Consider the following 57,671-nt stretch of genomic DNA (forward strand, 5'->3'; position numbering starts at 1 on the left):
GAGAAGACGAAGTAACGATAGTAGAGTCGAAAGGCAATTATGTAGTGGTTGGTAATAAAGCAATGTCATTATACTACTATACGCCTGAGGCAGCAGAACAATATGCAGATGCGTTAAATATGTTTAGAGATAAAATTGGAAATGATATCGAGATATATAGTTTGGTAGTCCCTACTGCTATAGAATATTTCCTTGAGGAAAAGTATTCCGATATGGCTCCTCCACAGTCGGAATCCATTCAATTTGTAAATGAACAGCTTGATGAATCCATCCATAGTATTCCTGCTTATAAAATATTGGAGGAATATAAAAATGAATATACATATTTTCGATCGGATCATCACTGGACAGCACTAGGTGCATATTATGCGTATACTTCCTTTATGGAGCAAATGGGTGAGAGTGCAATACCGTTAGGGGAATATTCAGAAATAAAAGCAGGGCAATTTTTAGGTACGACTTATAATGCGACATTAAATAAAAACATAGCAGCAAATCCTGATACAATTTTTATCTATGAGCCATTTACAGAATACGTATTTAAAGCTCTAAAAAATGGAAAATTAACACAGGGAGAAGTGATTCAAGATAATAAAGAGGGTTATGGAAAGTTTCTTGGTGGAGATTTTCCTTCAGCGTATATTCAGACAGAAAGGGAAGGAGATCGAATTTTAATTATTAAGGATTCTTATGCGAATTCATTTATTCCTTTTTTAATTCCTCATTATGAACAGATTCATTTTATTGATTTACGGCATTACTCAGGGGATGTGTATGATTATATAACTGAACATAAAATTGATAAGGTGATGTTTTTGAATAGTTCTTCCGTTACTTCTCACACAGGTTATACTAGTATTTTACAAGAAAAGTTAAACTTAAATTAATCGTCTGAAAGACCAACAATGAATAAAAACTAAAATAGGGCCGAAATTTATAAATTTCAGCCCTTTATTGTTATTCTTTACTTTAAGGTACTTAACTTCTATAAATACGGCACACTTAACTATATTTTTTCATTGTAATGACGGCGTTATGCCCACCAAAACCAAATCCATTGGATAGAGCCACATTAATGTTTGTTTCAATGGCTTCATTAGGAACACAATCAAGGTCACATTCAGAATCTGGATTCTTATAGTTTATTGTAGCAGGTGCAATGTTTTCAGAGATGCTTTTCAGTGTGATAATTGCTTCGACCCCACCTGCTGCACCAAACATATGCCCTGTCATTGATTTTGTAGCACTTACTTTTAAGTGATATGCGTGATCGTTAAAAACGGATTTGATTGCTTTTGTTTCTGAACGATCTCCTTCAGGTGTGCTTGTAGCATGAGCGTTAATATAATCTACGTCTTCTGGTTGAATTTCTCCCATGTCCATGGCGATTTTCATAGCGTTAGCTGCACCTTGAAAATCGGGTGTTGTAATGTGATGAGCATCTGTTGTTGCTCCGTAACCTACAATTTCACCTAAAATGGTTGCCCCACGTTTTTTTGCATGTTCATATTCCTCAAGGAAAAGTGCCCCTGCACCTTCAGACATCACAAAACCATCACGTGTTGCATCAAATGGACGACTCGCTGTTGTTGGGGTTTCATTTTGAGTAGACATGGCTCTCATTCTTGAAAAACCTGCAAAAGCTAAAGGATTAATCGTAGCTTCTGCTCCACCTGCTAAAATAGCATCTGAATAACCATTTTGGATGTTTAGAAAGGCTTCTCCTATTGCTTGATTACCAGTTGCACAAGCTGAAACAGGAGAAAAGCTCGGCCCCGTGAACCCTGTTTTAATTGAAATAATCCCTGTAGCCATATTACTGATCATCATTGGAATCAGAAAAGGAGAGACTCTTCTAGGTCCTTTATCCAACATAGCATTATGATTATCTAAAAGTGTATTAAATCCGCCAATCCCTGATCCCATATAGACCCCAATTCGTTGTTTATTTACTTGATCCATATCAAGATTTGCCTGATCGAGGGCTTGTTTTGCAGCTGCATAGGCATACTGAATAAATAAATCATATTTTTGCAGTTCTTTTGAATCGAAATATTCTTCTGGAATGAAGTTCTGAACTAATCCTCCTATTTGGGTGTTGATGCCTTTAAACTTTTCAGCGCTAAGTTTGCTTATCCCTGATTTTCCTTGTTTTATGTTCTGCCAAAAAGTATCTATATTATTCCCTAGAGGTGAGACGATGCCATATCCTGTGACTACAACTCTACGTTTCATCATTTTCTCCTACTTTCTTTTTCATTCTCATTAAAAAGATGTGCATCATAGACGATATGATCTAATTATTATTATAACACTTAGTATTAGAACTTGGTACTAATTTAGAGATTTTTATAATATTGTTTTCGATAAAATTGTAACACAAAGGTGTATTTCTATTTTCTTAATAAAATGTAATCAATTTGTAACTCTTTGTCACCCTTTATAAAAAAGAACAAGTTATGATTAGTCATGTAAATAAAATATATAATAAAGGAGTGAACATAATGAAAAAAACAGCTATGTTATTAACATTATCAGGAACCTTACTGTTTGGAGGCATTCAACTTTCTCTGGCAAATTCAACTTCCACATCTCAACCAATAGCAATGGAGTTAGCTCTCTTTGATTTGCAACAATCATCAAAAGTCTCTGTAGAATCAACCGATTATGCTTTTCAAAATGAATATGTAGTAGTTGAAGGGAAATTACCGGTTGTCAAAGGAATGAAGGATGAAAAATTTCAAAAAGAAGTAAATAAACAAATCATACAATTTGTAGAACAAAAAACAGCAGAAGTAGAGAAGCAATCAAAAGTATTTAATGATGAGCAGAAGAAATTGGGTGATGATGCGATATCAGGCCCTCATAATTCACCAACAGGTCCATATAGTTTAAATATTAACTACAAGGTTAAAATTTCTGGGAACATGGTTTCCATTGTATTTAATACCTATACGATAGGATATATAGCAGCAAATGGTATAAATGAAGTTGATTCCATCAATATCATTGATAATACAAAGGGACACATTGTGGAATTAAAACATTTCGTTGCAGATAAAGAAAAACTAAATCAATTAATTCAAAAAGAAATTGAGTCCAATGAACAATTATTTAAGGATTCTTTTAAGTCTATAAGAAATGATCAAGCTTTTTATGTAGAAGACAACCAATTAAGTGTAGTTTTTAATGAATATGAAATTGCGGCAGGTTATGTAGGTACACCTACAGTTACAATTCCTTTAGAGCAATTGGAAATAGATAAAGATTTTGAGGAGTCACAAATTTCGGTTGAATCTAAAACACTTTCATTGGAGGAAGATTTAGTTGTTATATCTGGAGAGCTCCCCTTATTAAAGGGCATTACAGATAAACAGCTTCAAAAGTTAGTGGAAGCACAAATTGATGAGATTTATCAAACAGCAAAACGTGAAATAGAAAAAGAAGCAAGTGATCTAATAGCAAATAATATGGATACAAGAGGGAATAAACTTGCACTTCATATAAGTTATGATGTTAAAGAGAATCAAGATGTCGTTTCTGTCATCATAACTACATCAAAATACTCCATAGCAGGAAGTGGTATATCCACAGTTCAATCGATTAATTTAAATAATAGCGGTCAAGGTCAACTTCAAATTAATGATATTGTGAATGATCAAGCACAATTAATCAAACTCATACAAACAGAAATAGATCAAGATCCAGATAAGTATTTTCAACAAAAACTAACTTCTTTACGGGAGGATTTAGCTTTTTATACTGAAAGTGATCAGCTTGTCCTTATTTTTAATGAATATGAAATTGCAGCAGGTTATGTAGGTACTCCTGAAATTAAAATACCTTTAAGCGAACTATCTACTGTTTTAGATGAGAATAACGACGATATGAATCACAATAGAAATAATGTTTCTTATTATACAAAAACGGTAGATGAGGCTCCTGTAACTATGGTTTCATTAAGAGAATTAGGTAAACACTTTGACTACAAAGTAAAATGGGAACCACAAACGAAATCTGTAACATTATTCAACGATACAACTGAAATTTCTGTTAAGGTAGGAGATAGCGAAGTTTTTATCGATGGTAAAAAATCAGAGTTATTAGAATTAGCGTCCGACTCTTATAAAAACCGAGTTTATGTACCAGTATCATTCGCTGAAAAAGTAATGGGAGAATTCATTACTTTAGAGGAGAAAAATGAAATAAAATTAGAGAAATAAAAGTATACAATGTTGGAAAAAGGCAGTGGGTTATCCACTGCTTTTTTGTTGTTTTAAATCATTAATCGATTACTTTTGAAGTTGAAAATTGGAACTAAACTATAAAATAGGAGTATAAACTTTTATAGAATTTAGTGTGGTCATATTATAATGAAAGTAAGGAGGGGGATCTAAAATGAATAAGAAACCATTTATTACAGAAGAACACAAACTAGCAAGGAAAATTTTAAGAATTATTGGTCCGATCATTTTATTTGGGGGTATTTTATCATTTGTAATATTTATGGTAGATCTTTTCACATTAAAAGGTTTTGAACAGCCTAATTACCCTTGGCTGCCATTTGTGGGAATTCCTTTAATTTTTGTAGGTTTAGTTGTTTCTGGTTTAGGTTATGGTAGTGTCGTAGCTCGATATCAATCACGAGAATATAGTCCAGTAGTGAGTGACACTTTTAATCATTTAAGTAAAAAGTCTTCTGATGGAATTCGAAATATTTCAAAAGCTATCAAAGAAGGAGTAAGTCAAGAGACTAATTCTCCCCAAACAAGAAGTTTATCATGTTCAAAATGTGGAACAGATAATGAAAATGATGCAATGTTTTGTAAAAATTGTGCTCAATCATTGCAGTTATCGTGTTCAAAATGTGGAAGTTTCAATGAAAGTAATGCCAAATTTTGTGATCAATGTGGGGAAAGAATCTGATATGACCAGACGTACCACATACATATGCAAAAGTATGTAAAGAAGCACATTAATGAAGTTAATGTGCTTCTAACGTTTCCTGATTCTTAGAATATTATTCGTTAGTACTTACTGGATTATCGTTATACGTAATCCAATCACTCCAGCTTCCTAAGTATAACTTTACATTTTCATACCCCACTTCTTTTAAAGTAAGGACGTTTGGACAAGCAGTAACACCTGAACCACAATATACAATCACTTCTTTTTTTTTATCGATCTGGTTGAATCGGTTTTGCTGTTCATCTATACTTTTCCAAGTCCCTTGATCATTTAAGCCTTCTTTCCAGAATGCGTTTATTGCAGATGGAATGTGCCCCCCAATGATATCGATAGGTTCTTCTATTCCATCGTAACGAATTGGTTCTCTAGAGTCGATAATCGTGGTACTGTCATCACCAATACGCTCCTTCACTTCTTTCATGGATACCAGAAGGTCATCATGTATGTCACGAATAAATGGTTTTTTTTGTATCATAGGTATTTCAGAAGTAACAGGGTTATTTTCTTCTTTCCATAAATTGTATCCACCATTTAACACGCCTACTTTTTTGTGACCGAGGTAAGTTAACATCCACCAGAAGCGGGAAGCAAAGGCACCACCTTGATCGTCGTATGCTATCACTGTTGTATCCTGATCAATGCCAGCAGTAGATAACTTATCACAGAATTCATCGATATTAGGTAATGGATGTCTGCCGCCATGTTCCTCTACCTTACCTGACATATCTTGATTCAAATCAAAGAATAAAGCTCCAGGGATATGATCCCCTAAATAACTAAGAAGTCCAGCAGTAGGATTACCTAATTCAAATCTGCAATCAATCACACGCACATTAGAAAGATTTTCTTTTAACCAATTTGCTTCTACAATATGATTCAAGCTCTCTCCACCTTTCATATATCGCTTCAGAGAAAGGGTTGCCACTAGATGTTAGTAGTGCAAGTCTTGTTTTTCTCCCGTACAAACTCGCTCTCTTTCGCTGTATGTTTTAAAGTATATTCTTACAAATTTATTCTTTGTTTGATTGTAACATACCTTTTTTGTATACCTAAATGCTTATTTTGGATTTATAGGGTATTTTAATTTCTTACCATTAGATGATAAGTATGATTTATTCCATGAGTTAAAACAGTGAAAAAAACTAAAAAATCGCATCCCACCTTTTTAAGTTGGTTTGCGATTTTTTTATAACACAAATGATTTATATTGAGGTTTTGTCATTCAATCATACCTAAACGTCTGTACTCCCTTTTCGACGTCACTCCAGATTCATTTAAGCCATAATCTTTTTGCATTCTTTTTACTGCATTTTCAGTTTCTTCATCAAAAATACCAGTTACTTTCCCTTTATAATATCCATGTGACTTTAAATTTTGCTGTAATAATAATACTAAATTACCCGAATTTCCTTTAGCCAGTTTTTTGAACTCTCTTTTATCAATGCCATCTATGGGGCCATCAATTTCTACTTTTGTCCCAACTGGAATTATTTTATATAATTTCTCCACATCTTCGTTTCTCATTCGTATACAACCACTGCTTACTGAAGTGCCAATTAACCAAGGTTTATTTGTTCCGTGAATACCGTATTTCCCCCATGGCACATCTAACCCAAGCCATCTCGTACCAAAGCCACCACCCCAGTTCGTTGCTTTTTCGTTTATTTTAAATGTTCCTACAGGGGATGGATACCCATTTCGTCCAGGTGAGACGGGGAATTTTTGTATGACTTCATTTCCATGATATACTAAAAGTTCGTTTTTCCATAAATTTATGTATACCTTGATATCATCATTATTTTCCTCTGCAACAATTCCATTTGAGTTTAAACTAAGTAACAGTAAGCTAATGATGCTTAATCTTATAATTAAGCTTTTCTTAGAAGTGAAAAGGTACAGAATTTTACTCTCCCCCTTGGCATGAATACTCTTTTTTGCATTGCCAAAATCACTTTATATTCAATTTACCCTATCAGTTAATAATTATGCGTGATCAAATAAGTGATGTGTTTCTTCAATGCTTGCAATGAGATTGATTCCTATTTTTATGTCTTCTATGGATAAATGAGAAAATCCAAAACATGCTGTGCGTTGTTTATGTGAATGACTACTTAAATCCATGTTTGTTGAATCAGTCCAATATACTCCTTTTTCACCACATTTTTGTTTTAAAATATCATACTTTTCACTGCTTAATAACCATTTTCCATATATATGTAATCCTGCATCGGATTCATTAAACATAAATAAATGTGACAATTTGCTTTTCAACATGTTTAAGCACATTAGGTGTTTAGATTGATATAATCTTGTCATTTTTCTCAAATGACGTTCATAATTACCTTGATTTATGAAAGAAGATAGGGCACGTTGTTCCAAGATACCTGTTGCATAGGGTTCATATAATTGTTTTGAATGATGAAATAACTGGACAAGCTGCTTGGGCAATACGACATAACCAATGCGTAATTCAGTTTTCATTGTTTTAGAAAAAGTACCAATATAGATGACCCGATCTTGATGATCTAACACTTTTAAAGGTTCTATAGGTCTTCCTCTAAATCGAAATTCACTATCATAATCATCTTCAATAATTAATGCATTATTTTTTTGTGCCCATTCCAGTATTTTTTGCCTCTTAGATAAATTTAATACAACTCCAGTAGGATATTGTCGACTAGGTGTAAGAAAGACAAGCTTTGACTCCCAATTGTTTATTTGAAGTTGAATGCCATCTTTTTCAACATTCATGGGTATAGAGATCCCTCCTACGGCTTTAATGGCTTGATGGATCCCTTTGTAACAAGGGTTTTCAACAATCACTTTATCTTCAGGATTGATGAGCAACTGAGAACATAGGGCAATGGCTTGCATAGACCCATTTACAATAATAATTTCTTCAGGTGTTGATTGTATTCCTCTTGTTTTTAGTAAGTGATGAGAGATAGATTTTCTTAATGGCAAATATCCCTCAGTATGATTCATGTCATGTATAGATTGAGCTGCTGTTTCACGTATTTGAGCATATAAACAACGATGCCATGTTTTAAAAGGAAAATCACTTAGATCAGGTGAGCCAACTTTAAAATGAATATATTTTTTTTCTTTTTCATATGCAGATGTTACAGAGTCGGAGTGAGCTTTAAGTTTGGATAATCGTTGAGCCCAATCAGATATTCGTATTTTATATGTATGGCTTGGCTGTAATTCTTTTTGTGTTCCTTCATAAATAATAAAGGTTCCCTTGCCAACTTCTGATGATAAATATCCTTCAGCTGTTAACATTTCATATACTTGATTTACAATTCCTCTTGAAATTTCATAATTGTTAGCAAGCTGCCGGGTGGAGGGAAGTTTAATTCCTTTTTTCAGTTTGCCAGTAACAATTTCATCATGTATCGCATGGTAAAGTGCAGCATATTTATAACGGTATTTTTGTAAGTAACGATTTAAGGGAATATGAAAATCCATCAAATAAATCATCCTTCCTAATAAGTATAAACATAATCATTAACGATTTTTTTGACTATTCAATTTAAATTGGTATATAAAAATTATTATAAATTGGAACTTTTCCTTGATCAATTTTTGCATTAAACTCAATAGAAAATTTAACAAAAAATATAGGTAAGGAGATAATGATTATGAAACTTCAGGATTTTGAGTTAATAGGGGAGAGAGTGAAGATCATACCACTGACCGAAGAACATACTAATGCACTTTTTAAAGCTGGCCAGCATGAGGGGATCTGGGATTATATGCCGAGAAACGTTTCAAATATTAATGATATGAAGGAGTTAGTAAAGGAAGCTCTTTCAGATAAGAAGAAAGGTACATCATTACCATTTGTTATTATGGATCTTCAGTTTAATGAAATTGTAGGCAGTACACGTTTTATCAATATTCATTTAAAAGATGCCCATTTAGAAATAGGTTGGACATGGTTGAATCCTAAGGTTTGGAGAACAAGAGTCAATTCAGAATGTAAATATTTGTTGTTAAACTATTGCTTCGAACAAGCAAATCTAAATAGAGTGCAATTTAAGGCAGATGAGAGAAATATTAGATCATTGCAAGCCATTGAACGAATTGGAGCTCAAAGAGAAGGAATTTTAAGAAAAGACCGCATACTTCCTGATGGTTTTATTCGGAATACAGTTTATTACAGTATTATTAAAGAGGAATGGTTAGATGTTAAAAAGAGATTAGAATCCTTTTTATCCAAATCTATACATCATTAATCAGAATTTTGATGTTTATCTTATATCTTCCCATAATGACAACATCTTATGAGTGTTGTGTAAATCCCGATCGGTGATACTACATGTATAACGATAGGGAGGTGAATAAAATGGCTAACAAAAAAATTGTACCTGGATGCGAGTCTACAATTAATCAATGGAAATATGAATTTGCATCAGAGCTTGGATTATCAGTGGGACAGCAAGCAGCAGTTGATTATTATAGTGAATTTGCATCAGAGTTAGGGGTTGTTCCTAAACAAGCTTTAAAAGAAGATTACTGGGGACATATTTCTGCAAGAGAATCAGGTGCTGTTGGTGGAGCCATTACAGCTAGATTGATTCAACAAGCAGAGCAGGTATTATTGAATTCTTAGCTTCACATCAAATTGGTAAATTTTTTAATAATAAAAGTCAATAAAAGCGTTTGAATCTGTTTGACACTCATAATCAATTCAAGTAATATAATATTTTGAAGGTTCCGTAATTATAATACCAACCTTTTCCCTTGGGAAAAGGTTCGTTTTTATATGAGTATTTATCTTTATATAATTTATGTTTATTTAGTAGGAGGTTGAATGAGTTGGCTACGCAAAAAAGTCGTCGTTTATTTACATCAGAGTCTGTAACGGAAGGACATCCTGATAAATTATGTGATCAAATTTCTGATTCCGTATTAGATGCATTTATGAAACAAGATCCAAATGCTCGTGTAGCATGTGAAGTATCTACTACAACTGGATTAGTATTAGTTGCTGGGGAAATTAGTAGTGATTTTGCTACATACGTTGATATTCCTGGTCTTGTTCGTGAGACAATTAAAAATATTGGCTATGTTGATGCAACATACGGTTTAGATTATAGAACTTGTGCTGTATTATCATCCATTGATGAGCAATCACCTGAAATTGCACGGGCGGTAGATACAGCACTCGAAGCAAGAGAGGGGCAAATGAGTGAAAGTGAGATTGAAAGTATTGGTGCTGGAGATCAAGGTTTGATGTTTGGTTTTGCAGTGGATGAAACACCTGAGTTAATGCCTTTGCCAATATCATTATCTCACAAATTAGCTCGCCGTTTAACGGAAGCAAGAAAAGAAGGCATTGTAGATTACCTTCGTCCAGACGGTAAAACACAAGTTACGATTGAATATGATGAAAATGATAAACCAATCAGAGTAGATACGATCGTTGTTTCTACACAACATCATGAAAATATAAGTTTAGAGCAAATTAAAAAAGATATTTTAGAATATGTAATCAAACCTGTTGTACCCGCTTCATTTTTAGATGAAAATACTAAATATTTTATTAATCCAACTGGTAGTTTTGTTGTTGGAGGTCCGCAAGGAGATGCTGGATTAACAGGACGTAAAATTATTGTTGATACGTACGGAGGATATGCACGTCATGGAGGAGGAGCATTTTCTGGTAAAGATCCGACAAAAGTGGATCGTTCCGGAGCATATGCAGCAAGATATGTTGCAAAACATATTGTTGCTGCAGGTCTAGCTACAAAATGTGAAGTCCAGGTTGCTTATGCTATCGGTGTTGCTCAACCTGTATCTATTAGTGTGGATACGTTTGGTACAGGTGTAGTGAGTGAAGAAAAACTAGTAGAAGCAGTACGTAAGGTATTCGATTTACGTCCAGCTGGAATTATTAAAATGTTAGAATTACGTCAACCGATATATCAACAAACGGCAGCTTATGGCCACTTTGGTCGTTCAGATGTAGATTTACCTTGGGAGCGTACAGATAAAATAGAATTACTAAAAAAGGAAATTCAATAAAAATTAGAACAGTCTAAGATTTTTATACTAATGAAGCATTGGTGAGTAAATCATCAGTGCTTTTTTTGTATGTTCTAATAAAAAACACACTATATTTTCCTCATATTACATATATTTTCTAGTTTCTCAACTTTTCATATATTCTCATAAAAAAAACGTAACTTTTTGTCACCTTATGTAGTCTAATTAGTAGAGGAAAAAAGAAACGATTGAATCTATTAAAAGTTATTCAACTATTATATGACTAATAATCAACTAGGAGAGAGAACATGGAATACAAACATAGAAAAAGTGGTAAAAGACTTCTCAGTAAAAAGGTCATACCTATGGTAGTAAGCAGTTTTTTAAGTGCTCAACTTTTATTTTCACCTATATCAGGGTTGAGTATATCACAAGTGGAAGCAGCATCAGCTAAATTACTGAATGAAGAGATGATTACGTCCGGAGCTGTTTTACAAAATTATACTTTCACAATGCAACGAGACGGAGAGTATATCAATACAAACGTTGGTGTGATTAAGTTAGATCTGAATAACCCTTATGTTAAATTAGATGTAATGACAGGTGCTCACGGAAAGTTTACAGAAAGATCAACAGTTCAAAATATGGTGAAGTATACAGATGCAGTCGCAGGGGTAAATGGTGATTTTTATGCAATGAGTTCAGAAGGTGTACCACTGGGACCAACCATATCTGATGGAGAAATTATGGCATCACCAAGTGAATTAACGGGTATGTATACGTTTGGAATTACAGAAGCCAATAAACCAGTCATTGGACTCTATGCATTTGAGGGATTAGTGACAGCTGAGAATGGAGAAAGTTACCCACTTAGGGGAATCAACAAAACTTACGCATGGTTGGAACCTGGAAATTTACATAGTCATGCAGATTCATTATATATTTACACAAATGCTTGGGGAAGTGAGCAAAGAGCTGCAGATGGTGCAACTACACCTACAGAAGTATTAGTTGTAGACGGTGTGATTGAAGAAATCTCTGAAGGGAAGTTTCTACAGATGACTCCCCCCAAAGATGGATATATTTTAAGAGCCCATGGTAAAGCAGCGAAGTTTGTTACAGAGAATATGCGGGTAGGGGACGAGATGGATACCGATTATGAACTTCTTTCACTTAGTGACGATGGTCAAAATATAAAAGAAGACGATTTTAAAATGCTGATTGGAGGCCATACCGTATTAATACAAGATGGGAAAGCCGCAGATTTTTCTAGAGATGTATCTAGTCTATTGGGGAATCGCTCTAGGACGGCAATTGGTTATTCTAAAGATGAAAGATACGTGTATATTGTGACAGCAGATCACTATGGTGAAAGTGATGGTTTAAGGTTGAGTGAATTACAAGAATTGATGTTACAGCTTGGTATTTACAATGGTATTAACCTTGATGGTGGAGGTTCAACTCAACTCGTATCACGTCCTTTGGCTGAATTTGATGTTGAACTAAGTAATCAACCCGAATATGGAAGTGAAAGAAAGGTTGTTAATGGGGTCGGTGTATATTCAACAGCTCCGGAAGGTCAATTGAAAGGCATGTTTTTAGATGGACAAACAACGCTCTTCAAAAATGAACAAACCACCTATCAAATGAAAGCATATGATGAATATTATAATCCATTAGATGTAAGTGAGTTGGATGTGAACTGGTTGATTTCAAATTCAATTGGGAAGTTTGAAGGAGATGTATTTACACCAAATCAATCGGGTACAACGAAAATTACGGCTACCTCAAATAATATCAATGAAAGTTTGGAAATAGAAATTATTGGAAGAGATAATTTGTCTAAAATGGGCTTCTATGCCTCTAATTCAAATATGCTCGTTGAAGGTGGTACGTATAAACTACCTGTGTTTGTGAAATCTGAATCTGGAGTTAAACGTACGGTTCCTACTGAATTAATAGATTGGCAGTTTATCGGTTTTTCAGGAAGTATCGATGGAGATACATTAACCGTTCATAAACTTGGAAATAAAGGAATTGGTAGAATCATTGCTAAATATGATGGTTATAGTTCCATGTTAACCTTATCTGCGGGTATTTTAAGAGAGTGGGAAGATTTTAATCTTGAGCAAGTTCCAGTATCTTTCACCGCTTATCCTTCTTTCGTGAGTGGGGATTTATCCTTCCAACGAGAATCTACCAACAATAAAAGCTTGAGATTAGATTATGATTTTTCTGAGGGTGAAACGGTTAATAAAGCTGCTTATGCTGTTTTTAACAACGACGAGGGAATGATAGTAGATGGAGAGCCGCAATTTTTGAAGATGGACTTGTTTGGAGATAATAGCTACAACTGGGTGAGAGCTGAAGTTATTGACGGAAATGGTGATGTTCAAAAAATAGATATCTCAAAAAATGTGAACTGGGAAGGTTGGGAGACAGTAAACGTTAATCTAGCAGACTATGATTTAACATACCCTATAAAAATGAAAAGGTTATATATTGTAAGTCCAGATGTTGGACAAAATGATAGAGAAGTTACTGGATCTGTAGCTTTTGATAACATTACCTTTATGTATAGAGGTGAAATTCCACCAATTATTAAACCAAAGGTTGAGATGATTTTAAATGAACAAGTTCTAAAAGTTGACGGTATCTCTCAGGAACTAGATCAAGCTCCTGTTGTGATCGAGGGTAGAACGATGGTTCCACTTCGTTTTATAGTAGATGCTTTAGGTGGAGAAGTCACGTGGGATTCGATTGAGAAGAAAGTCATTTTAATAAAAGAGGATCAGTTAATAGAATTATGGATTAACGATCCAGCTATTAATTTAAATGGGAATAAAGTAACCTCTGATGTTCCACCTACTGCTATTAATAATCGTACGATGGTTCCATTGCGATTCGTTTCAGAATTTTTTGGTTGGAAAGTAGGCTGGGATTCATCGACAAATAAAATCACAATGGAATAAATATTGACATCAATTTACTTTATTCTTTTCTTAATTATGGTAGTATAAAGATATAGGCATCATATTTCGACAATAGTAGACTTTTATGGTGTTTCAACACCATGGAAGACTACTATTTATAGGTATATAAGTATTTAATACCTATATTTTCTCTATAGAGAATCTACATACATAATAATTTCGGCTTGAAATAACTGACGGGAGTAGGATATAGTGGGGAACTTGGATGCTATCGATAAAGTCATAACAAGAACAATGGAAGTCATGGATGATAGCAAGTATCAAATTTATGAAATCTCTGAAAGCGCTCGCTCTGAGTTAGAAGTTCTTAATAATGAGTTAATTAAAGTCATGGGAGAAATCGACAAAGTTATAAGTATTGTTGATGAATTTGAATTGAAATTTAGAGATGCTAGAAATAGACTCTCGGAAGTAAGTCGAGATTTGCATCAGTATGGAGAAAACGATATTCGAAAAGCCTATGAAACAGCTAATAGCTTTCAAATTGAGTTAATTGTTTATCGTGAAAAGGAAAAAAATCTGAAAGATCGAAGAGATGAATTGCACCAAAGAATTAAAAATATCGAAGGCACAATTCATCGAGCAGAAAACGTTGTTTCTCAAATGAATGTTGTGGTTGATTATTTAAAAGGGGACTTGAACCAAGTTTCACGAATTTTAGAAACAGCTAAAAACAGACAACTGATCGGATTGAAGATTATTTTGGCACTAGAGGAGGAAAGAAAGAGAATTTCCCGGGAAATTCATGATGGAATTGCTCAATCTATGGCGAATTTAGTATTAAGAACCGAAATTGTCGAACGTATGGTAAGTAAAAAGAAATATGATACGTTAATGGATGAGTTCATTGATTTTAAAAATCAAATGAGGTCAGGCCTAGAAGAAGTAAGAAAGATAATTTTTAATCTACGGCCAATGGCTTTGGATGATTTAGGGCTTGTTCCAGCACTCAGAAAGTATTTACATGATTTTGAGGAAAAATATGTAATAAATACTTCTATTGATGTTCATGGACACGAAATTCGCTTATCATCAGCAATGGAAGTAGCGATCTACCGGTTTGTGCAGGAGTTTTGTTCAAATACATATAAACATGCCGAAGCCTCTCAAATTAAATTAGATATTACCTTTGAAGAAGAGATGATCTCGATAACTTTAGAGGATGATGGTCTAGGATTTGATGTAGAACAAATGGAACTAAAAATTCTTGGTGGCAGCCATTATGGGATTATAGGTATGCGCGAGCGGGTAGAACTTCTTGAAGGAGAGTTTGAAATCCGTTCTGCATCAAATAGAGGTACCCAAATTACGATGAAGGTACCTGTCAATGCAAGTGAAGAAAAGGAGTGAGATAGTATGAATGATGATCATAAAGTAAGAGTGATCATTGCAGATGACCACGCTCTTTTTAGGGAAGGGTTAAAAAGAATACTAGAAATGGAGGATCAGTTGGAAGTCATAGCTGAATGTGGGGATGGCAGCGAAGTATTAGGATGCTGTAAAAAGTATAAACCCGACGTTCTTTTATTAGACATTAATATGCCAAATGAAAATGGTGTAATCACAACAGAGAAGGTCACTCAACATTTTCCTTTTGTAAAAATTGTTATTTTATCTATTCATGATGACGAAAGTTACGTATTTGAAACCCTAAAAAAAGGGGCATCTGGTTACTTATTGAAAGATATGGAATCAAATGAGTTAATTCATGCTGTTAATTCTGTAGTGAAGGGGTATTCATACATACATCCTAAAGTATCTGGTAAATTAATCAACCACTTAAGAAGAATGACATACTTAAATGAAACAGGCATTGCCAAACCAAAGGAGCAGCAATCCACAACTTCTAATGTACGATACATATATGATTTGGAAAATCCTCTAACAAAGAGAGAAGCAGAGGTTTTGTGCTTGATGGCAGAAGGCAGAAACAACAAAGCAATAGGCGAGCAATTATTTATTAGTGAAAAAACAGTAAAAAATCATGTGAGCAGCATATTACAGAAATTAGAAGTGGAAGATCGTACTCAAGCTGTAATTAACTCAATTAAAAAAGGTTGGGTAACACTTTAAAGAGAGATACAAAAATTTCGTTTGATTATTATTTTATTCCCTCAGACCTCTTTTTGCATATCCAATTGGAACTCTACAATCCCTAATGGCATATGATGGCATATAAGGGAGGTAGACATGTGATGATAGCTGGAATCTTTACGATTATAGGAATTTATGCTTTATGTGCACTAATCGTTCATGTTTCCCATTATTTTCACCTTAAAAAAAAGGGAGAGATCGAACTTCAGAAAGTTCACTATGTCATCATTTCATATCAAAATGAAAAATTAATTGAATGGGTTCTTCGCTCTATCTTTTTCTTTTTTTGGTTTCATGGCAAAGAGGTAAAAATAACCGTTGTGGACAAAGGTTCAACAGATGATACACTTGCCATAACAAATCGAATGATTTTGCATAAGGATTTACAAATTAAAAGTGTTTCAATAAATGAAAGAATTAATTTAGAAAATAAAATTATTGATAAAAATGTAACTGTTATTGACTTAACAAAGGATATAGGTTTGCAAAATAACCCATTGCTTTAAAGCGCTACATCTAATTAAAAATTATCGGAGTGAAGAACACCCGATCAGCAATAAGCTGATTGGGTGTTTTTTTATGAACAGGATGGTCATATGCCAGTTACCAGTTCATGGATGAATTAGTGTCAGAATTGTCATATGGATGTGGATGTTATTAATGGGGGTACAATTTTACTCATACCAAGTGAGATGGAGGTATTTATGAAAGTTCAATTATATGCTGTAAACCATTCAAGGGATCAAAACGGTATGCGAATTGATTGGAAGTGGTACGTATCATTTAAGATGCAAGTAGATGTTCAATATTGGTTCAAACAAAGAAATCACCCATATCTAATTGTGCTTAAACCAAAATTACCGTTAGGTATTGCCTTGATTTATTGTAAATTGCATCATTCTTTTGGTCCATTGAAACATTTTAATCAAGATATACCACAATTGACTAAGAATTGGATTCGTTTTATGCTCTTACATCAGGAGCATGTACAGTTAAGTGAAAAACTACAGAAACAGCTAACCTTCCAAATGGTTCAATCTACTCAATATAACAATGGTATGGATTCCACCATTAATCCAAACTTGGAAAGAGAAATTAAACAATCCATTCAAGGTAGAGAATTATTACTAGCAGAATTTATTCATGTATTAAAAAAGTTAGGTTGCACAATCGAAGATCAATGGTCTTCTATCATTCAATACTTATATTTAAATGAACAAATTGAAATAAAAAGTGGGGTAACAATGAACCTGAAGAAATCACTCCCTTGGTTACAGCAGCAAAAAGAAATAACTTGTCATCGTTGTGGTAGTGGTAAAGAGAACATGTACCAAACATTATGTTTATTTTGTGAAGAACATTGTTTGTATTGTGAGCATTGCATTACGATGGGGAAAAGCAGGTATTGTACACCGCTAATTCGAGGGAAATCTTTATCCTATATGAAATCACAATCCTCAATAATTAAGATTCATCCTATAAGCAATTTGAAACATTGGAATTTAAGTGAACCTCAATTGGCAGCAGTGAGAACTGCATGCAAATTTTTAAATGAAACCAAACATCGAATTTCTACAAAAAAACCTTCCTACTTTTTAATTTGGGCAGTGACTGGGGCAGGGAAAACGGAGATGGTGTTTCCATTAATCCAACAAGAAATAAACAAAGGTCATCAAGTGATGCTGGCTACACCCCGAAAAGATGTGGTTCTAGAATTACAGCCACGTTTACAAAAAGCTTTTCCTTATTTACATATCGTAACTTTGTATGGTGGAAGTCCACAAAAATGGGAGGAGGGCAATTTATTTATTGCTACAACACATCAGTTGCTTCGTTTTTGGCAAAAGTTTGATTGCATCATTGTTGATGAACTAGATGCTTTTCCTTTTCATAACAATGAGATGTTACAGTATGCTGCAATGAAAGCAAGTAAACCACATGGGAAATACATCATGTTATCAGCCACACCTCCTACTCAGATGATCAAATTAGTAGAACAAGATCAACTTCCGCATATAAAAGTGCCAGTCAGATACCACCGCCATCCGTTGCCTATCCCACAAAGAGTATCTTTCCCGTCTTTACAACAAATTTGTTCAAATGATCAAATGGAATTCACATCATTAAAAGGAGTCCTTCATAAATACCGAGTAGAAAAAGTGTTATTACATCATATTAGAGAAACGATACATAGGGGAGCGACTAGTTTCATATTTCTACCTAAAATAAAGTATATCAACCCATTTGTTGACTACTTAAGAACAAAATTTAAGGAAGTAAATATACAAGGTGTTTCGTCAATCGATAAACAACGGGAACAGAAAGTGCAAGCCTTTCGAAATAGAGAAATTGAAATCTTAGTGACAACTACGATATTAGAAAGAGGGGTTACTGTACCTAATACGGATGTTTATATTATTGATGCGGATTCCAACATGTTTGATGAAGCAGCTTTAGTGCAAATGGCAGGACGGGCGGGGAGATCAATGCAATATCCTGATGGTAAAGTGTACTTTTACTCAAATGAGAAAACGAAAAGTCAGGTAGTAGCTATGAAACAAATTAAACAGATGAATACATTAGCTAAGCAAAAAGGGTACCTAAAAGAGCAATACTATAGAAAAGATAGGGGGGATTTCAATGTTTGAAGACAAGCCTCATTTTATTCAAACTCAACTACGGTTTCTGCGTTCAATCTTTTCTAATAACTTAAATACATGTTTGATTTGCAAAGAAACTGCCCCAACTTACCAAACCTTATCCTTATGTAATACATGTGCATCAATGATACCGTGGATATCCAAAGTTATTTGCCCCATTTGTGGACGATTTGAAGTTTGTTATGATTGTGTTCGCAAATCAAACACCTATTATGAATACAGTCGAAGTGCAGTGGAATACAATGAAACCATGCGTGAATGGTTGGCATTATATAAATATAGAGGGAATGAAAGACTTGAAAGTCTATTTATAAAAATGTTTGATTATGCATTTCAGTTGTTATTAATGTCCACGTCATTAAAAAATTACCCTATACACTGCTTTACCTATATCCCGCTAAGTGAGCAAAGATTACAAGAAAGAGGTTTTAATCAAGCAGAACGATTTGCACGAGGTCTGAGTAGACTACACCAAATTCCCGTTATTGAGCTTATAAAAAGAGTTCGTCATACTGAAAAACAAAGTGTAGGTTCTTGGTCAAATCGTTTTTCTAATATACAAGGAGCCTTTGTGATAAATGAAAAAGAAGTGAAACGAATAAATAAGAAGAGGGTTATGCGTATCGTTGTGATTGACGATGTATATACAACGGGTAGTACGTTAAATGAATATGCCAAGGTGATTACAGCTCACTTGCCCGCTAAAGTTTATGGGGTGACTTGGGCAAGATAATGTTTAAGTATATTTTTCGTAAGGGAGTATAAATCTAGGATGGTATATAAATGAATTTTCACAAAACTGTATAGTGTTATAATATGGATATTAGTAAAAATCATTTACAATATACATAAAAATAGGTACAATGTTAGACCTGATTATAGATAGCTTTATTTCATAGATGGAATAGACATACTAATAAAGGAGAATCAATATGCCATTCACTTTCTCACATCCTCTATATGCCCTTCCACTAAAATGGATCAAACCAAAGTATTTTTGTGTTACAGGCCTCGTACTAGGAAGTATGTCCCCTGATTTTGAGTATTTCATAGCATTGGAACCCTACCGAACAATAGGTCACTCGGTAACAGGATTATTTGTACAAGCCATTCCACTAAGTATTTTATTTGTTTTTATTTTTCATAAAATAATGATTAAAGCCCTATCATTACATTTACCAAGACTCTATAACTTAGATATGAGGTCCTATCAAGTGTTCCATTCATGGGAGTTAAATACGTTTCGAAAATGGATTGTTTTTTTAACCTCAGTAGTTATTGGCTTCTTTTCTCATATTTTTATAGATGCGTTTACACATACAAGTGGATATTTTGTTTTAAAATTTTCTTTTTTATCAAATACAATAAATGCGATACCTGTTTATAAGTTACTTCAGCACACATTATCTTTATCAGGTCTTGTCTTCTTAACCCTCCTTTGTTTCCAAGTATTGCATAAACAAAATAATGTAAATAGAAAAACAATCATTAGTCAAAATCAAAAGCTAAAATACTGGAGTATTGTTCTATTCATTGCTTTGATAGTTACTATGTTGAAACTTGTATTCACATCTAGCAATAATATAATTGGAATCCTAGTCGTATCACCCATTTCTGGAATGTTATTAGGCATATTTGCAGCATCATTGTTTTATAAAATAAATAAAAGGAGAAATATAAAATGATAGAAACTGATCGTCTCATCTTTCGAAAGTACACATTGAAAGATTTAGATTTCTTAATCTCTATGACCTCTGATCCAGAAATGATGAAATATATTGGTAAAGGAACAACCTGGACCGAGGATTTTACGAAAGAACGAATGAAATTATGGATGAACAGATATGAAGAAGGTCATATTAGTTTAATGTTAGCGATTAGAAAATCAGATCAATCTTTTATTGGACATGCAGGACTACTTCCACAAGAAGTAGAAGGGAAAGATGAACTAGAAGTTGGTTATTGGATTGCTAAACCCTATTGGGGTCAAGGTTATGCTTCCGAAGCAGCTATCGCTTGGAAGGAATACGGGATGAATCATTTAGGGAAAGATAGATTAATTTCACTTATAAAACTTGGAAACACAGGGTCACAGAATGTCGCAAAGAAAAACGGGATGTCCTTAGAAAAAGAAATCGTTTTTCATGAGGTAGAAGCAGAGATGTGGTCCATTCATCGATAAAATAAAGTTCAAGGTGTGTCCTTTAGAAAGGAATGAATGACATGAAGAAATGGGTCTTAATATCCTTTGTTTTAGTAATTAGCTTTCTCACAGCTTGTCAGAGTGCTGATCCCCTAGATTTAAGTCAGTCTCCACCAACAGATAATCCAGAGTCTAACCCTGCAGAGGAGACAGCTCCAAAAGATTCGGGTTCACCAAATGATGATCAATCTTCTTTTATAGAAGATGAACAAGAACAAGATCCAATCATTCAACAACTTGAACAAATGACATTAAAACAAAAAATCGGTCAACTTTTTGTAGTTGGTTTTGATGGTTTGACACCAAATGATCAAATTAAAACCTTGATTCAAAAGCACCATGTTGGTGGCATTATTTTATTTAGTAGAAATATTGAAACAAGTAAGCAGCTTTTACAGCTAACCAATGATTTAAAGCAATTAAATCAGTCCAATCAAATCCCTTTATTTATCTCTGTAGATGAAGAAGGCGGTAGAGTATCTCGTTTGCCAAGTAATGCGACCAAATTTCCGTCTAATTTATTTATAGGGGGGAAGGGTAATCCTGTACTAACTCATGATATCGGATTAGTGATTGGTAATGAATTAGCCGCACATGGTTTTAATATGGATTATGCACCTGTTTTTGATGTTTTCAGTAATCCCCAAAATACAGTTATCGGAGACCGTGCTTATGGAACAACACCAGAGATTGTTAAAGAACATGGAAACGCATTGATGTTCGGTTTGCAAAAATCGAATGTCATTCCTGTAGTGAAACATTTCCCTGGTCACGGTGATACTATTATTGATTCACATAAGGGTTTACCTGTTGTTCATAAAACGGTAGAACAGCTGAAAGAAATGGAACTACAACCATTTCAAGGAGCAATTCAGGAAGGAGCAGATGTAGTAATGGTTGCCCATATCCAATACCCTAATATAGATGGAAGTGGGAAACCTGCGTCATTATCTAAAACAATCATAACGGAGTTATTACGAAATGAAATGGATTTTCAAGGTGTTGTTATCACGGATGATATGGAAATGGGAGCGATTAAAAAATATTACGGAGCAGGGGAAGCTGCTGTATATGCTGTTCAAGCTGGGGTGGATCTTTTACTTTATTCACATCAATATGATTTGCAATTAGAAGCAATACAATCAATAGAAGTTGCTGTTGAAACTGGAGAAATTTCTTTACAACAGTTAAATGAAAGAGTAGAGAGAATATTAAGGTTAAAGGAGAAATATCACTTAAATGATTACCCTTTATCTGAAGCAGGTCTTGAGATTATAGGTTCTGAGGAACACCAAGCTGTAAGAGATCAGTTAATGGATTAAATAGTGCATTTTCAATAAGTGAGTGGTATAATATGTATATTAAAAGATACAATAAAAAAGAGCCGGGTGCCAGCCGACTCCGTGTACAACTCATTTTGGTAGGGACTCCTTCCGAAATAAAAAATTTGGAGGAAATAACCCATTAGGCGGTCAACCTAAAGCGGGTTATTTCCTTTTTTCGACATATGTCAATAACGCCAGAAGAAATATTCCGAACATGATCATATCGACAAAGGAAATGATCGTAAGCATCACCTCCTTATCAGGAAGGAGCTTATTCCCACTCAAGTTGAAGGTTTACCAGGAATATTATACCATAATTTTCTACATTTTAATGTAAAAATCGACAATTCAGTATACACGCAAACCTTCTTCAGGTATTATATTAAATAAAAAATATTTTGGTAGGATTGATAGAAATCTGAGGTGTATATTATGTCTATAGATCAATTAAATAATTGTATAAATTGCGGTCGTTTATTTGTAAAAAACGTTAGTAACATTTGTCCAAGATGTGTAGAAGATATCAATCAACAATATGAAAGATGTGCGGAATATATAAAAGAAAACCGTGCATGTACGATTTATGAATTAAGTGAAGAAACAGATGTATCCGTTCGACAAATCACACAATTTATTCATGAAGGTAGAATCTTAATCAGTGACTTAGAAAACTTAGGTTATCCTTGTAATTCATGCGGCCAATTAATAAAAGTAGGAAGAGTATGTGATAACTGCAGTCTTAGAATTGCAAGAGAGGTTCGTGATGTAACAAGTAGAAATGCTGAAGATAATCAAGAAGAGGTGAAAGCTTCTTATCTTCACAAAAACAGCAGCATCAAAAAGAAATTTTAAAATAATATCTATAAAGTTTCTCACTAAACTTGCCGATAATAATAGTAAATGACTATCGGCTAATTTGTATGTAATGATATGTGAGGTGATCCACATGAAAATTAATAAAATCAATCCAGTTAATGCGATTCAAAATTATCGTCAACAGCAGGATATAAACCAAGAAAAGAAAGCCAGCAAAAAGGCTATGCAGCGGGATGAAGTGCAAATTTCACCTGAAGCGAAGGAACTGCTAGATGCAAAACCGACCGAACGTGAAGAGAAAATTGAAGATTTAAAACAAAGCGTCTCTAATGGGACGTATCAAGTAGATACCAATAAAATCGCAGAGAAACTATTACCGTATTTCAAAAAACAATGAAAAAGGTGAGAGAGCATGTCAGTTTATGACATCGTACAACATTTAGAAACGTTGGATCAGCTTCACTTCAACTTAATAGAGCTTGGTAAGCAAAAAAAACAAATCATAATCGATAATAATATAGAAGAACTTTCGAAAATCATGAATCAGGAGTCAACGCTGCTAAAGCAAATTACTGAAGTAGATGCTAAACGAATAAAGGTTGTTGAAAACATCTTAAAACAAAAAGGAATGCAGCCTACTCCTAACCTTACCATTACAGAGTTAACAAGATTTATCATTGATCCAGAGGAACAAAAAGCTTTGAAGGCAGCACAGAATAAACTTTTGAGTACTATGGATGAAATGAAACAAGTGAATAAATTAAATCAACAATTAATTGAACAATCTTTATCTTATATCAATGTGACATTGGAAACGGTACTAGGCACAGCAGATGAAAATGTGACTTATCAAAATCCATTAGAGAATAAACATGCATCTCGTAAAGGAATATTTGATATTAAAGGTTAATTAATATAGATCGGACTAATTTGCAAAGGGGAATACATATGGGATCTACATTCGGAGGAATAGAAATCGCCAAACGTTCTTTAACCGCTCAGCAAACGGTAATGAATACGATTGGGCATAATATAGCAAATGCAAATACAGTGGGATATACTAGACAATCCGTAAATCTTGTCGCTTCTAAACCTATGGAAGCTCCAGGTTTAATGAGAAGTACAAACCCAGGTCAAATTGGACAAGGGGTAGATTTTGATTCCATTAATAGAATTAGAGACAGCTTTTTAGACGATCAGTATCGAAATGAACAGAAATATCTAGGAGAATGGTCTATTAAAGAAGATACATTACAAAAATTAGAAGCTATTTTTAACGAACCTTCTGAAACAGGCTTAACGCAAGTTCTCGAGAAGTTTTGGAACGCATGGCAAGATGTTAGTAATGATCCAGAGAATGTTACAGCACGTACTGCCTTAAAAGAAAATGCATTGGCGTTAACAGATACTTTGAATCAATTAGATAAACAGCTCCATGATTTTGCAAACGATTTAACTGAAAATATGAATGTGAAAATGACAGAAGCAGATAATATGCTAACGCAAATTACAAATTTAAATAACGAGATTTTCAGAATAGAAGGAATGGGTGATAATGCAAATGATCTAAGAGATCAGAGAGATGTTCTTGTGGACAAGCTTTCCAATATTGTAAATATCGATGTTTCTGAAACAGAAAGTGGCTACTCAATCACTATGGGTAGCATTAGTTTAGTAAATGGGATTAACAAAGAATTTACATTTGACGAAGCCTCTTTAAACAGCAGCATTTCTTCTGGAGATTTAAATAGCGGTGAACTATACGGTATGGTTCAATCAAGGGATGAATATATAGCAGAATATGCTTTTCAAATAGATGCCATGGTTAAAGCATTGGTAGAAGGGGATGTAGAAGTTACCCTTCCTGAGGGTTCTATTATTCCTGAAGGGACAATCTTAAATGGCATTACTTATACTGGAACAATAGAAGATAGAACACTAGGATCAGATACAACCGTAACAGTCAAAGGTTTGAATGGGATACATGAATTAGGTTACTCTCTTGAAGACCCTCCACAAACAGGCACTCCATTTTTTACTTTAAAAGAGGGTGCTACGGAATGGGATGCAAGCAGTATTACTGTAAATCCAGAAATACAGGACAATCCTTCAAAAATTGCTTCATCGTCAAGAGTTGACGAAAGTGGTAATGTAATCTTCGGAAATAATGATATTTCCTTATTAATTGGGGGAATGAAAAACATAGATTTAAGTTACACTTCAGGCACAGCAGGAGATCCAGTATTGTCTAACGGCACTTTTGATGAATTTTTCCGATCCATGATTGGGCAATTAGGTGTACAATCTCAGGAGGCAAGTCGACAAGTAGATAATCAACTAGTGTTGGTACAACAAGTTGAAATCAATCGCTTATCCGTGAGTGGAGTATCTTTAGATGAGGAATTAGCGGATATGATCAAATTTGAACAAGCATATAATGCTTCCGCACGAATGATGACAACGATTGATGAATTGTTAAATAAATTAATCAATGGAACAGGTCGAGTAGGGCTATAGAAAGCTGATTGAAGGAGTCGTTGAAGATGAGAGTTACTTCAGGAATGATGAATACACAATTATTAACGAATTTAAATAATAACCTTGAAAGAATGACGAAATATCAAGAGCAATTATCCTCTACAAAAAAATTAAATAAACCTTCAGATGATCCAGTTGGTGTTACTTATGCTCTAAGATACAGATCCGATCTATCAGCAAACAAACAGTATACGGAGAATGTAAGTTCAGCACTTTCTTGGTTAGAGTATTCTGACTCCATTTTAGATCAAACAAACGATGTATTAGATCGTGTGCGAGAACTAACAGTACAAGCCTCTAATGGAACGAATGATGATGCAGCACTTAATTCCATAAAAGAAGAAATGGAAGAACTATATGGACAATTAGTTACGATTGGAAACAGTGAGTTTAATGGAAAGTATGTTTTTAACGGACAACAAACAAATATAAAACCGTATACTGAAGGCAATGCAAAAAATGAGTCCACGGATACGGGTCAGATCCTATATGCAATTGGAGAAGGGACGAAGATGGCTGTAAACGTAACAGGGGATCAAGTATTTGGTGGATTAAACCCGGATGGTACACCACAAGAAGATAATGCATTTAAAGTCATCGATGATATTCTGACTCAATTAGAAAACGGAGATTTTGATGCTCTTTCAAATAGCTTAGGAACACTTGACTCTCGAATAGACAAGCTATTGAGTGTTCGTGCGGAGGTTGGAGCAAGAACGAATCGAGTGGAACTGACTAAATCTCGATTAGAGGATAACGATATTAATCTTCAAACTGTACTTTCTAAAACAGAAGATGCTGACTTAGCATTTGTAATAACTAAATTAACGGAGAGTGAGTATGTATATCAAGCGGCACTTTCTGTTGGCGCTAATATGATCTCTGTAAGTTTAGTAGATTTTCTAAGATAAAAAGGTGGTAGGTTCACATGGCTTCTATTCCTCGTATCCAAATATTCCAGCAATATGCTCAGATTGGCTTAGACATTACGCAAGGTAAAACTGAGATGAAGATGCCTAGAGCTACGTTTGAAATGAATTCTAACAATCCCAAAACGTTGGTTACTTCCAGTGGAAAAGCTGAATTAAGAATTAATCAAGATAGAGCTTGGGATGCTATGGCTATTGGAGACCATTTAGCCTATATGCAAAATGTATATCAACAGGGAAAACAGATTTCATTGCAGGGAATAGAACGTAGGGTACAAAATGGGGACAGATTAGCTGCCATTCATTTAGGTGGAAATCCAATTGGGGAAATTGCCAAACAACAAGCATTTGCTGAAGTACCTGTGTACACTACAGGACCTGCCTCAAGACTAAATGTGGACGTTCAAGTTAACCCAACTAAAACAGAGATCGGTTTAGAACGAGGTTCGGTAGAGCTCCAATCACAACATATTCCGTTTGAAATTTCTCGTGATCAAAGCAAAGTAGATGTATATTTGTTACAAAAGAATTCTCTTGATATACAACCTCCACAAATGGATATGCAAATATAATAAATATTGAAAACTATAGTGTAAATTTTCCTATAGTTTTTTTGATACTTAAAATATTAAATTGATTTTCAAATTCTAAGGGTTCGATAGTTTTTGTTGTTATAATGTAAAGAATATGAAAATGAGATAGGAGAGTGAATTTAAATGAAAATAAAAACGAAACATTTTGGAGAAATAGAAATTGATGAGAGCAAGATTATGACATTTACTAAAGGATTACTAGGTTTCGAAGATGTAAAAAGTTATGCATTGCTTAAACTAGATCAAGAAATCCCTTTAACCTATATGCAGGCTGTTGAAGAGCAAAATTTAAATTTTATTATATTAGATCCTTTTCAATTTTTTAAGGATTACAATGTAGAGTTATCTAATGAAATACAAAAAGAATTGGACATTAAAGAGCCTTCAGAAGTTGCGATTTGGTCACTTGTATCGATTCAAGATAACTTAGAAAATGCTACATGTAACTTAATAGCCCCACTTGTGATAAACATCAGAACAAAACAAGGTAAACAAATCATCCTTCACAATTCTAGTTATACTACAAAGCATACTTTTATTCCTAAAAAAGCTGAAGTGGAGGGTGGATAAACATGTTAGTGCTGACAAGAAAAAAAGGACAATCCATCATGATCGGAGATGACATTGAATTAACCATCATTGAAACAGAAGGGGAAACCGTTAAAGTAGGAATTTCGGCCCCTAAAGAGGTACAAGTTTATAGGTCTGAAGTATATGAATCGATCAAACTTTCGAACCAAGAAGCTGCGAATTTGAAGGTTGATCCGACAAAATTACAAGCATTGTTTCAAAAAAAGACATAAATCAAACTTTTTTTTAAAAATTTTAATTTAACTATAAAGTTTTTAACTAGTTCGTTCGATATATATAGTAAGCTTATTTTACTAGGTAAATTTACCCAACAAAATAGCAAACCACACGGATGTGGGAAAACATTAAATTTCAAGGAGGAAGAATATTATGATTATTAATCACAATATTACAGCTTTAAACACGTACAACCAATTAAGTTCAGCAAACTCAAGTACAGGCAAAGGAATGGAGAAACTATCATCTGGTCTTCGTATAAACCGTGCAGGAGACGATGCAGCAGGCCTTGCAATTTCTGAAAAAATGAGAGGTCAAATTCGAGGTTTAGACCAAGCTTCTCGTAATGCACAAGATGGAATCTCTTTAATTCAAACTGCTGAGGGTGCTTTAGACGAAACCCAATCTATCGTACAACGTATGCGTGAACTATCCGTTCAGGCAGCGAATGATACGTATACGGATGCAGATCGTGCAGAACTTCAAAAAGAAGTAGATGAATTAATTAGTGAAGTTGACAGGATTGCATCAGATACAGAGTTCAATACGAAGAATTTACTAGATGGTTCACAAGCAGGGGCTGAAGTTGTAGGTGGATCTGCTGCAGACATGACTGCAAACTATACTAGTGCTAATGCAACATTAGAAATTGATGATAATGCAATTACACTTACTAGTGTTAATGCACTAGATGGTTCAGGTACTGCTATTGACCCTACAGCATTCTTAGCTGCATTAAATACTGACTTATCAGGTTCTGGTTACACAGCTACAATTGATGGAAGTAATGTTTTGACTATCAGTAGTGATGATGGTTCTGGATTTCAAATTACTACTACTGCTAATTTAGGTCTTTCAGTAGGTTCTTCTACAGGTGATGCATTAAGTTTCCAAATAGGTGCAAATCAAGGTCAGAACATTAGTTTCACTATTTCTGACATGTCAGCATCAGCATTAGGTATTGATTCTATCGATATTTCAACAAAAGATGGAGCAGATGCGGCAATTTCAGTACTAGATTCAGCAATACAATCTGTTTCAACAGAACGAGCTAAATTAGGTGCCAATCAAAACCGTTTAGAACATACAATTAATAATTTAGGTACAGCATCTGAGAACCTAACTGCGGCAGAATCACGTATCCGTGATGTAGATATGGCAAAAGAAATGATGTCCTTTACAAAAGATAACATCTTAAGTCAGGCTGCAACAGCAATGTTAGCTCAAGCAAACCAATTACCTCAAGGAGTTCTTCAACTTCTAGGTTAATATTAACTACTTTGAATTTCCTAAAAGATCCTAGAATACATTCTAGGATCTTTTACTTGTTTAATGTATTTTAACGATCCTACCTAACAAATAATCACTTATTAACCGATATAAATGATATAGAAAGAATCAAGGAGGATTTCTGATGAGTATGAACGTTTCATTTGATTCAAAATCATCTAACATTTCTCTTTCTTCAAATGAAGGGGTAAATCAGACAAATGAAAATTCCTTTAGAGTTAATCCATCATCAGAGTCAGAACAGCTTGCTAAAACGGTAAAACAACTTAAATTAAAGGAAGCTGAAGGTGAAACACTATCTATTAGTGAAAAGCAGCTGGTGAGATTAGTAGAGCAATCTAATAAAGCCATGTCACTATCATCTACTTCGTTAGAATATTCTGTGCATGAGGTCACAAATGATATTATGGTGAAGGTGTTAGATAAAGAAACCGGAGAGTTAATTCGTGAGGTTCCACCTGAAAAAATAGTAGATTTACTTGCCAAAAGTCTGGAGATGGCAGGAATTATCATAGACGAACGACGTTAGTTAGGAGAATGACTTATGGAAATAAGATTTACGGGTTTAGCTTCAGGTATTGATACTGAATCCATTGTTACTGAATTAATGAAGGTTGAGCGTTTAAAACTAACGAAACTTGAAAGAAATAATCAAGAAACGGAATGGAGAAGGCAAGATTATTTAGATATAAATGCTAAGATTTTAGATTATCGCAATAATAAAGTGTTTAATTTCACGTTAGAAGGAACATTATCCTCTAAACAAACTCAATTATATGGGGATACGGGTTCCATTACTGCAAAAGCAAGTACTAGTGCAGTAAATGGGAGGATTCAAGTTGAAGTAAAGTCATTAGCTACAGCTGCAACTAACTATAGTAAAGATCCGATTGCTGTAGATGGTTTTGTTTCAGACGATTCTCTACAAAGTCAAGATGCTCTTTTAAACGGTGCACCAACTTTATCCGAAACATATACATTTGCTATTAACGGAACAGAAATAGAGGTAAACACAGCTGAAGATTCATTAGATGATATTATAGAAAGAATTAATAAAAATACGGATGTAAGTGCGTATTATAGTGATGCAGAAAAGAAAATTTCATTTGTTGCTAACGAAACTGGTGCTTCTACGATTGATTTTACTGATTTAGACGGAGATTTCCTTACAAATATACTGAAAGTTGATTCGACAAATGAATTAGCTGGTACTGATGCTGAAGTGTATATAAATGGACTACAGACATTTCAGAGCAGTAATAAGTTTGATGTAAATGGAGTAGCAGTCACTATACAAGAAATTGGTTCTCCAACTACAATTGAAGTATCTAATGATGTAGATTCAATTGTTGAATCTGTTAATCAATTTATTGAAGAATATAATGAAATATTAAATACATTGCAGGAAAAAATCGGTGAAGATAAAGATTATGACTATTATCCTCTTTCAGATGAAGAGAAGGATGAATTAACAGAGGATGAAATAGAAAAATGGGAAGAGCAAGCAAAAAGTGGTTTGTTAAAAAATGATGACTATATAACAAAAGCTATTGATGCGATGAGATCAATTTCATATACATCTGTAGATACTGGAAGTGATATCTACAATACTTTGAGCTCCATAGGTATTACAACAGGTAATTATCAAGAAAAAGGAAAGTTATATTTGGATGAAAGTAAACTTCGTGAAGCAATTGAAGTGGATTCTGAAGCCGTAGTTAACATGTTTGCTGTAAATTCATCCTCTGACGAAAATACGGAGGGTGCAGGAGTAGGTGAAATTATTTATGATGCCCTTGGGGATACATTAAAAGAAATTGCAGATGTTGCAGGTAGTTCTAGCACATCCTTTGATGACAGTATTTTAGGTAAAGAAATGAAAGAACTAGATCAAGACATATATGATTGGGAAAATCGGTTAATAGATATTGAAGAACGTTATTACGCTCAGTTTACAGCAATGGAATTAGCCATAGATACCTATAATAGTCAACTTGAATACATATTGAGTGCATTTGGTGGACAACAAGCATAATAGGATAGGGGGAGTTTTAGATGTACCAAAACCAACAAAACAAATACTTACAAACATCAATACAAACCGCATCACCAGCAAAGTTATTAATTATGTTATACGATGGGGCCATTAAATTTAGTAAATTAGCTATTGCAGCGATTGAAGATAAAAATTTTGAAGCTGCGAATACAAACATTGTGAAAGTACAAAATATTATTAATGAATTTATGGTCACTTTAGATCAAAAAGCGGATATTGCTAAAGATTTAATGAAATTATATGAGTACATAATGCATCGTACAACTGAAGCAAATATGAAAAAGGATGTACAAATTATTGAGGAAGTCATAGATTTCCTACAACAGTTAAAAGAAACATGGGTAGAAGCAAGTAAATCATTGAACAAAGAGTCGAAAGAGATTCAGTATGGATAAGCTGATCTCACAATTAGAGGAACTAACAAAACAAACCTTTGACCAACTTAACTCCATGAATTACGAACAGTTAGAACAGTTTGTGCAAAAACGGGAAAAAATTATCAACCAAATAAAAAATATTAAAATTTCAAATGAACATAAACAAAAATATCAGAAACTGATTCAAAACATCACTCAGTATGATAAACAAATTTTAGAAAAAATGAAAAAATTAAAAGACGAAGCATCACAAGAACTTCATAAAATACGATCTGGAAAAAAACAAAAAACAGCATATCAAAATGCGTATACTGCAGACAGTGTATTTTTTGATAAAAAAAAATAATAACACACTAAGAAGGAACAAACAGAAGCTCTAACATAGATAGGGCTTTTTTGTTTTGTATTGATGTCAGAATCGTAAAATGAACATATCCACAGGTTGATTTACTTAATTTTTATAAAATAATACCTAAATAACCAATATTATCAATATATGTAATTGATAATATATAAAAAATAGTCTTTAACATTAAGTATGTTATAAAATAATCCACATTATCCACAAAATCGATATAAAGACCTGTGGATTATGTGGACAAATATGTGAATAACCAATGAAAACAAGCTTTCATTTAACTCACTAACTGTTTATATCCTAATTTTCGAAAAACATTAACAATTTTAAGCTCTAGGGATTTTGAACAGATTATATGAATATGATAAAATAAGATTAGGAAGGAGGAGTTACTTTATGAAATATAATATCCGTGGAGAAAACATTGAAGTGACTAGCGCTTTAAGAGATTATGTAGAGAAAAAGATAGGTAAATTGGAAAGATATTTTGATGCTCCCCCTACATCAGATGTACATGTAACATTAAGTGTTTTAAAAGGTTTACAGAACGTTGAGGTGACCATTCCATTAACTGGTGTGATTTTACGAGCAGAGGAAAAAAACGAGGACATGTATGCTTCTATTGATTTGGTTTTAGACAAATTGGAGAGACAAATCAGAAAGCATAAAACAAAAGTAAATCGTAAATTCCGTCAAGAGGGTAGTTTAAGAACACTATTTAAAGAAAATGGAAACTTATTTTCTCAAACAAATTTAGAGGAAGAAGATGACCTCGAAGTAGTAAGAAACAAAAAGTTTACTTTGAAACCAATGGATTTAGAAGAAGCAATTTTACAAATGAATATGGTTGGACATAATTTTTTCGTTTTCTCAAATATGGATACACAAGATGTAAATGTAGTATATAAAAGAGATGATGGTAAATACGGTTTAATTGAACCAGCAAAATAAGAACTAAATTATATACATGACTAAAAAGCTTGATCCTTTGGGGATCAGGCTTTTTAATTGCTTACTATTCTTCCTAACTAGGCTAATTACAGTTGTGCAAGTGGAGGTCATAACTGTAACTACCTTGTTTTTCTATTCTTAATCTTATTTTAATCTCCCATTAAGGATCATTTCATCTTTATTTTGTACAATGAACTTGTGAACAACAACAACCATTCCCATTGTAAAGGAAATGAAAAGACTAAGAACAACTAAATCAACCACCTTTTATTAAGAAAACTCGTCCTCTCCCAAGGCGAGTTTTCTACTTTTAGCTAGTTATTTGTAACTTAAAAATATATTAAATTTTCAAACATTACTCATATGAATGGTTCATATTCTTGAACGCAATACTACAAACTGATACAATTTATATATTATGTTATTTTAGGGAAAGGGGTTCTTCAACGATGATAGGACTCGTTAAAAAAATATTAGGGGATCCAAATGAGCGCGAATTAAAGCGTATCATGAAAAAGGTTAACCAAATTAACGAATTAGAACCGAAATTTGAAAGTTTGTCAGATACTGAATTAGCGAATAAAACAATTCAATATAAAGAAAGATTAGCTAAAGGTGAAACTTTAGATGATTTATTACCTGAAGCGTTTGCTACCGTCAGAGAGGCATCAAAGCGAAAATTAGGTAAACGGCATTTTGATGTACAAATGATTGGTGGGATCGTACTTCATGAAGGTGAAATTGCTGAAATGAAAACAGGGGAAGGAAAAACCCTAGTTGGGACACTTCCTGCATACTTAAATGCTTTGGCTGGAAATGGCGTGCACGTCATCACAGTTAATGATTACTTAGCAACAACCCAAAGTGAAGAAATGGCTCAGATACATGAGTTTCTTGGTTTAACTGTGGGTGTTAACTTAAACGGTATGTCACACGATGAAAAAAGAGAAGCATACGGTTGTGATATTACTTATGGTACAAACAATGAATTTGGATTTGACTATTTGCGCGATAATATGGTGTTATATCGGAATCAAATGGTACAACGCCCATTATCCTATGCGATCATAGATGAAGTGGATTCAATTCTAGTTGATGAAGCTCGTACTCCATTGATTATTTCAGGACAAGCTGCAAAATCCACTGAATTATATATGACAGCAGATCGTTTAGTTCGTACATTTAAAATAGAAGAAGATTTTACAGTAGACATTAAAGTTCGGTCTGTTACATTAACAGAAAACGGAGTATCAAAGGTTGAAAAAGCTTATGGCATTGAAAACTTATTTGATCACCAGCATGTCACTTTAAATCATCACATTACACAAGCTTTAAAAGCTCATGCCATTATGAAAAGAGATACAGATTATGTTGTACAAGAGGGCGAAGTGGTCATTGTTGATGAATTTACAGGTCGTTTAATGGCGGGAAGAAGATATAGTGAAGGATTGCATCAAGCCATTGAAGCAAAGGAACATATGGAGATTCAAAAAGAAAGTATGACCTTAGCGACGATTACATTGCAAAACTTCTTTAGAATGTATCAGAAGTTATCAGGGATGACAGGGACAGCAAAAACAGAAGAAGAAGAATTCAGCAAAATTTACGGTTTAAATGTCATCGTGATCCCTACGAACAAACCGATGATTCGTAAAGATATGCCAGATGTTATTTATAAAACGGAAGAAAGTAAGTACAAAATGGCGGTAGAAGAAATCATGAACCGTCATCAAACAGGTCAACCCGTACTGGTAGGAACAGTATCCATTGAAAACTCGGAACTAATCTCTAAGTTGCTAAAGAAAAAAGGAGTTCCTCACCAAGTATTAAATGCAAAACACCATGAAGAAGAAGCCGAAATTGTATCTCGAGCTGGTCAAGATGGAGCCGTTACGATTGCTACCAATATGGCGGGTCGTGGTACGGATATTATGTTAGGTTCAGGAGTAGCAGATAAAGGTGGCTTGCATATTATAGGTACAGAACGTCATGAAAGTAGACGTATCGATAATCAGCTGCGTGGTCGTTCAGGCCGTCAAGGAGATCCAGGGTCTACACAATTTTATCTTTCACTTGAAGATGAACTTATGCGTCGATTTGGTGCAGAGAACATTATGGGTATGATGGACCGCTTAGGATTTGAAGAGGATCAACCTTTAGAAAGCAAAATGATTTCAAAAGCCGTTGAATCTGCACAAAAACGTGTAGAAGGAAATAACTTTGACGTTCGTAAAATCGTATTACAGTTTGATGATGTCATGAATCAACAACGTTTAATCATTTATAAGCAGCGTAGAGAAGTGTTGGAATCTGAAAACATTCGTGATGTAACGATCGAGATGATATATTCCGTCATAGATCGCATTACAGATGCTCACTGTCCTTCCGATCTAGTACCTGAAGAATGGGATTTAAAAGCGATTATCGACTATGCAAATGGAACCTTCTTGCATGAAGGTCAATTGACAGAAAAAGAACTAAAAGGCAAAGAAAAAGAAGAAATCGTTGAATTAATGAAAGATCTAGTGAAACGATTGTATGATGAGCGTGAAGAGCAATTAGGCGAACAAATTATGCGTGAGTTTGAAAAAGTAGTCGTGTTGCGTGCAGTAGACCGCAAATGGATGGATCATATTGATATGATGGATCACATGAGACAAGGGATTCACCTTCGTGCTTATGGGGGTACAGATCCATTGCGTGAATATCAGTTTGAAGGGTTTGAGATGTTTGAAAAAATGATCGCAAGTGTCCAAGAAGAGGTTTCCACTTACATCATGAAAGCAAACGTACAGGCGAATGTTCAACGTGAAGCCGTAGCAGAAGGTCAAGCTCAAGATCCGAAAGCAGCACGAGAAAAACAAAAACCAAAAACACATCGTCGTACAGAAGAGAAAATAGGAAGAAACCAACCTTGCCCATGCGGAAGTGGAAAGAAATATAAACAGTGTCATGGTAAAGAACAAGCATAAAAAAAGAAAGGGATTGTCGGAGGAGCAAAAATACCGACTGGATGCAACACTTTTTCTGTAACGACAAATAGATAGGGGAGTTTTATGATGATAGAACCTGAAGTGAAACAAGACATGCGAGAAATCGCAAACCGAATTACACAATTACGGGGGTCTCTTTGACTTAGATCTAAAACAAGAGCAGATTGCCAATTATGAAGAAAAAATGTCAGCCCCTGATTTTTGGGATGACCAGAATAAAGCACAAAAAGTCATCTCAGAGGTAAATGCAATTAAATCTGTGGTTGAGCAGTTTGAAGGTCTTGCTACAGAGTCTGATGATACAATGTTGATGCTGGAACTTGCTGAAGAAGAAAAAGATGAAAGCTTAGTAAGTGACATTATTGAAAGCATAAAACAACTTCAACAAAAACTAGAAAACTATGAATTGCAATTATTATTAAATGAACCTTATGATAAATTCAATGCATATCTAGAACTTCATCCAGGTGCAGGCGGTACAGAGTCTCAAGATTGGGCAGAAATGCTGCTTCGCATGTATCGAAGATGGGCGGATAAAAGAGATTTTAAAGTAGATACCATTGATTTTTTGCCTGGTGATGAAGCTGGAGTAAAAAGTGTCACTTTATTAATTAAAGGTCATAATGCGTATGGATACTTAAAAGCAGAAAAAGGTGTCCATCGATTAGTTCGAATTTCACCTTTTGATTCGTCTGGTCGCAGACACACATCATTTGTATCTTGTGATGTAGTACCAGAAATTGATGATGAAGTTGAAATTGAAATCAATACTGAAGATCTTAAAATAGATACGTACCGTGCTAGTGGTGCAGGTGGACAGCATATCAATACAACGGATTCAGCCGTAAGGATCACTCATATTCCTTCCGGAGTCATCGTGACTTGCCAAAATGAACGTTCACAAATTAAAAACAGAGAACAAGCCATGAAAATGTTAAGATCCAAGTTATATGAGAAGAAAATTGAAGAACAACAGCAGGCACTTGCAGAAATACGTGGGGAACAACAAGAAATTGGATGGGGCAGTCAAATTCGCTCTTATGTATTTCATCCATACAGTATGGTGAAAGACCATCGTACCAATGTGGAAACAGGGAATACTGATGCCGTGATGGATGGAGAACTCGATCCATTTATTGATGGTTATTTAAGAAAACAAATAGATCAAGAGTAACGATAACACCATCAAATAGTAGAAGATATCCTGCATATCTATTATGCGGGGTGTTTTTTTGTGTAATAAGAGACGACTCTTATACTTATAATAAGGATCATAAATAAGTAAGAACAAATTAAATTTATTATCTCATTATTTAGCGTATATTTATTAAAGGAGAAAGACATTCAAATGCAAAACAAAACAGAAACGAAACGTTTACGCAGAAGAGAACCACTCATTCAATATGGCACTCCATTACATCATATCGTAGAATATGTCCAATTGATCGTTGGCTCATTTATTGTAGCTTTCAGCTTTAACTTATTACTAAATCCAAATGAAATCGCTTCAGGTGGGGTCGTTGGAGTATCTACTATTTTAGATTCTTTATTTAACTGGGAACCAGCAGTAACACAATGGGCGATTAATATTCCTTTATTTATAGCCGGTGTGATTTTAGTAGGAAAGAAGTTTGGTGTAAAAACAGCAATTGGCTCCATTATTACACCATTATTTATTTTACTTACGAACGATCTAACACCTCCAACCAATAATTTATTATTAGCCACCATTTTTGGTGGAATTGGAATCGGTTTTGGATTAGGTATCGTTTTTCGTGGTCGCGGTTCAACAGGTGGAATGGATCTAGCCGCTCAAATCATACATAAATATACAGGATTAAGTTTGGGATTATCCCTTGCTCTTTTAGATGGGTTAGTCATATTAACTGCAGGTATCTTAATTTCCCCTGAAAAGGCAATGTATGCTTTAATCGGGTTATTTGTGACAAGCAAAACGATCAATGCTGTACAAATTGGATTATCTTATTCTAAAGTTGCATACATTATAACGAACGAAACGGAAGCTGTACAAGAGGCGATTATTAATGAAATAGACCGTGGCTTAACAAAACTTTCAGGATATGGTGGATACACAGAAGAAGAAAAAATCGTATTTATGGTCGTGGTCGGACAAACAGAAGTTACAAAACTTAAAACACTTGTCAAAACAATTGATCCTAACGCGTTTATTATTCTTAGTGACACAAATGAGGTTTTAGGACAGGGATTTAAATTTACAACTTAAAATTTTGAAAAAAAGACCATTGAATTTATATTATCTTGAATGTATAATAATACATATCTTTGAATAAATAGACGGGGGAAACACGGATGAACAATCCAATTAGAGCGGCGATTATAGGTTCAACAGGCTATGGAGGTGTTGAGCTCATTCGTTTTTTAATCAACCATCCATATGTAGATATTACTTCGGTCATCTCATCATCCAGTGCAGGTGAATCCATAAGTGATAGTTATCCCCATTTAAATCAATTAGTGGAATTAGATTTGGACCAAGTGGACATAGATTTAATTCAAAAGAAATCGGACGTTGTATTTACAGCGACACCTTCGGGGATTAGCTCTGCGTTAATTCCTGATTTATTAGAAGCAGAATTGAAAGTCATTGATTTATCTGGAGATTACCGATTGAAATCGGGAGAATTATATGTAAAGTGGTATCAACACAAATCACCTTTACCAACTCATTTAGAGCAAGCAGTGTATGGATTATCCGAAGTATTTGCTGAGGACATTCGAACAGCTGAACTTCTTTCTAATCCAGGTTGTTATCCAACTGCTGCTAGTTTAGGATTAATTCCTGCCTTGTCTATGAAAAAAATTGATCCAAAATCCATAATTATAGATGCGAAATCAGGAGCTTCAGGCGCGGGAAGGAAATTAGGATTATCTGTACATTATTCAGAATTAAATGAAAATTTAAAACCATACAAAGTGAATCAACATCAACATATTCCTGAAATAGAACAGACATTAAGTCGGTTTGTGGGAGAACAAACTACCATCACCTTTACCACTCACTTAGTCCCGATGACTCGTGGAATCATGTGTACGATGTATGCAAATTTAGTAGAACCTTGTGACGAACAACAACTGATAGATCAATATCGAAAGTACTTTAAAGGTCGACCTTTTGTGCGAATACGAGATAAAGGAAGATGGCCATCTACGAAGGAAGTAGCCGGATCAAATTATTGTGATATTGGTTTTTCAATTGATGAACGAACTGGCAGACTGACGATCATTTCAGTCATAGACAATGTCGTTAAAGGTGCTGCCGGTCAAGCGATACAAAATTTGAATTTAATGATGGGATGGGATGAAACTACTGGATTGGAAATGATACCAGTGTACCCATAATGAGGAGTAGAGACAAATGATTTCTGAACAGACATTTAAAATCATACGAGATGGTACGATTACGACCCCAAAAGGTTTTAAAGCCTGTGGGTTGCATTGTGGAATAAAGAGATCTAAGCGGTATGATATTGGTTCAATCGTTTGTGAAGTTCCAGCAGAAGCAGCCGCCGTATATACCTTAAATAAAATTCAAGCTGCACCTTTAGGAATCACTAAAAACAGTTTACAGAAAGAGGGCAAACTACAAGCCATTGTTGTAAATAGTGGAAATGCAAATGCATGTACTGGAAAACAAGGAGAAATAGATGCACTTCATATGAGAGCTGAAACTGCAAAAGTGTTAGAACTTCCGGAGTACTATGTTGCCGTTTCTTCCACAGGTGTTATAGGAGAATGTTTGCCAATGGATAAAATTTTAGATGGTATCAGAAGGTTGCCCTCCAACATGAGTAATGAAGGTGGTAGAGACTTCGGTCAATCTATTTTAACTACAGATTTAACTGAGAAAAGTGTATGTGTAGAAGTAGAAATTAACGGGAAACCGGTATACATCAGTGGAGCAGCTAAAGGTTCAGGTATGATACATCCGAACATGGCAACGATGCTTGGATTTATTACTACAGATGCAAACATACAAAGTACTCAGCTCCAATCTCTATTAAATGAAGTGACAGATCTTAGCTTTAATATGATTACTGTTGACGGTGATACAAGTACGAATGACACCGTGATGGTCATGGCAAGTGGATTAGCCTATAATGACTCTTTACATCAAAATCATCCAGATTGGTTCGTTTTTAAGGCCGCTTTTCAATATGTATCTGAAGTTTTAGCTAAAGAAATTGCTAGAGATGGTGAAGGAGCTACCAAACTAGTAGAAGTTGAAGTGGTGGGAGCAGAAACAGATGAAGATGCTAGAAAAGCAGTGAAAACAATCATAGGTTCTAGCTTAGTAAAATCTGCGATTTTTGGTGCAGATGCCAACTGGGGAAGAATTATTGCAGCAGTAGGTAGAGCAGGGATTCCAATCAATCCAGATACGATTGATATCCGACTTGGTGAAATTACGATGATGGAACAGTCAACACCAGTTCCATTTGATGAACTTCAGGCAGAATTTTACTTGAAGAAAGCAGCTGAAATCCACATTCATGTCAACCTGAATATAGGAAATAGTCGTGCTAAAGGGTGGGGTTGTGATTTGACATATGAATACGTTCGGATTAATGCTTCCTATCGAACCTAAATGACCCTTAAAAGTAAGGGAATATTTCATAACTTACTAGATCTTAAAGGAGGTGCATCATGAGGTGTATCATAAATTCCAAAAGTTTTGTACTTAAATGTGGAGGTAGTACATTGACGAGACTGCCTACAACTTTTTTCCAAGAGTTAAAGAGCTTACAAGACGAAGGATTTTCACCTGTGATCGTTCATGGTGGAGGTCCAGCAATCTCAAACACATTAGCTAAACTAAATATTGAAACAGAATTTATCAATGGACTGCGAAAAACAACAAATGAAGTATTGGACGTTGTTGAGATGGTTCTTTCAGGAAAAATGAACAAAGAAATCGTTCGAAAAATTCAAATGAATGGTGCCAACACTTTAGGGCTTTCTGGTGTAGATGGAAACCTGCTAGAAGCAGAACCCGTGCACAATGCAGATGAAATAGGATATGTGGGGGAAATCAAACAAGTAAATGCAGAACTTATCCAAAGTTTAACTAACACAGGTTATATACCAGTTATTGCTCCTATCGGAATAGATCGTAACGGACAAAGATACAATGTGAATGCAGATACAGCTGCAGGTGCAGTGGCTTCCCATATAGGAGTCCAAAAAATGATCGTAGTAACAGACGTACCAGGTATTTTAAAAGAAGTGAACCAACAAAAAGAAGTGAACCAACAAAAAGAAGTACTTCCTAATGTTACAACATATGAAATTGAAGAGATGATACATTCAGGTGAAATCTTTGGAGGGATGATTCCAAAAGTTAGAGCCGCTATGAAATGTATCCAAGGAGATGTAAAGGAAGTCATAATTGTTAACGGTGCTGAACCTAACGTTCTAACGAAAGTGCTCAAAGGTGAAAACATCGGAACCCGGATTACGAAGTAACTACAAATAATAAAGAGGTGAAAACGAATGAGTGAAAAAAGCTGTTTATTTCCAACTTACGCAAGATTTCCAATTACATTTGTTAAGGGGGAGGGAAGTCGATTATGGGATGACCAAGGCAATGAATACCTTGACATGATGAGCGGTCTTGCGGTTTCAAACTTAGGGCATGCACCCGAGTCTGTGAAACAAAAAGTGAAATTACAGCTGGATCAACTGTGGCATGTATCCAATCTTTTTACCATTCCGAATCAAGAAAAACTAGCCTCTCTATTAACAAATATAAGCTGTGCTGACGCTGTGTTTTTCTGTAATAGTGGAGCGGAAGCTAATGAAGCAGCTATCAAACTCGCTAGAAGATATAAACAAAAGGTTTTGAGTGAAAATAAATACGAAATCATAACATTTAAGCAATCTTTCCATGGTAGAACATTAGCAACGTTAACTGCAACAGGACAAGAAAAAATTCAAGATGGTTTTTTACCTTTACCAGATGGATTTGTTTATGCCGAGTATAACAATAGTGCTGATGTTGAAAAACATATAAATGGAAAAACATGTGCAGTGATGTTAGAAATGGTGCAAGGAGAAGGTGGGGTTATACCAGCGGATGCTACCTTCGTAAAGGAAATTTCTGATTTATGTAAAAAACATGATTTATTGTTGATCGTTGATGAAATCCAAACAGGCTTGGGACGTACAGGCAAGTGGTTTGCATATGAACATTACGGAATTGAACCAGACATTATTAGCGTAGCAAAAGGGTTAGGAAGTGGCCTTCCTATAGGTGCGATGTTAGGCAAGGGAAAATTAATAGAAGCTTTTAATCCAGGAAGTCATGCAACTACATTTGGTGGTAATCCAGTGATAACAGCGGCGGCGATAGCAACTATCCAAACGATGACAGAATTATTTTTACCCGAAAGAGCGATGGAGCTAGGGGAATGGATGATGGGCCAATTAACAGATCGATTAAAGGATAATCCAATTGTAAAAGAAGTTCGAGGCAAAGGACTGATGATTGGAATTGAATGCGTCCATCCTGTGGTAGAAATTATAAAAGAAACCCATGATGCAGGATTGTTAGTTGTAGGAGCGGGACCGAATGTCATTCGATTGTTACCAAATTTACTCGTGGAGAAAGAAGACTTACAAAAAGCCATTGATGTCATCTGTACGAAACTAGAGCAACATAAAACAACTTGGAAGGAGGCAGTACAATGAGTGTATTAGAGAAAGATTTGATCTTTAATTTAAAAGGAAGAGACTTTTTAGCCCTTATTGATTTTTCAACAGAGGAAATTCAATATTTAATTGATTTTGCTATCAGCTTGAAACAAACTCAAAAAGCAGGAAAGTTATTTCAACCACTAAAGGGAAAAACATTAGGGTTAATTTTTGAAAAATCATCCACTCGTACTAGAATTTCTTTTGAAGTGGGGATGTATCAATTAGGGGGCACAGCTTTATTTTTAAGTAAAAATGATTTACAGATCGGACGAGGTGAGAGCATATGGGATACAGGACGTGTAATGTCAGGGTATTTGGACGGAATTATGCTTCGCACTTTTGAACATCGTAAACTAGTTGATTTAGCTAGAGGATCAACTGTACCTGTAATCAATGGTTTAACTGATTTATCACACCCCTGTCAGGTTTTAGCTGATTTGCAAACCATTGTCGAGCAAAAGGGGAAATTAAGTGGTTTGAAAATCGCTTATATCGGTGATGGCAATAATATGGTACATTCGTTAATGATGGGGGCTGCTAAAGTAGGTATGAATATATCTGTAGCTACACCTTTTGGGTATGAACCAGACAGCGAAGTCATAAAATTATCTCAGGAGAACGGGGTAGCTACTGGTGCAAATGTTGAGGTTCATAATGATCCGAAACTAGCAGTGGCAGAAGCGGATGTAATTTATACAGATGTGTGGGCAAGCATGGGGTTTGAAGAAGAGCAAGGTGAAAGAGTAAAAGCTTTTAAGGATTTTCAAGTAAATGATAATCTAGCTCAATATGCCAAGTCCGATTATTTATTTATGCACTGCCTTCCAGCACATCGTGGAGAAGAAGTAACAGGAGACATCATGGACGGAAAACATTCGATTGTATTTGATCAAGCTGAAAATCGTTTACACGCACAAAAAGCAATTATGGCTTCAATTTTGTAAGGCTATTTAAGTGATTTGTCCTTGTGAGTGACTTTTGCGGTGTGTGCAAGTGGAAGGAATAAGGACATACACGTATACCGAGGAGAGAGAAACATGAGTAAAGAGAAAATTGTATTGGCTTACTCTGGAGGTTTAGACACTTCCGTAGCCATTAAATGGATTCAAGAAAAATATAATTATGATGTCGTAGCAGTTGCGCTCGATGTAGGGGAAGGCAAAAATCTAGATTTTGTTCGTGAAAAGGCGTTAAAAGTAGGGGCAATCGAATCTTATGTCGTAGATGCTAGAGAGCGTTTTGCTGACGAGTTTGTATTACCTGTCATTAAAGCAAATGCGATGTATGAAGGAAAGTACCCTTTAGTATCTGCACTCTCACGTCCGTTAATATCACAAATTTTAGTAGAGTTTGCTGAAAAATCAGGAGCAGTTGCGGTAGCACATGGCTGTACGGGAAAAGGGAATGATCAAGTTCGATTTGAAGTCTCTATTGCGGCTTTAAATCCAGATTTAAAAGTGATTGCACCTGTACGTGAGTGGGGACTTTCCAGAGATGAGGAGATTGAATACGCTCAAAAGCATGATATACCTATACCGGTAGACTTAGATAATCCATATAGTGTAGATCAGAACTTATGGGGGCGTGCCAACGAATGTGGTATTTTAGAAGATCCTTGGGCTGAGCCACCTGAAGGCGCCTATGATATGACTGTTCCATTAGAAAAGGCATTGGATACACCAGAAGAGATTGAATTAACTTTTGATCAAGGAGTTCCCATTGCAATCAATGGTATGAAAAAACCATTATATGAATTGATATTAGAATTAAATGAAATGGCAGGTCGACATGGCATTGGAAGAATTGATCATGTGGAGAATCGTTTAGTAGGTATCAAATCACGTGAAATCTATGAAACACCAGGTGCGGTAGTAATCATGAATGCACATAAAGAGCTGGAGTTTTTAACACTTCCACGTGAAGTTGCCCAATTTAAACCGATCATTGAACATAAATTTTCACAGGTCATCTATGAAGCTTTATGGTTCTCACCGATTCGTGAAGCATTGATGGCATTTGTTGAAGAAACACAAAAAAATGTTTCAGGTATTGTACGTATTAAACTGTTTAAAGGACATGCAACGGTTGTCGGGCGTAAATCAGAGAAGTCATTGTATGACCTAGAATTAGCAACCTATAATTCAGAAGACAAATTTGATCATAATTCGGCAGTAGGTTTTATCGAGCTATTTGGATTACCTACAAAGGTTCAAGCGAAAGTGAATAAAAAGTAGGAGTGAATTTACGTGTCAAAACTTTGGGGCGGACGTTTTACAAAAAAAACAGACCAATTAGTAGAAGTGTATACTGCATCGATCTCATTTGACCAAGTGTTAGCAGAGGAAGATATTCAGGGCAGTTTAGCTCATGTACAGATGTTAGGAAAATGTGGGATCATTCCTACTGAAGATGTAGATAAAATTATAGAAGGTTTACATGCTGTACTTAGCAAAATTCGTCGAGGAGAAGTTGAGTTCTCCGTTGCTGATGAAGACATCCATATGAATATTGAAAAACTACTCATTGAGGAAATAGGTTCTGTAGGAGGAAAATTACATACAGGCCGAAGTCGGAATGATCAAGTTGCTACAGATATGCACTTATATTTACGTAAGAGAGTGAATGAATTTGTAGAACTATTAAATAAATTACAACAAGCATTGATTGGACAAGCAAAACAACATACCGAAACCATTTTACCTGGGTATACACACCTTCAACGTGCTCAACCGATTCTGTTTGCTCATCATTTGATGGCATATGTCTCTATGTTTCAAAGGGATATTGAGAGATTACAGGATAGCTATAAACGAATTAACACCTTACCTTTAGGTGCTGGAGCATTAGCGGGAACAACATTCCCTATTGATCGTCAATTTGTAGCAGAAGTATTAGGTTTTGAAAGAATTTATAATAATAGTTTAGACGCGGTAAGTGATCGTGATTTTATTATTGAGTTTTTATCAAATGCTTCTATGATCATGATGCATCTATCTCGTTTGTGTGAAGAGTTGGTATTATGGTCTAGTAACGAATTTAATTTTGTAGAATTGGACGATGCCTTCTGTACAGGAAGCAGCATTATGCCACAGAAGAAAAATCCGGATGTGGCTGAACTTGTTCGTGGAAAAACAGGACGTGTATACGGACATCTCATAGGATTATTGACATTGTTAAAATCACTACCATTAGCCTATAACAAAGACATGCAAGAAGATAAAGAAGGTATGTTTGATACCGTGAATACATTACAAGGTGCGTTACAGTTGTTTGCTCCAATGATAGAAACAATGACTGTGAAAAAAGAACAAATGAGACAAGCGGTAAATGAGGACTTTTCCAATGCAACAGACATTGCGGATTACTTAGTAAACAAGGGTCTACCATTCCGTCAAGCGCATGAAGTGATTGGGAAAACAGTATTGTACTGCATTCAAAACAAAAAGTATTTGTTAGACTTGGAGCTTGAAGAATTCAAACAATTTTCTAATTTATTTGAAAATGATATATATGAAACACTTCAACCTGAGCAGGTTGTTAATGCTAGAAATGTATTCGGAGGTACAGCTTTCAATCAGGTACTAGAGGCGATTACCCGTGCAGAAGAAACTACACAGGAAACAGAACAATGGGTAGAGAAGTATAAGGAGAACTAAAAATCTGATTATTATTTGTTGCCGTCTAATGAAAGTTCATTGGACGGTTTTTACTTGTTTATTGATTTTTTTAATCTATTAGAAAAACCTCCTTTTACTGTTTTATTCTATAACGAATGGAATTTAAAGTGGCTTCTTTATCCAAAAATTTCTCACATATTTTAAACTACTTGAATATAGATAGAGGGGTGGTATGGGTGAAATTTAAAAATATTGAGGAAAGACTTGCCTATATTGAGTTTAGGCAGCACCTATTATTTTATAATTCTCCATCAAATCGACTTTTTTTCTAGTTTGAAATTACAAGGAAACAAAACGGCAAGATTATAGATTTAATGGATGAGTTAAAAGATAATATTATACAAGGCAAGGATGTTTCTATCTCAAATTTTGAAATGAGATTAGAAGAAATTTGTCCTCAATTACACAGGCATTTCATGAAGAAGGAAGATGGAGAGAAGTTTTTGAGAAATTATATGGACATAAGGCAATATCTTAAAATTATATGATTAAAGGTTAAATAGTGCACCCATTTTGGTGCTTTTTTTATTTTAGCGCACTTAGCCAAGCTAGGTACAAATTGAAATAGACTATGGGTAAGTGAGGGTATCAATAAATCAGCTTAATGAGGAAGCGATGTTTAGCAATGTTGTCATTCCATTGCTTCCTTTACTATATAGACTAACGTATTCATAATCATCAAGACACCTGATAACCCAACTTTTCAATCTTACTTAACCATTTTCGTTTTCTCTTAACCGTAGATTTTCTAACTTGATCCACAGAAGTGATTCGAACAGGTTTAATACCACAAAAATTTAAGATACTTTTTTTCATAGAATTATGTCCCGGTTTTCCTTGAAATAAAGTATAGTACCATTTAGGAGAATCCATAGTTACGATAAGCCTTGCCGTTTTTTCAGTTAATAATTGATCAACCATTGCAGAATTTTCTTTATACTTAAACGCAAATCCAGGTAAAAACACCCTATCAATAAATCCTTTTAATAGGGCTGGCATCGTTCCCCACCAATTAGGGTAGATGAAAACAAGATGATCTGCCCATGTGATTAATTGTTGCGCTTTCATTAAATCATCTTCTAAGTCTTTTCTATCGTATGTATACCCTTTATATATAGGATCAAATATCAAATCAGCGACTCGTATTTTTTTGACTTCTGCTCCTTTTTTGATTGCCCCAGTTTTGTAAGCATTTCCAAGAGCAGAACCGAAACTATCTTCATTTGGATTTCCATTAATAATCAATATTTTTTTCATTTCTGCCTCACCCCTTCTATACTATTTACGTTGGGATTGATCAATCCGTTTCATTAAGATTATTATAAAATCATCTAATTACTGTTACAATATGGAAAAAGTCATTTTAACATATGACAAAAGTAAAGTATTTAGATACACCCACAGAGTTAATATAAGAGTTGAAATGATGCAGAGGAAATATATGTGATGGAGAGCTCATGAATACCGGATCAAAATACTATGTAAGAAAATCTGTATATGGAATTTATCGAACATGATATGTATAATGTATTTAACAGATTCATATACTAAAATAAAGAAACCGCAGGTGCTGCTAACACCATACGGTTTCATACAATAGTCCGTTTTAGAAACGGCAGGCTTAGGTCAAACAATAGACCGCATCCTTTTGGGACAGGGTGGTCTATTTCTTTTTGTTAACAACATCGCAACGATCAGAATTCATCAAACTATCGTAAAATCATATTATACCTATTTACCATATAAGTTTTAAGGAGTTTTGATATGATTCAAAAAATGAAAACATATAAAAATAAGATATTAATACTCGCAGGATTATTTCTATTTGTTTTAATGATAGCGGCTTATTCTTATATTTTTTATCATCCTCCACTCCTTTGGAATGGACATTCCTTCAACGAAGATAATAAAAAAGTAATATTAAATATAAAAAATAACGGGATAAGAAATGTTGAAATTATAGACGTGTATGTAAATGGAGATAAAGTCACTAAAACGGTGGAGTTAGGAATAAGTTACTCAGGAAAAGTGGTTCAACTAAAAGATGAACCTGGATATGATATCGTTTTTGTAAGCAATTTTAAAGAAAATGTAATACACCCTAAAGCAGATAATATTTATGAAGCAATGGAAAAAAATGAACCTACTGATTATGGAATTAGAATGGCCAATAATAAACCGATTGAAACGATAACGATAAAATATAAATATTTGGGCATGACATGGGAGTTTATAAAAACGCTAAGCTGAAAATAATTAATAATTTCAATTTATTGTTCTATGGTATTTATCCATTCCCACTATTATCTCTATCTTGCCCCATGACATAATTAGAGCTTTCTCCTTCTTTACTGTGTGGGTTAATACCTCTTTGATATAAATTATTATTCTTTTTACGTTTTAAATCGATAAGAAGAGCAAATAGTAGTAATGCTATAAAAAATCCAAAAACCAAAAACCAAAACATTTGACCAGCCCCTGATGATAATAATGGTAATTTATTCATTTTATTTTACCATAGTCATTCATATGACAGCGAAGATTTACTAAAAGAAAAAAAGTTGAGGATTAGACTAAATGAATGGAGAAGTGAATAGGTGCCCGTTGGAAAGTGAAACGGCTTAATTTTCAGCACACGATGTGCTGATCCAGTGTTTGTCACAGGATGTGGCGGGTGTTAACAGGGGAAATCAGAAATGTACCTTGTTGATTATATTTAAACAGATCTGGTTTAACAGAGGTAGAAGCCAACATCTCTTCCCTGTGCAATACGCAAAGTTTGGTTTGCACATCAAAAGACTGTCCGATGATTTTTTCGGACAGTCTTTTTTAAAGGAGTAATTGTTCAATTTGAAATTATTCCTTCTCTTTCTTTTTCTCTTTTTTATCTAATAATTCATTCGCTTGATTGATTTCAGTTAAATTGGAAGGAATTGGTTTTGTGATTTCAGAAACATCAAATCCTCCGATCGCAGAAACTCCCAATAAATAAGATGATATTGCAACGGTAGATACAAACTTTTTAAATGCCATGTTAACTTCCTCCTATCCATTAAACTCGGAAATGTTATGTGTTTGAATAGCATATCCCTCTTTGCTTAAGAAAAAGTTAGACAAACATTAAAATTACATAAAAAATTGAATTTTTTTCTCTTCGAAATGAAGATCAATACGTTCGTTAGTAACAATAGGATACTTTTTATATTTCATCTAAAAAATACTAAATTTTATGTGGAAAAAACTACTTAATTTGACGTAATAGATGTTATAATGTAAAAAAAGCTGGTTTTTGTATGCAATCAAACGATTTCCACTATAAAAATAGCAATTAGATGCATTTTCTTTCTATGAAACGACATCATTTTTGAAAACTAGTTTTTTTATGCAAGGATTTTTATTGTTAATGTCGAACTTTATAAACGTACAAACTCTATTAGACTACCAAGAATCGGGAAGTGATAAAGTGATAGAAATGCAGGGTGTTTTTAAAAAATATCCAGACGGTAACGAAGCATTACGAGGAATTAACCTAAAAGTTGATCAAAATGAATTTGTATACATAGTAGGCCCATCAGGTGCTGGTAAATCCACGTTTATGAAACTCATCTATCGAGAAGAAAAACCTACCAAAGGACAAATTGTCGTAAACGGCTTTAATATAGGGAAGTTAAAACAACGTAAAATCCCATATGTGAGAAGAAACATAGGTGTTGTATTCCAAGATTTCCGCTTGCTCCCAAAACTGACAGTTGCAGAAAATGTCGCTTTTGCAATGGAAGTCATAGAAGAACCGAAAAAAGTCATTAGAAAAAGAACAAGTGAAGTATTAAGTTTAGTTCGATTAAAAGGAAAAGCAAACGCCTATCCTTCCCAGTTATCGGGGGGAGAACAACAAAGAGTTGCGATTGCCAGAGCCATTGTAAACAACCCTTCTCTTATCATTGCAGATGAACCTACAGGGAACTTAGATCCAGAAACCTCTTGGGGAATTATGGAGTTACTAGAGGAAATTAATTTTAGGGGAACAACGATCATCATGGCCACACATAATAAAGACATCGTAAACAAAATGAGAAAAAGAGTTATAGCCATTGAAGATGGAGTTGTTGTACGAGACGAAGAACGAGGTGAATACGGTTATGAAACTTAGCACAATCGGTCGTCACTTTCGTGAAGGGTTCAAAAATGTCACTCGTAACGCATGGATGTCTTTTGCATCTATAAGTTCCATAGCCATTCCTCTTTTTATACTTGGTGTGTTTTTACTACTAACTTCCAATGTGAATCAATTTTTAGGGGACATAGAAAGTCAAGTAGAAGTTAAAGTTTTCCTCAATACAGAAGTGCCAGAAGAAGAAATTCTGTCTATTAAAAACAATATAGCTAGCATTGAAGAAATCAAAAGAGTAACACATATTACGAAAGAACAAGGCATAGCTGAACTCAGAGAAAAGATAGGTGATCCATTAGAAGGTTATGATGGAGAAGATAATCCACTCCCAGATTCTTTCGTCGTTGAAGTATATAATTCAAGAGAAGTAAAAACCGCTGCTGAAAAAATTGAAAAGTTATATGAAGGTGAATTTATAACGATAGAGAGAGCTGTCTCCGAGGTAGTGGCACAACCAGAAGAACAGAATGAGATTGAAGAACAAAATACATCTGAAGGACAAGACTCTACAGAAAACATCACAGATGGACAGGGAATTCAAGAAGATCAATTGGAAGAAATACAAATTCCAGTCATTGAAAGTGTGAAGTATGGTCAGGGATATGTAGAAAATTTACATAAGATTACCAGCACTATTCGTAATATAGGTTTTATTATTGTCATTGGTTTAGTATTTACAGCGATGTTTTTGATTGCAAATACGATTAAACTTACCATTATGGCAAGAAGTAACGAAATAGAGATCATGAAATTAGTAGGAGCAACGAATCAATTTATACGCTGGCCATTTTTCGTAGAAGGGGCTGTGATTGGATTTATAGGATCATTTATTCCAAGTGCTGTTTTATATTTTGGATACGCTGAATTGGTAGACAGAAGTCAGTTGCAGCTTGGGATTCTAGGTATGGAAATGATTCCTCAAAATGAAGCCACACCAAGTATATTACTAGCATTGTTTGTAATTGGTATAGTCATTGGTGTTTTTGGAAGTGTTTTATCTGTAAGGAAACATTTGAAGGTTTAATCTTTTAATAATAGGAGGAACGGACGTTGAAGAAGATTCTAGTAGTAATGATATCATTTTTATTTATTTTTTCTTCAATTATTTTGCCAGAGCAAGGACAAGCGGATAATTCAGCTGAAATAAAAGCAATTGATGCTAAATTAAAAGAGTTGAAAGCTAAGGAAGCTCAGGCAAAAGCGAATAGACAAGCGGCATTAAATCAAATAAATAATTTGAAATACCAGATTGTTAATACAGAAAAAGAAATACATGAGCTTGAAAATCAAATCGCTACTAAAAATAAAGAAGTAGAAGTACTCGAGGGAACGATTGCTCAAACAAAAGAGGAACTTGAAGCAGCTAAGCTTGAGCTTGATAATGCAATACAACGGGTAGAAGATCGAAATGAATTGTTAAAATCTAGACTTCATATTATGTACACAAACGGTTCTGTCTCCTATTTAGACGTTTTATTAAGCTCTACTAGTTTTACAGATTTCTTAGATCGTTTTCAAGCTCTAAATTCTATATTAAATAAAGATAAAGAACTTTTAGAGGCACGTAAACATGATCAAGCAGTCATTGAAAAAGCGAAAGAAGAGGTAGAAGTTAGAATTGCAACACTTAATGATAATCTTAGTCAATTAGAACAATTACGAGAGGAATTATATAATCAGGAAAAAGTAAAAGCAGTTGCAATTTCTAGTTATAAAGGTCAAATAGAGATTCATGAAGAGATATCTAAAGAAGAAGAAGAAGCAATGACGAATATGATAAATGAAAGATCTAAATTATTAGCAAAAAAAGCGAAGTTGACATATGATGGGAAGTTTGGGTATCCACTTCCAACAGATAGACAATATCGAGTGACTTCCTATTACGGAACAAGAACGGATCCGTTTACAGGTAGAACTTCAAGTCATACAGGTGTAGATATTGCAGCACCTGGTGGAACTAGTATTTTAGCATCTGCTGGTGGTGTGGTAATCGTGGCAGAATATATGAGTTCATACGGGAATGCTGTGGTCATAGAACACGGAGATGGTATAAAAACTTTATATGCACACATGCGTCAGATAAATGTATCAGTAGGACAAAATGTAAACCGTGGAGCTAAAATAGGTGAAGTAGGAACAACGGGTAGATCTACAGGCAACCATTTACATTTTGAAGTACGTAAGTGGGATTCACGTGTAGATCCTAATAAATACGTTAAATTCTATTAGAACGTGTTCTTAAAGTTCGTTTGAACAACTTCTATTAAATGTATTAATTGTATTATGCTTGACATATACTAAAAAGATGAACTTCAAGATACAAGGTTAGGATGGTGAGTTGATGGTTTTAAAACGTCGTACGGTCACAATCATAATTATCTTATCGATGATTGTTGGAGCTGTACTATCCATTGCGATTGTGAATTGGAGCATTTCCATTTTTGCAGAACAAGATCAAACAGGACAAGAAGTATTAAAAGAAGAGACAGGAAATATCTCTGGTTTTACTGAAATGGATCTTAAAAAGATGTCAACCGTCTTTGAAATCATTGAAAACGCGTATTACAAGGAAATGGATAGAACTGAAATTATAGATGGTGCCATTCGAGGAATGCTTACTTCCCTTGACGACCCATATTCAGTATATTTTGATGCAGAACAATCTAAAATGTTTCGAGAAGCCGTAAGTTCGTCTATTTCTGGTATTGGTGCCGAAGTGACAATGGAGGATAATAAGGTGACGGTAGTTTCACCAATAAAAGATTCTCCAGCTGAGGAGGCTGGTATTCGTGCTAAAGATCAGATTATCTCTGTTAATGGAGAAAGCTTAGAAGGTTTAACTTTAAATGATGCAGTTTTAAAAATTAGAGGACCAAAAGGAACGCAAGCCAAATTAGAAATTTTAAGACCGGGATTCAACGAGCCAATTGAAATTATTGTTGTTCGTAATAAAATTGATTTGGAAACAATACAGTCTGAAATGCTTGAAAATAATGTTGGATATATTGTAATCAAGCAATTTGCTGAACAAACAGCAGAACGATTCCATGAGGATTTAGAACAACTAGAAAGTGATGGCATGACATCTTTAATCATAGATGTTCGTAACAATCCAGGCGGATTTTTAAATGAAGCAATTGATTTATTAGATCCATTGGTAGAAAAGGGAACAGTCATAGTATATGAAGAAGATAGAGAAGGAAATAAGAAAGAAAATATTTCCAAGAAGAAAGGAAAGCCATACTCTATTGTGGTACTAACAAACAATGGAAGTGCCAGTGCTTCAGAAATTTTAGCTGGAGCCATTATGGAATCTGACAATGGATTCACCGTTGGTGAAACAACATTTGGTAAAGGAACAGTACAAAAGACTTTTTCTAGTGGTGTAGATGATGGAAGTGAGTTGAAAGTGACAGTGGCCAAATGGCTTACTTCTAGTGGAGCATTTATTCACGAGGTAGGGATTGAACCTGATTATAAGGTTGAGCAACCAGCATTTTTTACAGTCGCCCCTCTACCAAAAGATAAAGTTTTAGCTCTTGAATCTGTTGGAGAGAGTGTCAAAACATTACAAATTATGCTTGAAGGTCTAGGATTTAAACCTGAAAGAAGTGACGGGTTTTTCGATGTAAAAACAGAAGCTGCCCTTAAAAATTTCCAATCTGAGAATGGTTTATCTGTTACTGGCAAATTAGATGAATCATCAGCAAACGAAATTGAAAAACAAATCATTGAAAAATTTAGAGATCCAAAAAATGATTTGCAATTACAAAAAGCCATTGAAGTATTAAGTGGGAGTTAACCAACAATAGATTGCGTAAATCGGACACTTAGAAGGATTTAATTCACTTTATGTCGAACTGTTTTTAGGAGGATTGGGTCAGATTGCTCAATTTTCCTATTTTTTTCACAACAGGATGTTCTATTTAAAATTAATTTTAGAGTAGATTACAAGGAGAACATGTGAATGGAATTATTAATTCAGATTTCGATAGGATTTGTAGAGGCTTTAAAGCTATTACTCATTCAACCTTTTTATTATATAGGGATTTTATTTGTAATCTTCCAATATCGTAGGCAAATTTATTTGGAAAGGAAATTATTCCATACTAAATTGCATTCACTATTGAATGAAACATGGAAAACCATTGGATGGGGGATTGTAGGTGGTTTTGTATGTTCATTATTATTGATATTTATAGGAGTAAGTATATCATTTGATGTATTAATCCTTATTTGGGTTATTTCATTGATTTTAATATTGTTTCAGGTTCGATTTTTATGTTTTTCCTATTCCGTTGGTATTTTAGGCATATTGCATGTGCTTGTGGTTTCATTTCCTTTTTTCGAATCACTTAAATCCACGTGGATTTTAAAAACACTAATAGAGATAAATATACCATCCTTACTTAGTTTAGTAGCGATTTTACATCTGTTAGAAGCCTTTTTATATTATATGAATGGAACAAAATCCTCTACACCATTATTTATTAAAGGGAAGCGTGGAAAAATAGTGGGTGGTTATCACTTTCAGGGGTTTTGGCCTGTGCCATTGTTTTTATTAATTCCGACAACCTCTTCTGGAATTGTGTTGCCTTGGAATCCAATATTAAGCAATGACATTGTCACAAGTGGTTGGATGATGATCGCATTTCCAGTTGTGATCGGTTTTTCTGAAATGACAAGAGTGAAGCTGCCTATGCACAAGGTGAAATGGAGTGTGAAGTGGCTTACTGTTTATAGTATAGTCCTATTAGTTTTGGCATTTGTTTCACATTTTTGGTCTATTTTTACTTTCTCTGCTGTTTTGTTTTGTATCTTATTTCATGAGGGAATTGTTTATTATAGTAAAAAACAAGAATTTAATCAGCCTCCAATTTATGTACATGATGAACGGGGTTTGTTTATTTTAGGTATTTTACCAAATAGCTCTGCTGAAAAAATGGGGATAAAAGTTGGAGAAATTATTCATAAAGTGAATGGCTTGGAAGTATATACGAAAGAAGATTTGCATCAGGCTATTCGTGTGAATTCAGCTTATTGTAAATTAGAGATTTTGAATTTTGAGGGTGAAAGTAAATTTGTAAAGGGCGCATTATTTTCAGGAGAACATCATCATTTAGGTTTGATTTTAGCTCCTGATGAACAAGCAATGTATTATTTAGAGTTAAATGAAAAGCCAATATGGGCATATATAAAAATGAAATTGTCTGGTATTTTAGGTGTAGATCCATCATCTAAAAAAAATATCCAGATTTAAAAATTTCCCAAGGATGGGATATACATTACAAGCTTTTAGTTACAGTATTGATTATATAGCTTCTATTGAGACTGGTAGTAATTAAAAGGAGGAAATTTAGAAATGAAAAGTGGAAAATTTCTTGTGACCACTCTAATACTTATACTAATGTTTGCTATTGGAGCAGGTTCTTTAATTGCAGATCAAAATTATTTCTCATTTGAAGAACCATCAAATGAAACAGAAAGACAGATAAAAGAAAAAATAGATAATGCAAACAAGAAATACAAAAATGATGTTGATAATGATATTAAAAACACACACAACATTAATTTAAAAAGTTATGATCTTATTAATATAGACCAAATATTGGATGATAATTCAGAAGAATATAATGTTTTTATTGAAATTATGCAAAAACAAACCCCTGGTGATACTTTACCATCATTATATGTTAAAGGGAAAAAGGGTTATATATTTGAAAAAAAATCAGATGGTACTAATTTAGTATACACTTTAGAAAAAAATGGTGCAAAATGGGAAATGAAAGACAAAAAAGAGAAAAAAGGTAAGAAAATAGATCACCCTTTGAATAATTCTTGAGGAAATATTATTTTTTATTAATTATACTTTATATCAGAGGATATGCTATATCTTATAGTTGAGCAAGTTCCTTTTTTCAGTACTTATCAATATCTATCTTTAAACAAAAACTAAAACATCTCAAAACTACTTTGACTTTATTAGCAAGGTAGTTTTTTAATTACTCTTTTTTGTTGTACTCACTCTTTTGTTTATTTTGTTTTAATAACCAATAGGTAGTTTTTGGATGTAATAAGTTGGCAGACATATAATTACGACAGTAGGTGTCGTAATTATATGTTATATTAAATATTATGCGCAAATAAAAAGGATTTAGATGGGGTTTGTAGGTATTTGAGTTTCATTTGCATCAACCTACATTTCAAGTTATAATATTGAATGGGAACAAATATTCCTATGAATATAAATTATTAGGCAGGTGTCAACATGAGTGATATGGTTCAAAGTGATAAGAAGTTTGAGCTTATTTCCGAATACTCTCCACAAGGTGATCAACCACAAGCGATTGAACAGCTGGTTGAAGGAATTAAAGCAGGAAAGAAACACCAAACATTGTTAGGAGCAACGGGAACAGGTAAGACATTTACGATTGCTCAAACGATTGCAAAAGTAAATCGACCCACACTCGTAATTGCACATAATAAGACACTTGCAGCCCAACTGTGCAGCGAGTTTAAAGAGTTTTTTCCTAACAACTCTGTTGATTATTTTGTGAGTTATTATGATTATTATCAACCTGAAGCGTATATGCCTGCTTCAGATACGTATATAGAAAAAGATTCGAGCATTAACGATGAAATAGATCAGCTTCGACACTCAGCTACAAGCTCCTTATTTGAAAGAAGGGATGTCATTATTGTAGCTAGTGTATCTTGTATTTACGGTCTTGGGTCTCCAAAAGAATATCGTAATTTAGTATTGGATTTAAAAGTAGGCATGGAACAGTCTAGAGATAAGATATTACATCGATTAGTAGACATCCAGTATCAAAGGAATGATATCAACTTCATTCGAGGCACTTTCCGTGTGCGCGGGGATGTAATAGAAATATTCCCTGCATCCGGGATTGAACAAGCCATTCGAATAGAAATGTTTGGTGATGAGATTGAAAGAATTACGGAAGTTGATGTATTAACAGGTGAAATTATAGGCGAAAGGCAGCATGTTGCCATATTCCCAGCTTCACACTTTGTGACACATGAAGAAACGATGAAAATTGCACTGAAAAATATTGAACGGGAATTAGAGGAGCGATTAGAGGAATTTCGTGCACAAGGTAAACTTCTTGAAGCTCAACGTCT

Annotated in this window: 55 protein-coding genes (2 of these 55 cut by a window edge); 47 read left to right on the forward strand and 8 right to left on the reverse strand. The window is 34.4% G+C overall.

What is annotated here, in order from left to right; translation table 11 throughout:
• A protein-coding gene (locus tag ERL59_RS01900) for a DHHW family protein (RefSeq protein ID WP_160643925.1) crosses the window boundary here: on the forward strand, positions 1–887 show its 3' portion. Its footprint begins 325 nt before the window's first position; 887 of the gene's 1,212 nt are visible here — the last part of the coding sequence; its start codon lies beyond the left edge, outside the window; the stop codon is at positions 885–887.
• A 115-nt stretch (positions 888–1,002) separates the two neighbouring features.
• Here the strand turns inward: ERL59_RS01900 and fabF are convergent, their stop codons facing one another.
• Positions 1,003–2,235, reverse strand: a complete 1,233-nt coding sequence (fabF, locus tag ERL59_RS01905) for a beta-ketoacyl-ACP synthase II (protein WP_160643927.1) — start codon at positions 2,233–2,235, stop codon at positions 1,003–1,005.
• A 269-nt stretch (positions 2,236–2,504) separates the two neighbouring features.
• On the opposite strand from fabF, the gene ERL59_RS01910 reads away from it, so the two are divergent.
• Both ERL59_RS01910 and ERL59_RS01915 read left to right on the forward strand, forming a co-directional pair.
• The gene (locus ERL59_RS01910) at positions 2,505–4,223 is read left to right on the forward strand and encodes a DUF3298 domain-containing protein (RefSeq protein WP_160643929.1); all 1,719 of its coding nucleotides are present in this window, start codon (positions 2,505–2,507) and stop codon (positions 4,221–4,223) included.
• Between the two features lie 175 nt (positions 4,224–4,398).
• The gene (locus tag ERL59_RS01915) at positions 4,399–4,926 is read left to right on the forward strand and encodes a zinc ribbon domain-containing protein (protein WP_160643931.1); all 528 of its coding nucleotides are present in this window, start codon (positions 4,399–4,401) and stop codon (positions 4,924–4,926) included.
• Positions 4,927–5,020: 94 nt separating this feature from the next.
• Here the strand turns inward: ERL59_RS01915 and ERL59_RS01920 are convergent, their stop codons facing one another.
• The 3 genes from ERL59_RS01920 to pdxR form a co-directional block, all read right to left on the reverse strand.
• Positions 5,021–5,866 (reverse strand): sulfurtransferase, encoded by an 846-nt coding sequence (locus tag ERL59_RS01920; protein WP_160643933.1) that lies wholly within the window; start codon positions 5,864–5,866, stop codon positions 5,021–5,023.
• Positions 5,867–6,186: 320 nt separating this feature from the next.
• Positions 6,187–6,894 carry a L,D-transpeptidase family protein gene (locus ERL59_RS20950; RefSeq protein ID WP_328699886.1) on the reverse strand — a complete coding sequence of 236 codons (708 nt, stop codon included), beginning with the start codon at positions 6,892–6,894 and terminating at the stop codon, positions 6,187–6,189.
• 57 nt (positions 6,895–6,951) lie between these two features.
• Positions 6,952–8,439 carry a MocR-like pyridoxine biosynthesis transcription factor PdxR gene (gene pdxR, locus ERL59_RS01930; protein ID WP_160643935.1) on the reverse strand — a complete coding sequence of 496 codons (1,488 nt, stop codon included), beginning with the start codon at positions 8,437–8,439 and terminating at the stop codon, positions 6,952–6,954.
• Between the two features lie 173 nt (positions 8,440–8,612).
• Here pdxR and ERL59_RS01935 point away from each other — a divergent pair, with 173 nt between their 5' ends.
• From ERL59_RS01935 to nagZ, 12 genes are all read left to right on the forward strand, one after another.
• Positions 8,613–9,209 carry a GNAT family N-acetyltransferase gene (locus ERL59_RS01935; RefSeq protein ID WP_160643937.1) on the forward strand — a complete coding sequence of 199 codons (597 nt, stop codon included), beginning with the start codon at positions 8,613–8,615 and terminating at the stop codon, positions 9,207–9,209.
• A 110-nt stretch (positions 9,210–9,319) separates the two neighbouring features.
• A complete protein-coding gene (locus tag ERL59_RS01940) occupies positions 9,320–9,586 on the forward strand; it encodes an alpha/beta-type small acid-soluble spore protein (protein ID WP_160643939.1) in 267 nt (88 codons plus the stop codon).
• A 206-nt stretch (positions 9,587–9,792) separates the two neighbouring features.
• Entirely contained in the window at positions 9,793–11,001 is a 1,209-nt protein-coding gene (gene metK / locus ERL59_RS01945) for a methionine adenosyltransferase (RefSeq protein WP_160643941.1), read from the forward strand.
• Between the two features lie 269 nt (positions 11,002–11,270).
• Positions 11,271–13,934 carry a stalk domain-containing protein gene (locus ERL59_RS01950; protein ID WP_160643943.1) on the forward strand — a complete coding sequence of 888 codons (2,664 nt, stop codon included), beginning with the start codon at positions 11,271–11,273 and terminating at the stop codon, positions 13,932–13,934.
• A gap of 213 nt (positions 13,935–14,147) precedes the next feature.
• Positions 14,148–15,305, forward strand: coding sequence for a sensor histidine kinase (locus ERL59_RS01955; RefSeq protein WP_328699885.1), 1,158 nt, complete (start codon positions 14,148–14,150; stop codon positions 15,303–15,305).
• 6 nt (positions 15,306–15,311) lie between these two features.
• A complete protein-coding gene (locus ERL59_RS01960) occupies positions 15,312–16,028 on the forward strand; it encodes a response regulator transcription factor (RefSeq protein ID WP_160643945.1) in 717 nt (238 codons plus the stop codon).
• Positions 16,029–16,150: 122 nt separating this feature from the next.
• Complete coding sequence (locus ERL59_RS01965; protein ID WP_160643947.1) at positions 16,151–16,555, forward strand: hypothetical protein; 405 nt, start codon at positions 16,151–16,153, stop codon at positions 16,553–16,555.
• 198 nt (positions 16,556–16,753) lie between these two features.
• On the forward strand, positions 16,754–18,697 hold the full coding sequence (locus ERL59_RS01970) for a DEAD/DEAH box helicase (protein WP_160643949.1): 1,944 nt from the start codon (positions 16,754–16,756) through the stop codon (positions 18,695–18,697).
• A complete protein-coding gene (locus ERL59_RS01975; RefSeq protein WP_160643951.1) occupies positions 18,690–19,442 on the forward strand; it encodes a ComF family protein in 753 nt (250 codons plus the stop codon). Before ERL59_RS01970 ends, ERL59_RS01975 begins: the two co-directional genes overlap by 8 nt.
• Positions 19,443–19,641: 199 nt before the next feature.
• A complete protein-coding gene (locus ERL59_RS01980; RefSeq protein WP_160643953.1) occupies positions 19,642–20,394 on the forward strand; it encodes a DUF4184 family protein in 753 nt (250 codons plus the stop codon).
• The gene (locus ERL59_RS01985; RefSeq protein WP_160643955.1) at positions 20,391–20,891 is read left to right on the forward strand and encodes a GNAT family N-acetyltransferase; all 501 of its coding nucleotides are present in this window, start codon (positions 20,391–20,393) and stop codon (positions 20,889–20,891) included. The genes ERL59_RS01980 and ERL59_RS01985 overlap by 4 nt, the downstream gene beginning before the upstream one ends.
• Before the next feature lie 41 nt (positions 20,892–20,932).
• A complete protein-coding gene (gene nagZ, locus ERL59_RS01990; protein ID WP_160643957.1) occupies positions 20,933–22,234 on the forward strand; it encodes a beta-N-acetylhexosaminidase in 1,302 nt (433 codons plus the stop codon).
• 165 nt (positions 22,235–22,399) lie between these two features.
• On the opposite strand, the gene ERL59_RS21515 is transcribed toward nagZ, so the two are convergent.
• Positions 22,400–22,486 (reverse strand): putative holin-like toxin, encoded by an 87-nt coding sequence (locus tag ERL59_RS21515; RefSeq protein WP_407925668.1) that lies wholly within the window; start codon positions 22,484–22,486, stop codon positions 22,400–22,402.
• A 183-nt stretch (positions 22,487–22,669) separates the two neighbouring features.
• On the opposite strand from ERL59_RS21515, the gene ERL59_RS01995 reads away from it, so the two are divergent.
• The 24 genes from ERL59_RS01995 (at position 22,670) to argH (ending at position 46,336) form a co-directional block, all read left to right on the forward strand.
• Entirely contained in the window at positions 22,670–23,089 is a 420-nt protein-coding gene (locus tag ERL59_RS01995) for a flagellar protein (protein WP_160643959.1), read from the forward strand.
• 94 nt (positions 23,090–23,183) lie between these two features.
• Positions 23,184–23,450: a flagellar biosynthesis anti-sigma factor FlgM gene (gene flgM / locus ERL59_RS02000; protein WP_160643961.1), complete on the forward strand. Its 267-nt coding sequence runs from the start codon at positions 23,184–23,186 to the stop codon at positions 23,448–23,450.
• 15 nt (positions 23,451–23,465) lie between these two features.
• On the forward strand, positions 23,466–23,963 hold the full coding sequence (locus ERL59_RS02005; protein ID WP_160643963.1) for a flagellar protein FlgN: 498 nt from the start codon (positions 23,466–23,468) through the stop codon (positions 23,961–23,963).
• Between the two features lie 38 nt (positions 23,964–24,001).
• On the forward strand, positions 24,002–25,570 hold the full coding sequence (gene flgK / locus ERL59_RS02010; protein ID WP_160643965.1) for a flagellar hook-associated protein FlgK: 1,569 nt from the start codon (positions 24,002–24,004) through the stop codon (positions 25,568–25,570).
• A 26-nt stretch (positions 25,571–25,596) separates the two neighbouring features.
• A complete protein-coding gene (gene flgL / locus ERL59_RS02015; protein ID WP_160643967.1) occupies positions 25,597–26,502 on the forward strand; it encodes a flagellar hook-associated protein FlgL in 906 nt (301 codons plus the stop codon).
• 17 nt (positions 26,503–26,519) lie between these two features.
• Entirely contained in the window at positions 26,520–27,092 is a 573-nt protein-coding gene (locus tag ERL59_RS02020; RefSeq protein WP_160643969.1) for a DUF6470 family protein, read from the forward strand.
• Positions 27,093–27,236: 144 nt separating this feature from the next.
• Positions 27,237–27,683, forward strand: a complete 447-nt coding sequence (gene fliW / locus ERL59_RS02025; RefSeq protein ID WP_160643971.1) for a flagellar assembly protein FliW — start codon at positions 27,237–27,239, stop codon at positions 27,681–27,683.
• A gap of 2 nt (positions 27,684–27,685) precedes the next feature.
• The gene (csrA, locus tag ERL59_RS02030) at positions 27,686–27,916 is read left to right on the forward strand and encodes a carbon storage regulator CsrA (protein ID WP_160643973.1); all 231 of its coding nucleotides are present in this window, start codon (positions 27,686–27,688) and stop codon (positions 27,914–27,916) included.
• Between the two features lie 157 nt (positions 27,917–28,073).
• Positions 28,074–29,189 (forward strand): flagellin N-terminal helical domain-containing protein, encoded by a 1,116-nt coding sequence (locus ERL59_RS02035; RefSeq protein ID WP_160643975.1) that lies wholly within the window; start codon positions 28,074–28,076, stop codon positions 29,187–29,189.
• 145 nt (positions 29,190–29,334) lie between these two features.
• Entirely contained in the window at positions 29,335–29,739 is a 405-nt protein-coding gene (locus tag ERL59_RS02040; RefSeq protein WP_235929759.1) for a flagellar protein FlaG, read from the forward strand.
• Between the two features lie 15 nt (positions 29,740–29,754).
• A complete protein-coding gene (gene fliD / locus ERL59_RS02045; protein WP_160643977.1) occupies positions 29,755–31,245 on the forward strand; it encodes a flagellar filament capping protein FliD in 1,491 nt (496 codons plus the stop codon).
• 20 nt (positions 31,246–31,265) lie between these two features.
• Positions 31,266–31,661 (forward strand): flagellar export chaperone FliS, encoded by a 396-nt coding sequence (fliS, locus tag ERL59_RS02050; RefSeq protein ID WP_160643979.1) that lies wholly within the window; start codon positions 31,266–31,268, stop codon positions 31,659–31,661.
• Positions 31,654–31,989, forward strand: coding sequence for a flagellar protein FliT (fliT, locus tag ERL59_RS02055; RefSeq protein ID WP_160643981.1), 336 nt, complete (start codon positions 31,654–31,656; stop codon positions 31,987–31,989). The genes fliS and fliT overlap by 8 nt, the downstream gene beginning before the upstream one ends.
• A gap of 408 nt (positions 31,990–32,397) precedes the next feature.
• On the forward strand, positions 32,398–32,952 hold the full coding sequence (hpf, locus tag ERL59_RS02060) for a ribosome hibernation-promoting factor, HPF/YfiA family (RefSeq protein ID WP_160643983.1): 555 nt from the start codon (positions 32,398–32,400) through the stop codon (positions 32,950–32,952).
• Between the two features lie 449 nt (positions 32,953–33,401).
• Positions 33,402–35,924: a preprotein translocase subunit SecA gene (gene secA, locus ERL59_RS02065; protein ID WP_160643985.1), complete on the forward strand. Its 2,523-nt coding sequence runs from the start codon at positions 33,402–33,404 to the stop codon at positions 35,922–35,924.
• Positions 35,925–36,011: 87 nt separating this feature from the next.
• Positions 36,012–37,119 (forward strand): peptide chain release factor 2 gene (prfB, locus tag ERL59_RS02070; RefSeq protein WP_160644047.1). Its coding sequence is split into 2 segments (ribosomal slippage): positions 36,012–36,083 and positions 36,085–37,119, totalling 1,107 coding nucleotides; the frame shifts between segments, so codons are not numbered across the junction.
• Positions 37,120–37,293: 174 nt separating this feature from the next.
• Complete coding sequence (locus ERL59_RS02075; RefSeq protein WP_160643987.1) at positions 37,294–38,190, forward strand: YitT family protein; 897 nt, start codon at positions 37,294–37,296, stop codon at positions 38,188–38,190.
• Between the two features lie 86 nt (positions 38,191–38,276).
• Positions 38,277–39,326, forward strand: a complete 1,050-nt coding sequence (argC, locus tag ERL59_RS02080) for an N-acetyl-gamma-glutamyl-phosphate reductase (RefSeq protein ID WP_160643990.1) — start codon at positions 38,277–38,279, stop codon at positions 39,324–39,326.
• Positions 39,327–39,342: 16 nt separating this feature from the next.
• The gene (gene argJ / locus ERL59_RS02085) at positions 39,343–40,572 is read left to right on the forward strand and encodes a bifunctional glutamate N-acetyltransferase/amino-acid acetyltransferase ArgJ (RefSeq protein ID WP_160643992.1); all 1,230 of its coding nucleotides are present in this window, start codon (positions 39,343–39,345) and stop codon (positions 40,570–40,572) included.
• A gap of 59 nt (positions 40,573–40,631) precedes the next feature.
• On the forward strand, positions 40,632–41,450 hold the full coding sequence (argB, locus tag ERL59_RS02090; RefSeq protein WP_160643994.1) for an acetylglutamate kinase: 819 nt from the start codon (positions 40,632–40,634) through the stop codon (positions 41,448–41,450).
• Between the two features lie 27 nt (positions 41,451–41,477).
• Positions 41,478–42,674: an acetylornithine transaminase gene (locus ERL59_RS02095; protein ID WP_160643996.1), complete on the forward strand. Its 1,197-nt coding sequence runs from the start codon at positions 41,478–41,480 to the stop codon at positions 42,672–42,674.
• Complete coding sequence (gene argF / locus ERL59_RS02100) at positions 42,671–43,624, forward strand: ornithine carbamoyltransferase (protein WP_160643998.1); 954 nt, start codon at positions 42,671–42,673, stop codon at positions 43,622–43,624. Before ERL59_RS02095 ends, argF begins: the two co-directional genes overlap by 4 nt.
• A gap of 93 nt (positions 43,625–43,717) precedes the next feature.
• A complete protein-coding gene (locus ERL59_RS02105; protein WP_160643999.1) occupies positions 43,718–44,914 on the forward strand; it encodes an argininosuccinate synthase in 1,197 nt (398 codons plus the stop codon).
• Between the two features lie 12 nt (positions 44,915–44,926).
• On the forward strand, positions 44,927–46,336 hold the full coding sequence (gene argH / locus ERL59_RS02110) for an argininosuccinate lyase (RefSeq protein WP_160644001.1): 1,410 nt from the start codon (positions 44,927–44,929) through the stop codon (positions 46,334–46,336).
• A gap of 699 nt (positions 46,337–47,035) precedes the next feature.
• Here the strand turns inward: argH and ERL59_RS02115 are convergent.
• Positions 47,036–47,614 carry an NAD(P)H-dependent oxidoreductase gene (locus tag ERL59_RS02115; RefSeq protein WP_160644003.1) on the reverse strand — a complete coding sequence of 193 codons (579 nt, stop codon included), beginning with the start codon at positions 47,612–47,614 and terminating at the stop codon, positions 47,036–47,038.
• Positions 47,615–48,121: 507 nt separating this feature from the next.
• On the opposite strand from ERL59_RS02115, the gene ERL59_RS02120 reads away from it, so the two are divergent.
• A complete protein-coding gene (locus ERL59_RS02120; protein ID WP_160644006.1) occupies positions 48,122–48,607 on the forward strand; it encodes a hypothetical protein in 486 nt (161 codons plus the stop codon).
• A gap of 37 nt (positions 48,608–48,644) precedes the next feature.
• Here the strand turns inward: ERL59_RS02120 and ERL59_RS02125 are convergent, their stop codons facing one another.
• A complete protein-coding gene (locus tag ERL59_RS02125) occupies positions 48,645–48,863 on the reverse strand; it encodes an LPXTG cell wall anchor domain-containing protein (RefSeq protein WP_235929760.1) in 219 nt (72 codons plus the stop codon).
• 350 nt (positions 48,864–49,213) lie between these two features.
• Positions 49,214–49,390, reverse strand: a complete 177-nt coding sequence (locus tag ERL59_RS02130) for a hypothetical protein (protein WP_160644008.1) — start codon at positions 49,388–49,390, stop codon at positions 49,214–49,216.
• 430 nt (positions 49,391–49,820) lie between these two features.
• Here ERL59_RS02130 and ftsE point away from each other — a divergent pair, with 430 nt between their 5' ends.
• The 7 genes from ftsE to uvrB form a co-directional block, all read left to right on the forward strand.
• Positions 49,821–50,507, forward strand: coding sequence for a cell division ATP-binding protein FtsE (gene ftsE / locus ERL59_RS02135; RefSeq protein WP_160644051.1), 687 nt, complete (start codon positions 49,821–49,823; stop codon positions 50,505–50,507).
• Positions 50,497–51,552, forward strand: a complete 1,056-nt coding sequence (locus ERL59_RS02140) for a permease-like cell division protein FtsX (RefSeq protein ID WP_160644009.1) — start codon at positions 50,497–50,499, stop codon at positions 51,550–51,552. The genes ftsE and ERL59_RS02140 overlap by 11 nt, the downstream gene beginning before the upstream one ends.
• A 26-nt stretch (positions 51,553–51,578) precedes the next feature.
• Positions 51,579–52,757 carry a murein hydrolase activator EnvC family protein gene (locus tag ERL59_RS02145; RefSeq protein ID WP_160644011.1) on the forward strand — a complete coding sequence of 393 codons (1,179 nt, stop codon included), beginning with the start codon at positions 51,579–51,581 and terminating at the stop codon, positions 52,755–52,757.
• A 112-nt stretch (positions 52,758–52,869) separates the two neighbouring features.
• Positions 52,870–54,330 (forward strand): S41 family peptidase, encoded by a 1,461-nt coding sequence (locus ERL59_RS02150; protein WP_160644013.1) that lies wholly within the window; start codon positions 52,870–52,872, stop codon positions 54,328–54,330.
• 165 nt (positions 54,331–54,495) lie between these two features.
• Positions 54,496–55,788 (forward strand): PDZ domain-containing protein, encoded by a 1,293-nt coding sequence (locus ERL59_RS02155; RefSeq protein ID WP_160644015.1) that lies wholly within the window; start codon positions 54,496–54,498, stop codon positions 55,786–55,788.
• Positions 55,789–55,890: 102 nt separating this feature from the next.
• Positions 55,891–56,370: a hypothetical protein gene (locus ERL59_RS02160; protein WP_160644018.1), complete on the forward strand. Its 480-nt coding sequence runs from the start codon at positions 55,891–55,893 to the stop codon at positions 56,368–56,370.
• Between the two features lie 426 nt (positions 56,371–56,796).
• On the forward strand, positions 56,797–57,671 hold the 5' end (the start) of the coding sequence (uvrB, locus tag ERL59_RS02165; protein WP_160644020.1) for an excinuclease ABC subunit UvrB. 1,123 nt of this gene lie beyond the right edge of the window; only the first 875 of its 1,998 coding nucleotides appear in the window; the start codon lies at positions 56,797–56,799; the stop codon falls past the right edge of the window.

Origin of the sequence: Chengkuizengella marina (genome assembly GCF_009910845.1) — a bacterium.
Lineage (GTDB): Bacteria > Bacillota > Bacilli > Paenibacillales > KCTC-33759 > Chengkuizengella > Chengkuizengella marina.

What these genes read in the sequence shown, in the direction of transcription:
- fliT (WP_160643981.1), top strand. Translation starts at nt 31,654, where the DNA reads ATGGATAAGCTGATCTCACAATTAGAGGAACTAACAAAACAAACCTTT.
- ERL59_RS02130 (WP_160644008.1), bottom strand. Translation starts at nt 49,390, where the DNA reads ATGGCATTTAAAAAGTTTGTATCTACCGTTGCAATATCATCTTATTTA.
- pdxR (WP_160643935.1), bottom strand. Translation starts at nt 8,439, where the DNA reads ATGGATTTTCATATTCCCTTAAATCGTTACTTACAAAAATACCGTTAT.
- ERL59_RS01960 (WP_160643945.1), top strand. Translation starts at nt 15,312, where the DNA reads ATGAATGATGATCATAAAGTAAGAGTGATCATTGCAGATGACCACGCT.
- ERL59_RS01920 (WP_160643933.1), bottom strand. Translation starts at nt 5,866, where the DNA reads ATGAAAGGTGGAGAGAGCTTGAATCATATTGTAGAAGCAAATTGGTTA.
- ERL59_RS02125 (WP_235929760.1), bottom strand. Translation starts at nt 48,863, where the DNA reads ATGAATAAATTACCATTATTATCATCAGGGGCTGGTCAAATGTTTTGG.
- ERL59_RS02095 (WP_160643996.1), top strand. Translation starts at nt 41,478, where the DNA reads ATGAGTGAAAAAAGCTGTTTATTTCCAACTTACGCAAGATTTCCAATT.
- fliD (WP_160643977.1), top strand. Translation starts at nt 29,755, where the DNA reads ATGGAAATAAGATTTACGGGTTTAGCTTCAGGTATTGATACTGAATCC.
- ERL59_RS02075 (WP_160643987.1), top strand. Translation starts at nt 37,294, where the DNA reads ATGCAAAACAAAACAGAAACGAAACGTTTACGCAGAAGAGAACCACTC.
- csrA (WP_160643973.1), top strand. Translation starts at nt 27,686, where the DNA reads ATGTTAGTGCTGACAAGAAAAAAAGGACAATCCATCATGATCGGAGAT.
- fabF (WP_160643927.1), bottom strand. Translation starts at nt 2,235, where the DNA reads ATGAAACGTAGAGTTGTAGTCACAGGATATGGCATCGTCTCACCTCTA.
- ERL59_RS02120 (WP_160644006.1), top strand. Translation starts at nt 48,122, where the DNA reads ATGATTCAAAAAATGAAAACATATAAAAATAAGATATTAATACTCGCA.
- ERL59_RS01915 (WP_160643931.1), top strand. Translation starts at nt 4,399, where the DNA reads ATGAATAAGAAACCATTTATTACAGAAGAACACAAACTAGCAAGGAAA.
- ERL59_RS02020 (WP_160643969.1), top strand. Translation starts at nt 26,520, where the DNA reads ATGGCTTCTATTCCTCGTATCCAAATATTCCAGCAATATGCTCAGATT.
- ERL59_RS01975 (WP_160643951.1), top strand. Translation starts at nt 18,690, where the DNA reads ATGTTTGAAGACAAGCCTCATTTTATTCAAACTCAACTACGGTTTCTG.
- ERL59_RS01995 (WP_160643959.1), top strand. Translation starts at nt 22,670, where the DNA reads ATGTCTATAGATCAATTAAATAATTGTATAAATTGCGGTCGTTTATTT.
- hpf (WP_160643983.1), top strand. Translation starts at nt 32,398, where the DNA reads ATGAAATATAATATCCGTGGAGAAAACATTGAAGTGACTAGCGCTTTA.
- ERL59_RS02160 (WP_160644018.1), top strand. Translation starts at nt 55,891, where the DNA reads ATGAAAAGTGGAAAATTTCTTGTGACCACTCTAATACTTATACTAATG.
- flgK (WP_160643965.1), top strand. Translation starts at nt 24,002, where the DNA reads ATGGGATCTACATTCGGAGGAATAGAAATCGCCAAACGTTCTTTAACC.
- argF (WP_160643998.1), top strand. Translation starts at nt 42,671, where the DNA reads ATGAGTGTATTAGAGAAAGATTTGATCTTTAATTTAAAAGGAAGAGAC.
- flgM (WP_160643961.1), top strand. Translation starts at nt 23,184, where the DNA reads ATGAAAATTAATAAAATCAATCCAGTTAATGCGATTCAAAATTATCGT.
- ERL59_RS02140 (WP_160644009.1), top strand. Translation starts at nt 50,497, where the DNA reads ATGAAACTTAGCACAATCGGTCGTCACTTTCGTGAAGGGTTCAAAAAT.
- ERL59_RS01940 (WP_160643939.1), top strand. Translation starts at nt 9,320, where the DNA reads ATGGCTAACAAAAAAATTGTACCTGGATGCGAGTCTACAATTAATCAA.
- fliW (WP_160643971.1), top strand. Translation starts at nt 27,237, where the DNA reads ATGAAAATAAAAACGAAACATTTTGGAGAAATAGAAATTGATGAGAGC.
- ERL59_RS01985 (WP_160643955.1), top strand. Translation starts at nt 20,391, where the DNA reads ATGATAGAAACTGATCGTCTCATCTTTCGAAAGTACACATTGAAAGAT.
- ERL59_RS01965 (WP_160643947.1), top strand. Translation starts at nt 16,151, where the DNA reads ATGATAGCTGGAATCTTTACGATTATAGGAATTTATGCTTTATGTGCA.
- ERL59_RS02005 (WP_160643963.1), top strand. Translation starts at nt 23,466, where the DNA reads ATGTCAGTTTATGACATCGTACAACATTTAGAAACGTTGGATCAGCTT.
- ERL59_RS01935 (WP_160643937.1), top strand. Translation starts at nt 8,613, where the DNA reads ATGAAACTTCAGGATTTTGAGTTAATAGGGGAGAGAGTGAAGATCATA.
- ERL59_RS02150 (WP_160644013.1), top strand. Translation starts at nt 52,870, where the DNA reads ATGGTTTTAAAACGTCGTACGGTCACAATCATAATTATCTTATCGATG.
- ERL59_RS02035 (WP_160643975.1), top strand. Translation starts at nt 28,074, where the DNA reads ATGATTATTAATCACAATATTACAGCTTTAAACACGTACAACCAATTA.
- ERL59_RS01980 (WP_160643953.1), top strand. Translation starts at nt 19,642, where the DNA reads ATGCCATTCACTTTCTCACATCCTCTATATGCCCTTCCACTAAAATGG.
- ERL59_RS01970 (WP_160643949.1), top strand. Translation starts at nt 16,754, where the DNA reads ATGAAAGTTCAATTATATGCTGTAAACCATTCAAGGGATCAAAACGGT.
- argB (WP_160643994.1), top strand. Translation starts at nt 40,632, where the DNA reads ATGAGGTGTATCATAAATTCCAAAAGTTTTGTACTTAAATGTGGAGGT.
- ERL59_RS01910 (WP_160643929.1), top strand. Translation starts at nt 2,505, where the DNA reads ATGAAAAAAACAGCTATGTTATTAACATTATCAGGAACCTTACTGTTT.
- nagZ (WP_160643957.1), top strand. Translation starts at nt 20,933, where the DNA reads ATGAAGAAATGGGTCTTAATATCCTTTGTTTTAGTAATTAGCTTTCTC.
- flgL (WP_160643967.1), top strand. Translation starts at nt 25,597, where the DNA reads ATGAGAGTTACTTCAGGAATGATGAATACACAATTATTAACGAATTTA.
- argC (WP_160643990.1), top strand. Translation starts at nt 38,277, where the DNA reads ATGAACAATCCAATTAGAGCGGCGATTATAGGTTCAACAGGCTATGGA.
- ERL59_RS21515 (WP_407925668.1), bottom strand. Translation starts at nt 22,486, where the DNA reads ATGCTTACGATCATTTCCTTTGTCGATATGATCATGTTCGGAATATTT.
- ERL59_RS02040 (WP_235929759.1), top strand. Translation starts at nt 29,335, where the DNA reads ATGAGTATGAACGTTTCATTTGATTCAAAATCATCTAACATTTCTCTT.
- ERL59_RS02115 (WP_160644003.1), bottom strand. Translation starts at nt 47,614, where the DNA reads ATGAAAAAAATATTGATTATTAATGGAAATCCAAATGAAGATAGTTTC.
- ERL59_RS02155 (WP_160644015.1), top strand. Translation starts at nt 54,496, where the DNA reads ATGGAATTATTAATTCAGATTTCGATAGGATTTGTAGAGGCTTTAAAG.
- fliS (WP_160643979.1), top strand. Translation starts at nt 31,266, where the DNA reads ATGTACCAAAACCAACAAAACAAATACTTACAAACATCAATACAAACC.
- argJ (WP_160643992.1), top strand. Translation starts at nt 39,343, where the DNA reads ATGATTTCTGAACAGACATTTAAAATCATACGAGATGGTACGATTACG.
- ERL59_RS01950 (WP_160643943.1), top strand. Translation starts at nt 11,271, where the DNA reads ATGGAATACAAACATAGAAAAAGTGGTAAAAGACTTCTCAGTAAAAAG.
- ERL59_RS02105 (WP_160643999.1), top strand. Translation starts at nt 43,718, where the DNA reads ATGAGTAAAGAGAAAATTGTATTGGCTTACTCTGGAGGTTTAGACACT.
- secA (WP_160643985.1), top strand. Translation starts at nt 33,402, where the DNA reads ATGATAGGACTCGTTAAAAAAATATTAGGGGATCCAAATGAGCGCGAA.